This is a genomic window from Streptomyces sp. SolWspMP-5a-2 (genome assembly GCF_900091845.1).
Classification (GTDB): Bacteria; Actinomycetota; Actinomycetes; order Streptomycetales; family Streptomycetaceae; genus Streptomyces; species Streptomyces doudnae.
Genome location: NZ_FMCI01000021.1, coordinates 1 through 41,680, shown reverse-complemented (window position 1 = coordinate 41,680; position 41,680 = coordinate 1). Strand labels below are relative to the sequence as shown.

Sequence of the window (41,680 nt, the reverse complement as noted above, 5' to 3'; positions counted from 1 at the left end):
GCCGCGCGGCCCCGGCCCGTGCCCTCCGCCGCCCCGGCGCCGCCCCACCGCGTCCCGACCGTCCCGTCCGCGCCGTCCGGAACGCTCATCGGGTCGGTGCAGCGGGCCGTGCGGCTGCTGGAGCGGGTCGCCGAGCACCAGCACGGCGCGCCCGCCAAACAGCTCGCCCGCGAGACGGGGCTCGCCCTCCCCACCGCCTACCACCTGCTGCGCACCCTGGTGCACGAGGGCTACCTCAGCCGGGACCGCGGCCTCTTCTTCCTCGGGGAGGCGGCGGAGCGCCTCAGCAGCAGCGCCGCCCGGCAGAAACGTCGCAGCACGGTCGCCGACCTCCTCGCCCGCTGGCGGGACACCGTCGGCGCGCCCGTCTACTACGCCGTGTACGTCGACGGCGAGGTCGAGGTCAAGGGCGTCTCCGACACCGCGGCCTCCCCGGCGGTCGCCGAGTGGGCGGACTTCCGGGAGACCGCGCACGCGCACGCCATCGGGCAGTGCCTGCTCTCCCAGCTCGACGACGCCGCCCGCCGCGACCACCTCGCCCGCTACCCCGTCCGGGCCATCACGCCGTACACGGTGCGTGACGGTCACAGCCTCCTCAGGCGCCTCGAACGGGTGGGTCGGATGGATCCGGTGCTGGAACGGCAGGAATATGCGCTCGGCACGGTTTGCGCCGCGATTCCCGTCACCGCGGGCAGCACCGCGGCCGCTGTGGGCCTGTCCCTGCCCGCTCATCAGGCCGACCGGCTCCCGGCCGCGGCACGTCAGTTGCAGGCCGAAGTGGGGCGTCTGCTGGGGTCACTGTCGCTCTCTATCAACATCTGAAAAATCACTCCTTGTAATCTGACGCGCACGTTAAGCAAGATGCCAGGAGTGTCAGGGGGGATCATTCCAGCCAACCGGCTTCATACGACGGGGTAGGCGATGCGCGAGTCCGTACAGGCAGAGGTCATGATGAGCTTTCTCGTCTCCGAGGAGCTCTCGTTCCGCATCCCGGTCGAACTGCGGTACGAGACCGGCGATCCCTATGCCGTGCGGCTGACCTTCCACTTGCCGGGCGACGCCCCGGTGACCTGGACGTTCGGCCGTGAACTGCTGATCGACGGAGTGGGCAGACCCTGCGGGGAAGGCGACGTGCGGGTCGAGCCCGCCGACTGCGACTCCCTCAGCGAGGTCCTGATCCGCCTTCAGGTCGGCCGGGACCAGGCGCTGTTCCGGTCGTCGACGGCGCCGGTGATCGCGTTCCTCGACCGCACCGACAAACTCGTGCCGCTCGGCCAGGAGGGCGCCCTCGCCGACTTCGACACCCACCTCGACGAGGCGCTGGACCGGATCCTTGCGGAGGAGCAGAGCGCGGGGTGACGGCACCGGGTGGAGACCGGGGGCATGGGCACCGGAGCCAGTGGTGTGCGTGGCCGACGAGGGACCCGGTTGCCCGTCCCGGTGGCGAGAAGTTGTGCAGTAACGCTTCTGCGGAAACGCTCGGTGCGGGTGCGGGTGCGGGTGCGGGTGCGGGTGCGTTGCGTTGCGTTGCCGTGCGGGACGGAGACGGAACGGGTGCAGGTGTGGGGCGGGGGCGAGCCCTCGGTGGCCGCCCCCGAGGGGTCTCCGGAGGGCATCCGCTGCCCGGGACTTCCCCCGAGCTCCCCAAGGAGCTTCCACGGGGACTTCCTTCGGGCTCCCCCCCAGGGGCTTCCACCGGGCTTTCCTCCTGGGGCCTCCCCCGGGTGCTTCCCCTTCGGCGGGCTTCCTCACCGCTTCCGGCGTCGGCCTCGTCCCGTGATCCGCGGCTGGGCCCCGGTCGCCCCGGTCGCCCCGCCTGCCGCTCCGCCCGCCGTCCCGCCGGGTGCTGTGCCGCCCGGCGTCGCCGTGACCGCGCCGTCGCCGAATCCCGGGCCCCCGGCGGTGTCCGCGGGCGCGTTCTGGCCGGGCCGGTCCGCCGCGACCACCAGGGCCGCCAGCGCCGTCGTCACCGGCACCGAGGCGACCAGGCCGATCGAGCCGACCAGCGTCCGCACGATCTCCTCGGCCACCAGCTCGCTGTTGGCGACCGTGCCGACGCTGCTCTGCGCGATGGAGAACAGCAGCAGCAGCGGCAGCGCGGCACCCGCGTAGGCGAGGACGAGGGTGTTGACCACGGACGCGATGTGGTCGCGTCCGATGCGGATGCCCGCCCGGTACAGCCCGCGCCAGCCCATCGAGGGGTTGGCCTCGTGCAGCTCCCAGACCGCGGAGGTCTGGGTGACCGTCACGTCGTCGAGGACGCCGAGCGAGCCGATGATGACGCCCGCGAGGAGCAGACCGCTCATGTCGATGTGCGGGTAGAGGCCGTGGATCAGGCCGGTGTTGTCGTCCGTGTTGCCGGTGAGCGCGGCCCAGCCGATGAACACCGAGCCGAGGATGCCGATCAGCACCAGCGAGATCAGGGTGCCGAGCACCGCGACCGAGGTTCTGGCCGAGAGACCGTGGCACATGTAGAGGGCGATCAGCATGATGGCGCTCGCCCCGACCACCGCCACGATCAGCGGGTTCGAGCCCTGGAGGATCGCGGGCAGGATGAAGAAGTTGAGGATCAGGAAGCTGATCGCCAGCGCCACCAGGGCCATCACGCCCCGCATGCGGCCCACCAGGACGACGACGACCGCGAAGATGCCGGCCAGCACCGTCATCGGGAGCCGGCGGTTGACGTCGGTCACCGAGTACTGGAGGTTCCTGGGCGCCGAGGGCTCGTAGGCGACCACGACCTTCTCGCCCTGGTGCAGTTGCCGCGACTGGTCCGGCTGCACGATCTCGGTGAACGTCCGGCCCTTGTCCTTGCCGGTGTCGACGCGGATCGTCGCCTTCTTGCAGTCGCCGTCCCCCTCCTCCGGGGCGGCGGAACCGCCGGTGGCGGACCCTCCGGTGGAGGCGTCGCCGGTCGGTGACCCGCCCGAGGCGTTGACGGACTTGCAGCTGAGCTTGACGACTTCGGTCACGGTCGCCTGCTGGCTCTGCCGGTCGAACCCGACGCCGGTGCGCTCGTGCGCGGGGGCGCCACCGGGCCACAGCACCGCGAGCCCGACGACCACGGCCGCGGCGAACGGGATGAGGACGGCGGCGATGACCTTGCGCAGATGCTTGGAGACCGGCGCGGCCGGACCGTGGCTGTGACTGTGCCCGTGCGAGTGCCCACCGTGCGGCCCGTGCCCGCCACCGGGGCCGTGTCCGTCGCCGGGGCCGTGACCGTCGCCCGGCCCCTGCCCACCGCCGTTGCCGGGACCGCCGCCCTGGCCGTGCCCGCCACCGGGTCCATGACCTCCGTGACCGTGACCGCCATGACCGCCATGGCCGCCGGGTCCGCCACTGTGCCCCTGGCCACCGTGACCGCCGCCGTGCCCCTGCCCGGGTCCGTCGAACGGTCCGTGGCCGACGCCCGGTCCGCCGAAGCCGTCGCCCGGACGCGGTCCACCGCCGTCACCGGGGCCCGGTCCGCGCCCACCGGGACGGCCTCCGCCGGGTACCTGCCCGGGAGTCTGTCCGAGGCCCTGGCCACGCCCTTGTCCGGGACCCGGCCGGTACCCGGGGAACGACCCCGACCCCGGCCCCGATCCCTGCCCCGGACCCCGTCCGGCTCCTGGACCGCGTCCGGGCTCGGGACCCGTCCCCTGTCCGCCCCGGTCGTGCCCGTGCGGCGGCTCGGACGGGGGGTACGGAGGCTGATGTGTCGTGGTCACCGCCCGATCATCGCAAGAACGGCAGGGGCCCCCTGTTCACCGCGCCCGAATTGACGCTAGCGTGGAGTCACCTTTGTACACGCGGGAGCTCGGAGCACCGGGCTGAGAGGGCGCTGACCTCCGTCCCAGCGATGTTTCACGTGGAACGTCACGCGAGTCGAGTGATGTTTCACACGGAACGTCGGCAGACGGAAGCCGCTGCGTCGACCGCTGAACCTGTTACCGGGTAATGCCGGCGTAGGGAGTAGGTCTCATGACCATCAAGGACGCACGCACGCCTGCCTCCAGCCAGGACGAACAGCCCTCGTCAGGGCGACCCGTACCGGATCGGTCCGTACCGGATGGGTCCGAGTCAGGTGGGTCCGAGTCGGGCCGACCGGCTGAGGAGAGCGGGAAGTCCATCGGCTGGCACAGGGGGTACGTCGAGGGATCGCGCCCCGACCTCCGGGTGCCGGTCCGTCAGGTGCATCTCACCAACGGGCAGTCGGTCACCCTGTACGACACCTCGGGCCCGTACACCGATCCGTCCGTCGACACCGACGTCCGCAGGGGGCTCTCTCCGCTGCGGGAGAACTGGATCATCGCCCGTGGCGACACCGCCGAGTACGCGGGCCGTCCCGTCCGTCCCGAGGACGACGGGATCAAGCACACCTCTCCGCGGGGCGGCCTGCGCAACCTCGACGCGGTCTTCCCCGGTCGGCCGCGCCAGCCCCGGCGCAGCCGGGACGGCGGGCCGGTGACCCAATTCGCCTACGCCCGCAGGGGCGAGGTGACGCCGGAGATGGAGTACGTGGCGCTCCGGGAGAACGTCTCGCCCGAGGTGGTCCGGGAGGAGATCGCGGCCGGACGGGCGGTCCTGCCCGCCAACGTCAACCACCCGGAGATCGAGCCGATGATCATCGGCAAGCGGTTCCTGGTGAAGGTGAACGCCAACATCGGCAACTCGGCGGTGACCTCCTCGATCGAGGAGGAGGTCGAGAAGATGACCTGGGCGACGCACTGGGGCGCCGACACGGTCATGGACCTGTCCACCGGACGCAACATCCACACCACCCGGGAGTGGGTGCTGCGCAACTCCCCCGTTCCCATCGGCACGGTGCCGCTGTATCAGGCGCTGGAGAAGGTCGACGGCCGCGCCGAGGAGCTGACCTGGGAGATCTACAAGGACACGGTGATCGAGCAGGCGGAGCAGGGCGTGGACTACATGACGGTCCACGCGGGCGTCCGCCTCCCGTACGTGCCGCTCACCGCGAACCGCAAGACCGGCATCGTCTCGCGCGGCGGCTCGATCATGGCCGCCTGGTGCCTCGCGCACCACCGGGAGTCGTTCCTGTACGAGCACTTCGAGGAACTCTGCGAGATCCTCGCCGCCTACGACGTCACCTACTCGCTCGGGGACGGACTGCGGCCCGGCTCCATCGCGGACGCCAACGACGAGGCGCAGTTCGCGGAGTTGCGCACGCTCGGGGAACTCAACACGATCGCGAAGCGTTTTCAGGTACAGACGATGATCGAGGGCCCGGGACATGTCCCGATGCACAAGATCAAGGAGAACATCGACCTTCAGCAGGAGATCTGCGATGAAGCTCCGTTCTATACGCTCGGCCCGCTGACCACGGACGTCGCCCCGGCGTACGACCACATCACCTCCGGCATCGGTGCCGCGATGATCGCCTGGTGGGGCACGGCGATGCTCTGCTACGTCACCCCCAAGGAACACCTGGGCCTGCCCGACCGCGACGACGTGAAGACCGGCGTCATCACCTACAAGATCGCCGCTCACGCCGCCGACCTCGCCAAGGGACACCCGGGCGCCCAGGACTGGGACGACGCGCTGTCCGACGCCCGGTTCGAGTTCCGCTGGGAGGACCAGTTCAACCTGGCGCTCGACCCGGACACGGCACGGGAGTTCCACGACGAGACGCTCCCGGCGGAGCCCGCCAAGACGGCGCACTTCTGCTCGATGTGCGGGCCGAAATTCTGCTCGATGAAGATCTCCCACGACATCCGCCGTGACCACGGGGGAAGCCGGGCGGAGATCGAGGACGGCATGGCCCGGAAGTCGAAGGAGTTCGCGGCGAGCGGCAACCGCGTGTATCTGCCGCTCGCGGACTGAGCGGACTGAGCGGACTGAGCGGGGGAGCAGGGGGACGGCGGGCCTGCGGGGCCGGTGGTCGGGGAACAGCCGGGCGCCGCACGGTCGTTGGACGCCGGGCGCTGGACCGATCGTGCGGACCGAGACCGACCGAGGGGACCGCGTGGTCGCGAGGCGACCGAGTCGACCCGAGGCGACCGGCTGCACCGAGGCGCCCGCGCCGACGGGGGCGGCTGGGGCGGCTGATGCCGGTCGTGGGGCTGCGTGCCCGGCAGCGGCAGCGGCGGCGGCCGTGCGGGGCCTGTCGGGGGTTCTCGTTCGGCCGGCCGCTGTCAACAGGGCCTTGCCAGAGGCAAGTTCGGGCCGTGGAGGGGTCCGGGGGCGGCGCCGCGCTCCGGACCGGGGCCCGTGGCCGGCGCTCTCCCGTGGGCCGGTCGGCCGCCGGGGAGGGCGTGAGCCCGGGTCAGTCGGGCTGGTTCTCCGGGCCTCCGAAGTCCGGGCTGCTGTAGTCCGGGCTGGAGAAGCGCGGGCGGTGGCCGCCGTCCGGCCCGTCGTCCCGGCTGCTGAAGCCGGGCCGCCCGTAACCGAGTTGCGGCATCCGACCGGCCGGTGCGGAGGTCGTCCTGGGCCGGGGCACGGCCGCGGTCCTGGCCGGGTCGGCGAGCGTGTCCCGGAGGAACGGCAGGATGCCGCGTTCCACCAGGGCGTCCCGCCAGGCGTCCCTGGCCCGGTCCACCTCCTCGTCCGATCCCGGTCGTGGACCGGCCTCGGCCTCCGGCTGGTTGCGCAGCGCCGTCAGCAGCAGTCCGACGGCGGCGACCAGGATCGCCGCGGCCGTCACCGCGCCGAAGACCCACCCCGCTGTGATCATCGTCTGCGCGAAGCCGAGACCGGGGCTGAGCGCCCTGAGGAGGTAGCCGACGAGCAGGAATATCACCGCGGCCGTCCCGGCGAGGACGGGAGCGAGCACCGCGACGACGGCACCGGCACCCGCGCCCTCGGTCTCGTTCGTCTCCGCGAGGGAGGAGGCCAGCCCCATGGCCCCCGCGCCCGGCTCCGAGGGGTCGGCGCCGTGAGCGGTGGACGGGGTGGAGGACGAGGCGGACGGCGCCGGTCGGCGCAGTTCCTCGCGGACCTTCACGTAGTGCTGGTACTCGGGCGCGGCGGCCGCCGTGATCGAGTCGGTGGCGGCGAGCGCCAGGGTGCGCAGCTGTTCGTGGTCGGGCTTTTGGCCGAGAGCGGACTGGTTCTGGAGGGGTGGGGCGGAGCGCAGCGCCTCGTCGAGGATCCGCTCGAACTCTTGTCGGTCCTCGGTCAGCAGGTACTGCGGAACGCTGTTCATGTGCATCCCCCGATGCTCCGTAGGGCTTGGGGCTCGCATGACGACGAGCCGTCGGGCAGAAACGGAGGGGAGCCTGCTACGGATAAGCCGATGGTAGAGCGGGGACGGCACACGGTGACAGGGGGTTTCCGGAAATTGGCCCCTGGCCTGCGCCGTCCCGCGTGGCCTCAGCGCGCGGGTCGGCCTGCCCGGTGACCGCTCAGTTTTCCAGAGGCAGTTGCTGGACCAGCAGCTTTCCGGCCATGGTCACGCCGCCGTCCATCGCGATGGCGAGTCCGTCGGCGTAGACGTGCGGTCCGTCGACCACCGGACCGGCGTCGTCCTCGCCGTCCTCGGAGCCGACCTCGCCGAGAAGGTACGGAATCGGGCTGTGGCCGTGAACGATCCGGGTGCCGCCGTACGTATCCAACAGCGAGCGGACGGCGTCCGCGCCGCCCTCGTCACGGAAGGAGAAGCGCTTGGTGAACTTGCGGAACAGATCCCAGCACTCGTCCGCGTCGTTGCGGGTGAGGGTCTCCCGGACGGTGTCGTTGACCGCCTCGATCGAGTCGCCGTAGTCGAGGTAGGCGGTGGTGTCGGAGTGGACGAGCAGATAGCCGTCGACCTCCTCGACGGCGTCGAGGCGGGCCATCCACTGGAGGTGGTGGTCCTGGAGGCGGTCCATGTCCGTCTTCTGGCCGCCGTTGAGCAGCCAGCCCGCCTGGAAGGTGGCGGTGCCCGCGCCGGAGTTGACGGGGGTGTCGCCGAACCGCTTGGCGCCGAGCAGCAGCAGCTCGTGGTTGCCCATCAGGGCCTTGCAGTAGCCGCCGGCCGCGGCGGCCTCGGCGGACAGCCGCATCACCAGGTCGATGACGCCGATGCCGTCCGGGCCGCGGTCGGTGAAGTCGCCGAGGAACCAGAGCCGGGCGGTGCCCGCGCACCACTGGCCCGCGTCGTCGACGAGGCCCTTCTCGCCGAGCGCGGCGAGCAGTTCGTCGAGGTAGCCGTGGACGTCGCCGACGACGTACAGCGGGCCCGCGCCGTCGTCGGAGACGGGCAGCGGCGCCGAGACCGAGTCCGGGTCCAGGGTGACCTGGACCGTGTCACCGCGCTGGATCACCGGCAGGTCCCGCTGGGTGGGCGTGTACCCGTCGGGGTAGCCCTCCTCGTGCGCCGGGACGACGTCGCCGGGGTGCGTGCTCTCGTCGTACGGACCGGTCTCGTGCACGTACGCGGGCACCCGGAAGTCGCGCAACGTCGCCGTCCGCTCCACCTCGGGTCCCTGACCGGCCCCCTGAGTCATCAGACCCCTCCACCATCCCGCCGCGTCTGCACCGCTTCGGACTGCCTGGTCGCAGCGGCCCGCGGTGTCGTGCGCCCATCATAGGAATGCCGATCGCGCCATGTGACGACCCAGGGGTGGTGAATCGGAGCGAGAGTCCGCTCGGGTGCGGCTTTCGCCCCGATTGGGGCGGGCTTCGACCGGCCGCCGATCACCCCGGGCCCCACCGGCCCCGCCCCGAACGGGTGCCGCTACGCGCCCTCGGGCGAGCGCGGCGGGCTGACGGTCGTGCGCGGCGGGCGCCGCTGGGACGAGGTGCGCACGATCAGTTCGGTCGGTATCACCTGCTCGACCGGCTGGTCCGAGTCGACCCCCTCGATGGCGTCGATGAGGAGCTGCACCACCGCCGTGCCGATGCGGCGCGGCTTCAGGGAGAGCGTGGTGATGGGCGGTTCGGTGGCGGCGTACACCGTCGACTCGCTGCAGCAGACCAGCAGCAGGTCCTCCGGTACCCGCAGCCCGTAGCGTCGCGCGGCGGCGAGCAGATCGGTGCCGTTGGGGTCGAAGAGGCCGTAGACGGCGTCCGGACGGTCAGGCCGGGCGAGCAGCCGGTCGGCGGCCACCGCGCCCGCGCACGGGTCGTGCGCCGGGTAGGCCTCGTAGACGGGGTCCTGGCCCACGCGTTCGCACCAGCGCAGGTACGCCGTGGTCGACAGGTGGGTGTACGTGTCCGTGCTGGTCCCGGTCAGCAGGCCGATGCGGCGGGCCCCGGCGGCGGCCAGGTGGTCGAGGATGCCGAGGACGGCGGCCTCGTGGTCGTTGTCGACCCAGGCGGTCACCGGCAGCGCGCCGGCCGGGCGCCCGTCGGAGACCACGGGTAAGCCCTGGCGGACCAGTTCGCTGACGACCGGGTCCTGGTCGGAGGGGTCGATGACGACCGTGCCGTCCAGGGCGACGTTCGACCACACGTCGTGGCGCGAGGTCGCGGGCAGGATGACGAGCGCGTAGCCGCGGGCCAGCGCGGCCGAGGTCGCGGCCCGCGCCATCTCGGCGAAGTACGCGAACTCGGTGAAGGTGAAAGGTTCATCCCCGTACGTCGTCACGGTCAGGCCGATCAGTCCCGACTTGCCCGTGCGGAGCGTGCGGGCCGCCGCCGACGGGCGGTAGCCCAGCCGGTCGGCGACCTCGCGGACGTGGCGCCGGGTGGCGTCCGGGAGCCGGCCTTTGCCGTTGAGGGCATCGGAGACGGTCGTGATGGAGACTCCGGCGGCGGCGGCGACGTCCCTGATGCCCGCCCGACCCGGCCGGCTGCCTCGACGTGAGGTTTCCGCGCGGCTCACCTGGTGCTTCCCTACTGCTGTCATGGCGAGCCGATAGTAGGGCTCATGCGGCCGGGTAGGGCGGACGCATATGCACGCGTTGACAGGCACGTTTCTGCATGGTCAGTTCCCGTCAACTGCCTTCGAAAGAAAGGTAGTTGACCGGTTGAATGATGCTACGTGACTTGTCGGCACGCATGAGCCTGCCAACTATCCGATGTTTCGAAGAGGTCTCAACTCACCTGCACGGGTGATGCGCGCCACGGCGCGAGCCACCGGCGCATAGATATATGTGACCGCGCCCCTCGTTTCGTGCCTCTTCGTACGGCGATGCCCGTGATGCGGGTGTGACGGAGCAGGTCAGCGCCCGGCTGTTCGCAGACGCGCCGAATCCTCATAAGGTGAGGAGCATTGGTAGCCGGTGGTGCTGACATCCGCCGGTGGTCGCGAGGAGGACTGCGGTGAGCGAGACGAGCCCCAAGCTGCGCGCCGAGCTGGCGGGGATCCCCACCTACAAGCCGGGCAGACCCGCGGCGGCCGGCGGCCCGGTGGCCTACAAGCTGTCCTCCAACGAGAACCCCTATCCGCCGCTGCCCGGCGTGATGGAGAGCGTGACGGCGGCGGCCGCATCCTTCAACCGTTACCCGGACATGGCCTGCGCGGGCCTGACCGCCGAGCTGGCCGACCGATTCGGTGTCCCCGCCGCCCACATCGCCACCGGCACCGGTTCGGTGGGGGTCGCCCAGCAGCTCCTGCAGGCGACCTCGGGCCTCGGCGACGAGGTCGTCTACGCCTGGCGCTCCTTCGAGGCGTACCCGATCATCACGCAGATCAGCGGCGCGACGTCGGTGCAGGTGCCGCTGACCTCGGGCGAGGTGCACGACCTGGACGCGATGGCCGACGCGATCACCGACCGGACCCGGCTGATCTTCGTCTGCAACCCCAACAACCCGACCGGCACGGTGGTGCGCCGGGCCGAGCTGGAACGATTCCTCGACCGGGTGCCCGGCGACGTCCTGGTGGTCCTCGACGAGGCGTACCGGGAGTTCATCCGGGACGCCGAGGTCCCCGACGGCGTGGAGCTGTACCGGGACCGGCCCAACGTCTGCGTCCTGCGCACCTTCTCCAAGGCCTACGGGCTCGCCGGGCTGCGGGTCGGCTTCGCGATCGCCCACGAGCCGGTGGCGGCGGCGCTGCGCAAGACGGCGGTGCCCTTCGGCGTGAGCCAGATCGCCCAGGAGGCGGCCATCGCCTCGCTGCGCGCGGAGGACGCGCTGCTCGGCCGGGTCGGCTCGCTGGTCGGCGAGCGCACCCGGGTGGTGGACGCGCTGCGGGCGCAGGGCTGGACGGTGCCGGAGACCCAGGCCAACTTCGTCTGGCTGCGGCTGGGGGAGCGCACGGCGGCGTTCGCGGAGGCGTGCGAGGGGCACGGGGTGGTCGTGCGGCCGTTCGCCGGTGAGGGCGTGCGGATCACGGTCGGGGAGACCGAGGCGAACGACATCTTCCTGAAGGCGGCGGAGGACTTCCGCAAGGAGATCTGACCCGCGGGCGCCGGGCCCCGAGGTGGCCCGGTACTCCTGACGCGATCCGGACACGGCGGGGTGCCCCACGGGGGCACCCCGCCGTGTCGCATGTCCGGGGTCGCATGTCAGGGGCCCGGGGCCGGAGGTCGGGGGGCGGGGCCTGGTCCGGAGCTGGGTTCCGGGGGTCCGCCCGACGGCCTCGGGAGCGGTGGGACGGGCTCGGGCGGAGCCTGACCCCGAGGGATGCGACCGGGCGACGCAAGGGCTCGTTCCCGGGGCGGCTCGGGCCGGGCGGGGTCCGATGCGGCGGAGGTGGGACCCCCCTGTACGGACCGAAAATCGGTAGGTCATAATGGCTTGTGAATGTGAACGCTTTCACAAGCGTGTCCCGGTTGCTCCCGCGATGTGCGGGACAAGCGGGGCAAACTGCCGCTGACGACGGCGAGGTAAGGAGACTGACGACGTGGAATTGGCTCTGGCGCCGGAGACCCTGGCGCGATGGCAGTTCGGTATCACCACCGTCTACCACTTCCTGTTCGTCCCCCTGACGATCTCCCTCGCGGCCCTCACGGCCGGACTGCAGACGGCATGGGTGCGTACGGAGAACGAGAAGTACCTCCGGGCCACCAAGTTCTGGGGGAAGCTCTTCCTGATCAACATCGCCATGGGCGTGGTCACCGGCATCGTGCAGGAGTTCCAGTTCGGCATGAACTGGTCCGACTACTCGCGCTTCGTCGGGGACATCTTCGGTGCCCCGCTCGCCTTCGAGGCGCTGATCGCCTTCTTCTTCGAGTCCACCTTCATCGGGCTGTGGATCTTCGGCTGGGACAAGCTGCCCAAGAAGATCCACCTGGCCTGCATCTGGATGGTCTCGATCGGCACGATCCTGTCGGCCTACTTCATCCTGGCGGCCAACTCCTGGATGCAGCACCCCGTCGGCTACCGGATCAACGAGGCCAAGGGGCGGGCCGAGCTGACCGACTTCTGGCAGGTCCTCACCCAGAACACCGCGCTGGCCCAGGCCTTCCACACGCTCACCGCGTCCTTCCTGACCGGCGGCGCGTTCATGGTCGGCATCGCGGCCTTCCACCTGTTCCGCAAGAAGGACATCCGGGTGATGAAGACCTCACTGCGGCTGGGCCTGGTGACCGTGGTGGTCGCCGGACTGCTCACCGCGGTCAGCGGCGACACCCTCGGCAAGGTCATGTTCAAGCAGCAGCCGATGAAGATGGCCGCCGCCGAGGCCCTCTGGGACGGCCAGGACGCGGCGCCGTTCTCGATCTTCGCCTACGGCGACGTCAGCAAGGGCCACAACAGCGTCGAGCTGTCCATCCCCGGCATACTGTCGTTCCTCGCCAACGACGACTTCCAGTCGTACGTGCCCGGCATCAACGACACCAACAAGGCCGAGCAGGCGAAGTACGGGCCCGGCGACTACCGGCCCATCATCCCGGTCACCTTCTGGGCCTTCCGCTGGATGATCGGCTTCGGGATGGCGTCCTTCGCCATCGGCCTGGTCGGGCTCTGGCTGACCAGGAAGAAGTTCCTGCTGCCGCAGCATCTGCGGGTCGGCGAGGACGAGGTCCCCCATCTGGTGCTGTTCCGCTCGAAGGCGCTCAGCCCGCGGCTCTCCAAGCTCTACTGGCTGGTCGCCGTCTGGACCCTGGGCTTCCCGCTGATCGCCAACTCCTGGGGCTGGATCTTCACCGAGATGGGCCGCCAGCCCTGGGTGGTCTACGGCGTCCTGCAGACCCGGCACGCGGTCTCCCCCGGCGTCTCCCAGGCCGAGGTCCTCACCTCGATGATCGTCTTCACCGCCCTCTACGCCGTCCTCGCCGTCATCGAGGTCAAGCTGCTCGTGAAGTACATCAAGGCGGGCCCGCCCGAGCTGACCGAGGCCGACCTCAACCCGCCCACGAAGATCGGCGGCGACTCCCGGGACGCCGACAAGCCGATGGCCTTCTCGTACTAGGCCAAGGGAGCCCACGTCATGCACCTACACGATGTCTGGTTCGTCCTCATCGCCGTCCTGTGGATCGGCTACTTCTTCCTGGAGGGCTTCGACTTCGGAGTCGGCGTCCTCACCCGGCTGCTGGCCCGCGACCGCCTGGAGAAGCGGGTGCTGATCAACACGATCGGACCCGTCTGGGACGGCAACGAGGTCTGGCTGCTCACCGCGGGCGGCGCCACCTTCGCCGCCTTCCCCGAGTGGTACGCCACCCTCTTCTCCGGCTTCTACCTGCCCCTGCTCGTCATCCTGGTCTGCCTGATCGTGCGCGGTGTCGCCTTCGAGTACCGGGCCAAGCGGCCCGAGGAGAAGTGGCAGCGCAACTGGGAGACCGCGATCTTCTGGACCTCCCTGCTCCCGGCCTTCCTGTGGGGTGTGGCCTTCGGCAACATCGTCCGGGGCGTGAAGATCGACCGGAACTTCGAGTACGTCGGCACCGTCGGGGACCTGCTCAACCCCTACGCCCTGCTCGGCGGGCTGGTCACGCTGACGCTGTTCACCTTCCACGGCACCGTCTTCACCGCCCTCAAGACCGTCGGGGAGATCCGGGAGCGGGCGCGGAAGCTCGCCCTCAAGGTCGGTCTCGTCACCGCGGTGCTGTCCCTGGTCTTCCTGGTCTGGACGCAGATCCACGGCGGGGACGGCGCGAGCCTGATCGCCCTCGTGGTGGCCGTGGCCGCGCTGGTCGCCGCGCTGGCGGCCAACCAGATCGGCCGCGAGGGCTGGTCGTTCGCGCTCTCCGGCGTGACCATCGTGGCCGCCGTCGCGATGCTCTTCCTGACGCTCTTCCCGGACGTCATGCCCTCGTCGCTCAACGCGGAGTGGAGCCTCACGGTCACCAACGCCTCGTCGAGCCCCTACACCCTGAAGATCATGACCTGGTGCGCGGCGATCGCCACACCGATCGTGCTGCTCTACCAGAGCTGGACCTACTGGGTGTTCCGCAAGCGGATCGGCACGCAGCACATCGCCGCCGAAGCCGCGCACTGAGTCCGGAAGAGGGGCGTTTCCCGTGCGACATGATGTTTCACGTGAAACGCCCCTCACTGCCCGAAGGGCATGTTTCACGTGAAACCCATCGATCCGCGTCTGCTGCGCCACGCCCGTGCCACCCGCCGCTTCCTGACGGCCGTGGTCGCGCTGGGAGCCGTCGGGGCCGGACTGGTCATCGCGCAGGCGATGCTCATCGCCGACGTGGTGGTCGGTGCCTTCCAGCGCGGCCTGTCCGCCGGTGAACTGCGCACTCCCCTACTGCTCCTGGTGGCCGTCGCCGCCGGTCGCGCTCTGGTCTCCTGGCTCACCGAACTCGCCGCCCACCGGGCCAGCGCGGCGGTCAAGTCGGAGCTGCGGGGGCAACTGCTGGAGCGCGCGGCCCAGTTGGGCCCCGGTTGGCTCGGAGGGCAGCGCACCGGATCGCTCGTCGCCCTCGCCACCCGCGGGATCGACGCCCTCGACGACTACTTCTCGCGCTATCTGCCGCAGCTCGGCCTCGCCGTGGTCGTGCCGGTGGCGGTGCTGGCCAGGATCGTCACCGAGGACTGGGTCTCCGCCGCGATCATCGTGGGCACCCTCCCCCTCATCCCCGTCTTCATGATGCTGATCGGCTGGGCCACCCAGTCCCGGATGGACCGTCAGTGGCGGCTGCTCTCCCGGCTCTCCGGGCACTTCCTGGACGTCGTCGCGGGCCTGCCCACCCTCAAGGTGTTCGGCCGGGCCAAGGCGCAGGCCGAGTCGATCCGGCGGATCACCGGCGAGTACCGGCAGGCCACGATGCGCACCCTGCGGATCGCCTTCATCTCCTCCTTCGCCCTGGAACTGCTGGCGACGCTCTCGGTGGCGCTGGTCGCCGTCACCATCGGCATGCGGCTCGTCCACGGCGACATGGACCTCTACACCGGCCTCCTCGTCCTCGTCCTGGCTCCCGAGGCGTATCTGCCGCTGCGCCAGGTGGGCGCGCAGTACCACGCGGCGGCCGAGGGCCTGGCCGCCGCCGAGGAGATCTTCGCCGTCCTGGAGACGCCGGTCCCCGCGTCCGGGACCGCCCCCGTGCCCGCGGGCGCGCTGGCCTTCGAGGACGTCACGGTCCGCTACCCGGGCCGGGCCCGGGACGCCGTCGCGGAGGTGTCCTTCACCGTGGCACCGGGGGAGACGGTCGCGCTGGTCGGACCGAGCGGCGCGGGCAAGTCGACGCTGCTGAACGTGCTGCTTGGCTTCGTGCGCCCGTCCCGGGGGCGGGTGAGCGTCGGCGGCGCCGACCTCGCCGACGTCGACCCGGAGCAGTGGCGGTCGCGGATCGCGTGGGTGCCGCAGCGGCCCCAGCTGTTCGCCGGGACCATCGCCGAGAACGTGCGGCTGGCCCGCCCCGGCGCCGACGAGGCCGCTCTGCGGCGGGCCCTGGCGGACGCCGGTGCGGCGGGGTTCGTGGACGCGCTGCCCGAGGGCGCCGGGACCGTGCTCGGTGAGGACGGCGCGGGCCTCTCCGCCGGGCAGCGGCAGCGGCTGGCGCTGGCGCGGGCGTTCCTCGCGGACCGCCCGGTGCTGCTGCTCGACGAACCGACGGCGGCGCTCGACGGCGCGACCGAGGCGGAGGTCGTGGCCGCGGTACGGCGGCTGACCGAGGGGCGGACGGTCCTGCTGGTCGTCCACCGCCCGGCACTGCTGGACGTGGCGGACCGGGTGGTCCGGCTGACGGAGCCGCGCGACGGCATGACGCCGACGGCGCCCACCGGGACGACCCGCGCTCCGGACAGCACCTGGGCGACGGGTGCGGACGGCACGACAGCCCCGGCGAAGGCCCCCGCGGGCGCGGACCGAGGCGACGAGATGATCGCGGGCGTGGACCGGGACGACATCGCGCTCGCCGGTACGGATCGCGGCACCGACGTGCTCGCTGGTGTGGACCGGGGCACCGACGGGGCCGCGGGCGCGGATCCCGGTTCGCCGGTTCCGGTGCGGGCGGTGGGCGGTGGTCCCCGTGGTGACGCTCCCCGGCGGGTCCTCGCCCGGGTGCGCGCCATGTCCGGGCCCCGCAAGGGGCGGCTGGCCCTCGCCCTGCTGCTGGGCGCCCTCGCGCTCGGCAGCGCCGTCGGGCTCATGGCCACCTCCGGGTGGCTGATCTCGCGGGCCTCGCAGCAACCGCCCGTGCTCTACCTGATGGTGGCGGTCACCGCGACCCGCGCCTTCGGCATCGGGCGGGCCGTCTTCCGGTACGCCGAGCGGCTCGTCTCGCACGACGCGGTGCTGCGGATGCTGGCCGACACCCGGGTCGCCGTCTACCGGCGGCTGGAGCGTCTGGCGCCCGCCGGGCTGCGCCGCACCCGCCGGGGCGACCTGCTGTCCCGGCTCGTCGCCGACGTCGACGCCCTCCAGGACTACTGGCTGCGCTGGCTGCTGCCGGCCGGTGCGGCGGTGGCCGTCTCCGCTGCTGCCGCCGGATTCACCGCCTGGCTGCTGCCGGAGGCCGGTGCCGTCCTCGCCGTCGGCCTGCTGACGGCCGGTGCCGGGGTCCCGGTGCTCACCGGCGCCGTGTCCCGGCGCGCCGAGCGGCGGCTGGCCCCCGCCCGGGGCGTCCTGGCGACCCGGGTCACCGACCTGCTCACCGGCACCGCCGAACTCACCGTCGCCGGGGTCCTGCCCGCCCGTACCGCCGACGCGCGGCGGGCCGACGGGGAACTCACCAGGATCGCCTCACGGGCCGCCACCGCCACCGCCCTCGGCGACGGACTCACCGCGCTGGTCTGCGGCCTGACGGTCGCCGCCACCGCCCTCGTGGGCGTCCAGGGCGTCGCGGCGGGCCGACTCGGCGGCGTCGCCCTGGCCGTCGTCGTCCTCACCCCGCTGGCCGCCTTCGAGGCCGTCCTCGGACTGCCGCTCGCCGTGCAGTACCGGCAGCGGGTGCGCCGGAGCGCGGAGCGTGTCCACGAGGTGCTGGACGCGCCCGACCCGGTACGGGAACCCGAGCGGCCCCGGCAGGCGCCCGCCACGCCCTTCCCGGTGGTCCTCAGGAACCTCACCGCCCGTCACGCCGGGCAGGACCGGGACGCCCTCGCGGGCCTCGACCTCACCCTGGAGCAGGGGCGCAGGATCGCCGTGGTCGGGCCGTCCGGTTCCGGCAAGACGACGCTGGCGCAGACCCTGCTGCGGTTCCTCGACGCGAGCGCCGGCTCCTACACGCTGGCCGGGGTGGACGCCTACGGGCTCGACGGGGACGACGTGCGGCGGCTGGTGGGCCTGTGCGCGCAGGACGCGCACCTCTTCGACAGCTCGGTCCGGGAGAACCTGCTGCTCGCCAGGAGGGACGCCACGGAGGAGGACCTGCGGGCCGCGCTCGGCCGGGCGCGGCTGCTCGACTGGGCCGACGGGCTGCCCGACGGCCTCGACACGCTGGTCGGTGAGCACGGGGCCCGGCTCTCCGGCGGCCAGCGGCAGCGGCTGGCGCTGGCCCGCGCGCTGCTCGCCGACTTCCCCGTGCTGGTCCTCGACGAGCCCGCCGAGCACCTCGACCTGCCGACCGCCGACGCCCTCACCGCCGACCTGCTGGCCGCCACCGAGGGCCGCACGACGCTGCTCATCACGCACCGGCTGGCCGGACTCGACGCGGTGGACGAGGTCGTCGTCCTGGACGGCGGCCGGGTCGCGCAGCGCGGCACCTACCGGGAACTGGCCGCCGTGCCGGGGCCGCTACGGGCGATGGCCGAGCGGGAGGCGGCGACGGAGCTGCTGGTCACCGCCGGATAGCGCGAGCCGGGCGGGGTGCCGGGCGGCGGACGTCCGGGGGAGGGCCGGGGCGCCGGGCGAGGGAGGGCCGGGGGCGCCCCCGTGCGGGCGGCTCGACTTTCCCGGACAAAAGGGAGTTACTACGCTCGGTCCATGTCCCCGGACCCGTCGCCTCCGTCCCCGCCGCCCCCGGGACCCCCGTCCGCCGGACCGGGCGCTCGGCTGACGCGGCTGCTGGACGCGATGCGTTCCGTCGGCAGCGGGCTCGAACTCCACGCCACGCTGGAGCGGATCTGCGCGACGGCGGCACAGCTGACCGGCGCCCGGTACGCGGCCATCGGCGTCATGGACGAGGACGGCGACGGACTCACCGACTTCGTCCACCACGGCGTCGACCCGGCCACCACCCGCCGGATCGGGCGGCTGCCGGACGGCCGCAGCGGCCTGCTCGGCGCCCTGGCCGGGGAACCGGGGCCGGTCCGGCTCACCGACCTCGCGGCCGACCCCCGCTCCGGCGGCCTCCCCGCCCACCATCCCCCGATGGACACCTTCCTCGGCCTGCCCGTCCGGGTCCAGGGCGAGGTCTTCGGCACCCTGTACCTGACGGAGAAGCGCGGGGGCGAACCGTTCGACGACGACGATGTCGACCTGGTGCGGGTGCTGGCCGCCGAGGCCGGGATCGCCGTCGGCAACGCCCGGCTCTACGAGGCAGCCCAGCAGCGTGAGCGGTGGATCGACGGGTCGGTCGCGGTCACCACCGCGCTGCTCTCCGGCGGGGACGCGGACGAGGCGCTCCAGGTCGTCGCGGAACAGACCTGGCGGCTGTCCCGGGCGGCGGCCGGGATCGTGCTGCTGCCCGCCGAGGGCGGCCTGGAGATCGTCGCGGTGGCCGGAGAGCTGCCGCCGGGCACGCTGGGCACCGTGGTGCCCGCGGAGAACGGGTTCGTCCGCGAACTCCGCGCGGGGCGGGCCGTGTTCGTGGACGACCCGGCGACCGACGCGCGCACCAGGACCGGGCCCGCGCGCGGCTACGGCCCGGTGATGATGCTGCCGCTGTGCAGCGGGGGGCGGGTGCTGGGCGCTCTCGTCACCCCGAGGGCGCCCGGTGGGCGGCCGTTCACGGAGGCCGAGCGCACGCTCGGGACGCAGTTCGCCTCGCAGGCGGCGCTTGCCCTGATGATGGCGGAGGCGCAGCGGGACCGGGAGCGGCTCGCCGTGTTCGAGGACCGCGACCGGATCGCCCGGGACCTGCACGACCTGGTGATCCAGCGGCTGTTCGGCACCGGGCTGATGCTGGAGGGCGCGCAGCGGGGTGCGGTGGCGCCCGAGGTCCGCGACGGCGTGGGACGGGCGGTGGGGGAGCTGGACGTCACCATCCAGGAGATCCGCACCGCGATCTTCGCGCTGCACCAGGGGTCCGCCGAGGCGCCGTCGGGGCTGCGGGAGCGGGTGCTGCGGGAGATCGCCATGGCCGCGGTGCCGCTCGGCTTCACGCCCGGCCACCGGTTCGTGGGGCCGCTCGACACCGCCGTGGGCGACCTGACCGGCAAGAACCTCGTCGCCGCGCTGCGTGAGGCGCTGTCCAACGTCTTCCGGCACGCCGGTGCCTCCCGGGCGGAGGTCGTCGTCGACGCGGCGGCGACCCTGCCCGACGGGCGGCCCGGGGTGCGGCTGACGGTCGTGGACGACGGCGTCGGCATCCCGGAGGGCGGTCGGCGCAGCGGCCTGGAGAACCTGCGGCGGCGCGCGGAGTCGCTGGGCGGCGAGAGCCGTTACGGGCCGGGCGACGGCGGGAGCGGCGGCGGCACCACGGTGGTGTGGCAGGCACCGTACTGAGCCCCACCGTGACGGCGTGACCGCGACCACGGCGGCGATGGCGCGGCCCCGACGGCGTGACCGTGGCGGGGTGGCCGTGACCGTGGCCGGGCCGCGACCGTGACCGTGGCGGGACCGCGGCCGTCCTCCCGGAGTTGTCGCGGGTGGTGTGCCGTCGTGGGCCGGGAGTCGTCGTGGGCCGAGTCGTCATGGGCCGTGTGCCGTCGCGGTCCGGGCGTTGTCGGGGCCGGTGTGCCGTCGTGTTGCGGGAGGTGTCGCGCGCGGTGGGGCGCCGTGACCCGTCCGCAGCAGCGTGTCCCCCGGGCGCACCCCTTGAACAGGACCGGGGCGCGGGGCCGGGTCAGGATCGCTGACATGCGCTCATATCGCCGCCACCCGCTGCTCGTTCCGGTTCTGATCTGCGCCTGTGTGGTGCTCGCGGTCCGTCCCGACGACGGCGGCGGCGCGGGCAGCGGCTCGGACGTCAGCGCGCGGGTGGCCCGGCTCTACGCGGAGTCCGCGGTGGCCGCCCGCCAGGACGACCGGGGACGGCAGGAGACGGTACGGCGCGAACTCGACGCGGCGCGCGACCAGTTGCAGAGCAGGGCGGACGCCTCGGTCGCGGCCGGTGCCTGCCGGGGCGCGGTCCGGCTCGACCAGCCCGGGGAGCGGTCGGCGGCGGCGTGGGTGGCGCCGGTGGAGTCGTACGACCTCTCCGCGGGGTTCGGCAGCGGCGGCGAACGGTGGGCGCGGCACCACACCGGGCAGGACTTCGCGGTGCCGATCGGTACGCCGGTGCGGGCGGTCGGCGCGGGCCGGGTGGTGCGGGTGTCCTGCCGGGGCGCCTTCGGGATCGAGGTGGTGGTCCGGCACCAGGGCGGTGTCTGCACGCAGTACGCGCACCTCGCCGCCGTCACCGTCGACCGGGGCGACCGGGTCGCCGCCGGACAGTGGATCGGCCAGTCGGGCACCACCGGCAACTCCACCGGACCGCACCTGCACTTCGAGGTGCGGGGCACCCCGGAGTACGGCTCGGCGGTGGACCCGCTGCCGTGGCTGGAGGCGCGCGGGGTGCGGCTCGACGGGTCCGGGCGGTGAGGGGCGGCCGGGATCAGCCGTGTTCGGCGAGGAGCCGCTCGATGACCACGGCCACGCCGTCGTCGTTGTTGGCGACGGTCCGGCCGGAGGCCGCGGCGATCACGTCGGGGTGGGCGTTGCCCATGGCGTACGAGCGGCCCGCCCAGGTGAGCATCTCCACGTCGTTGGGCATGTCCCCGAAGGCGACGACCTCGGTGTGCGCGATACCGCGCTCGGCGCAGCTCAGGGCGAGCGTGCTGGCCTTGGAGACGCCCGGACCGCTGATCTCCAGCAGGGCGCTGGGGCTGGAGCGGGTGACGTTGGCGCGGTCGCCGATGGCGAGGCGGGCCAGGGTGAGGAAGGCGTCCGGGTCGATCGTCGGGTGGAAGGCGAGGATCTTCAGCACGGGCTCGCCCGCCCCGGGCGCGTCCGGCGCGAGCAGCTCCTCGGCCGGGGCGAGGCTGTCCGGTATCTCCAGGTGCATCTTGGGGTACGCGGGCTCCTGGTAGAAGCCGTAGGTCTGCTCGACGGCGTACACGGTGCCGGGCGCCGCGTCGCGCAGCAGCCGGACGGCGTCCAGCGCGTTCTCCCTGGCCAGGTCGCGCACCTTCACGAAGCGGTGGGCGCCGGGGCCGCCGTGCAGGTCGACGACGGCGGCGCCGTTGCCGCAGATGGCCAGGCCGTGGCCGTGCACGTGGTCGCTGACCACGTCCATCCAGCGGGCGGGGCGGCCGGTGACGAAGAAGACCTCGATGCCCACCTCCTCGGCGGCGGCGAGGGCGGCGACCGTGCGGGGGGAGACCGACTTGTCGTCCCGCAGCAGGGTGCCGTCCAGATCGGTGGCGATCAGCCGCGGCGGCAGGGCGGCGGCGGGGCTCTCGGTCTCTCGGGTCGCTGAGGTCACCCGGTCATTCTCCCGCACATGTCCGCACGACCGTGCACGAGCCCGCACAAGTGAGTGATTACCGCCCCCGGCGACGGTCCGCCGCGAGGGAGCCGCGGGGCGCCACAGCCCGCCTGCGCCCAGGAATCCCAGGCACCGACGGGCCTCCACCGGAGGGCCGACGGTCCGCACCCCACCGGAAGGACGGCGGCCCACCCACTGCCGAAAAGACGACGGCCCACCCGCCACCGAAAGGACGGCGGCCCACCCTCCCGACCGGCTTTCCCCCCCCCGGGGGGCTAGCCGCCGAGCTGGGGCAGGGCCTCCTGGGCGATCCGCTCGAAGACCTTCTCGTCGGTGGCGAAGTCCGAGTCCGGGATCGGCCAGTGGACGACGATCTCGGTGATCCCCAGCTCCCGGTACCGCCCGGCGAAGTCCACGAAGGCGTCGACCGACTCCAGCGGCCGCGCGCGCTCCGGGGTGAACCCGGTGAGCAGGACGCGCTCCGGGTCGGCGGCCTCCCGCCCGACCTCCGCGCAGGCGACGGCGAGCTTCTCGATCTGCCCGCGGACGGCCCGGAGCGACTGCTCGGGAGTGCCCTCCTCGTACAGGGCGGGGTCCCCGGTGGTCACCCACGCCTGTCCGTAGCGGGCGGCGAGCCGCATGCCGCGCGGTCCGGTCGCGGCCACCGCGAAGGGCAGCCGGGGCCGCTGCACGCAGCCGGGGATGTTGCGGGCCTCGTGGGCCGAGTAGTGGTCCCCCGCGTACGTCACCGCGTCCTCGCTCAGCAGCCGGTCGAGCAGCGGAACGAACTCGGCGAACCGGTCGGCCCGCTCCCGCGGGGTCCACGGTTCCTGGCCGAGAACGGTGGCGTCGAAGCCGGTGCCGCCCGCCCCCACGCCGAGGGTGACGCGTCCGCCGGAGATGTCGTCCAGGGAGATCAGCTCCTTGGCGAGGGTCACCGGGTGGCGGAAGTTCGGCGAGGTCACCAGCGTGCCCAGGCGCAGCCGGTCGGTGACGGCCGCGGCGGCGGTGAGGGTCGGTACGGCGCCGAACCAGGGGCCGTCCCGGAAGGTGCGCCAGGAGAGGTGGTCGTAGGTGTAGCCGGTGTGGAAGCCGAGCTGCTCCGCGCGCTGCCAGGCCGCGCGCGAGCCCTCCTGCCAGCGGCGGTAGGGGAGGATCACGGTGCTCAGACGCAGGCTCATGGTCCGAGACTATGCGGCCGACCGTGTTTCACGTGAAACACCGACCGCCGCTTGAGGCCCCCGCTCGGAGTTACCCCCGCCGTCAGGCCGCCTCCTGGAGCGACCGCCGGTAGAGGCTCCCGCCCGGAGCGACCCCCGCCGTCAGGCCGCCCCCTGGAGCGACCGCCGCTTGATGTCGTCCGCCCGGACGGCCATCGCTCGATGCCCCCGTCCGGAGCTGCCGCCGCTCGGAGGCACCTTCCGGCGATCCACGACCCCGGCCGCTGCCCCGCCCGTCAGTGCGCGGCCGGGAACCGCAGGTAGCGCGCCGGGACGGAGCGGGTGAGCCAGACGCCGTTGGCGCTGACCTGGAAGACGTGGCCGTCGCGGTGCATGGCGCCCGTGTCCACGGAGAGCACCACGGGCCGTCCGCGGCGGGCGCCCACCCGGGTCGCCGTCTCGCGGTCGGCCGAGAGGTGCACGTCGTGCCGGTCCATCGGCCGCAGCCCCTCCGCGCGGATCGCGTCCAGGTACGGCGCCACGGTGCCGTGGTACAGGTACGGCGGCGGGGTCGCACGGGCGAGTCCGAGGTCGACGTCGACGCTGTGGCCCTGGCTGGCCCGGATGCGGGTGCCCTCCACGGCGAAGCGCTGCTTGTCGTTGGTCGCGACGACGTGGTCCAGCTCCTCGCGGGTGAGACGGAACCCGCGGGACTCCACCGCCGCGAGCAGCGTGTCGATCTCGACCCAGCCGCCCTCGTCGAGGGTGAGCCCGATCCGTTCCGGCTGGTGCCGCAGATGCTTCGACAGGTACTTCGACACCTTCACGGCGCGTCGCTCGTCCATGCCCTCCAGGGTGCCGGGAGAGACGCGTGTCACGCGATCGATTTTGTCTCGGATGTTTGATCCACAGCCAAGTGCGGTTATCCACAGCTGATTTGGCGAAACTGTGGACAACTGGCCTGCCGATTCAGGGGATTTCGTCAAGATCATCTGTTCTGGCGTGACTTGCGTCAAGTCGCTCCAACGCGACTGCCCGCACCGCGCGTTCGAAGGCCGGACCGAGAAAGCCGCCGCGTGTTCCGGCCCGACCGGGCTGTCCACGGCCCGTGTTGCCCCGGTGGGACGCCGCCTCAACAACCCCCGGGCCCGCAACTCGAACCCCACCGAGCGCCCTTGGGGGCTCGTCGTCAGGAGACAGTCCGGGGCCGGGGTCGCCGTTCACCGCGAAGGGTCCAGCCTCGCCATCGCCCGCAGGGCACCCGGCGTGAAGCGCGCCATCAGCTTCGAGACGCGGGCCTCGGGGGTCACCGGGACGACCGCCTCGTTGCGCACCACCGCGCGCATGATCGCCTCCGCGACCTTCTCCGGCGGGTAGTTGCGCAGCCCGTACAGCCGCGTCGAGCGCTTCTGGAGCCGCTTCTCCTCCTCCGCGTCCGCCCCGGCGAACCGGGTGGTGGCGGTGATGCCGGTGTTGACCAGCCCCGGGCAGATCGCGCTGACCCCGATGCCGCGCCCCGCCAGCTCCGCGCGCAGGCACTCGCTGAGCATCAGCACCGCGGCTTTGGAGGTGCTGTACGCGGGCAGCAGCCGGGAGGGCTGGAACGCCGCCGCCGACGCCGTGTTGACGATGTGGCCGCCCTGCCCGCGCTCGGCCATCTGCCGCCCGAAGAGACGGCAGCCGTGGATGACACCCCAGAGGTTGACGTCCAGGACCCGGCGCCAGTCCTCCGCGCTGGTGTCGAGGAAGGAACCGGAGAGGCCGATCCCCGCGTTGTTCACCAGCACGTCCACCACGCCGTGTTCGGCGCGCACGCGCTCGGCGAACTTCTCCATGGCCGTCTCGTCGGAGACGTCCACCGTCTCGGCCCAGGCGCCGGCGGCGCCGACCAGCCGCGACAGTTCGGCGGTGCGGGCGGCCGACTCCGCGTCCCGGTCGACGGCGATCACCCGCGCGCCCGCCTCCGCGAACGCGACCGCCGTCGCCCGCCCGATACCGCTGCCCGCGCCGGTCACCAGCACCAACTGCCCGCCGAACCGCTGCCCGTTGCTCCCGGTGGGCCGCGGCTCGGGGCGCCCGGACTCCACCGAGGTGACGAAGTCCGTGATCCAGGCGGAGACCTGGTCGGGCCGGGTGCGCGGGACCCAGTGCCTGGCCGGGAGGGTACGGCGGACCAGCGCGGGCGCCCACTGCTCCAGGTCGTCGTAGAGGTGCTCCGACAGGAACGCGTCGCCCTGGGGCGTGATGAGCTGCACGGGCGCGTGCGCGTAGGCGTCGGCGCGCGGCCTGCGCAGCCGGGCGCGGACGTTGTCGCGGTACAGCCAGGCGCCGTGCGCGGCGTCCTCGGGCAGCGAGGAGGTCGGGTAGGGGCCGCCGGGCACCTTCTCGACCCGTGCCAGGATGCCGGGCCAGCGCTTGCCGAGCGGGCCGCGCCAGGCCAGTTCGGGCAGGGCGGGCGTGTGCAGCAGGTACACGTACCAGGACTTGGCGCCCTGGCCGAGGAGCTGTCCGACGCGGCGCGGGGTGGGCCTGCGCAGCCGCCGGTCGATCCAGTGCCCGAAGTGGTCGAGGGACGGCCCCGACATCGAGGTGAAGGACGCGATCCGGCCCCGGGTGCGCTCGACCGTGACGAACTCCCAGGACTGCACCGAGCCCCAGTCGTGCCCGACCAGGTGCACCGGACGGTCCGGACTGACCGCGTCGGCCACCGCCAGGAAGTCGTCGGTCAGCTTCTCCAGGGTGAACCCGCCGCGCAACGGCTTCGGCGCCGAGGAACGGCCGTGGCCGCGGACGTCGTACAGCACCACGTGGAAGCGGTCGGCCAGCCGGGCCGCCACCTCCGACCAGACCTCCTTGCTGTCCGGATAGCCGTGCACCAGCACCACCACCGGCCGCCCCGGTTCGCCCAGTTCGGCCACGCACAGCTCGATGCCGCCCGTCCGCACCCGGCGCTCCCGCGCGCCCCTCAGCACCGTCACTTCTCCTCCGCCCGGCGCCGCGGGCGCGGCGCATCGTCATCGGCCGCACGGACCGGTCCCGCACGCCCGACCCGTGCCCTACGCGTCGGTAACGTGACACCGGCGAATGTGGCAGTTGTTGGAGACGGCGTCAATAGCGCGCCGCGCGGCTGTGGATAACTCTCAGGCAGGGGATCCCTAGGGGTTCCCTACGTCTGAGGTGGGACACGAAGACGGCCCTCCGGGCTGACGACCCGGGTGGCGCGCGTCACTACCGTCGACGACGTGACTGTGATCGCGACCGAAAGCCTGAGCAAGCGGTTCCCCCGGGTGACCGCGCTTGACCGGCTCTCCGTGGCCGTCGGACCCGGTGTGACCGGGCTCGTCGGAGCCAACGGGGCCGGCAAGTCCACGTTGATCAAGATCCTGCTGGGTCTGTCCCCCGCCTCCGAGGGCCGCGCCGAAGTGCTCGGACTCGACGTGGCCACCAAGGGTCCCGCCATCCGCGAGCGGGTCGGCTACATGCCCGAGCACGACTGCCTGCCGCCCGACGTCTCGGCCACCGAGTTCGTCGTGCACATGGCCCGCATGTCGGGGCTGCCGCCGACCGCCGCCCGCGAGCGCACCGCCGACACCCTGCGCCACGTCGGCCTCTACGAGGAGCGCTACCGGCCCATCGGCGGCTACTCGACGGGCATGAAGCAGCGCGTGAAGCTCGCCCAAGCCCTGGTCCACGACCCGCAGCTGGTCTTCCTCGACGAGCCGACCAACGGCCTCGACCCGGTCGGCCGCGACGAGATGCTCGGCCTGATCCGCCGCATCCACACCGACTTCGGCATCTCCGTGCTGGTCACCTCGCACCTGCTGGGCGAGCTGGAACGCACCTGCGACCACGTCATCGTCGTCGACGGCGGCAAGCTCCTGCGCTCCAGCTCCACCACCGACTTCACCCAGATCACCACCACCCTCGCGATCGAGGTCACCGACACCGACGACCACCCCGACGGCACCCGGGCGGTGCGCGACGCGCTCCACGCGCGCGGGGTCGACACGCACGACAACAGCGGCCTCCCCGGCGCCGGGCACATCCTGCTGCTCACCGCGCCCGGCGAGGAGACGTACGACCTGGTGCGCGACGTCGTCGCGGAGCTGGGGCTCGGCCTGGTGCGCATGGAGCAGCGCAGGCACCACATCGCGGAGGTCTTCCGGGACAGCGACGAACAGCGCAAGGAGGCGGTCGGCCATGGCGGTTGAGCAGCCCACGCCCGCACCGGTACCGGTCCAGGGCGACCAGACCCGCATCCACAACATCGGCTACCGCTCCTACGACGGCCCGCGGCTCGGCCGCGCCTACGCCACCCGGTCGCTCTACTCGCAGTCCCTGCGCGGCGCCTACGGCCTCGGCCGCTCCGCGAAGTCCAAGGTGCTGCCGATGCTGCTGTTCGTGGTGATGTGCGTGCCCGCGGCCATCATGATCGCCGTCACGGTCGCCACCAAGCTGAAGGACCTGCCGGTCGACTACACCCGGTACGCGATCTTCCTCCAGGCCGTCATCAGCCTGTACATCGCCTCCCAGGCGCCCCAGGCCGTCTCGCGCGACCTGCGCTTCAAGACCGTGCCGCTGTACTTCTCCCGGCCGATCGAGACCGCCGACTACGTGCGCGCGAAGTACGCGGCGCTGGCCTCCGCGCTGTTCGTCCTCACCGCGACCCCGCTGCTCGTCCTGTACGTGGGCGCGCTGCTGGCCAAACTCGACTTCGCGGATCAGACCACGGCATTCGCACAGGGACTGGTCTCCGTGACACTGCTCTCCCTCCTGTTCGCCGGCATCGGCCTGGTCATCGCGTCGATGACACCGCGCCGCGGCTTCGGCATCGCGGCCGTCATCGCTGTGATGACGATCTCCTACGGCGCCGTCTCCACCCTCCAGGCCATCGCCTACACCCAGGACGCCACCGGCTCCGTGCCCTGGATCGGCCTCTTCTCGCCCGTCACCCTCATCGACGGCCTCCAGACCGCCTTCCTCGGCGCGAGCTCGTCGTTCCCCGGCGGGGTGGGCCCGGGACACGGCGAGGGCGCCGTCTACGTCCTGGTCGTGCTGGGCCTGATCGCCGCCTGCTACGGCCTCCTGATGCGCCGCTACCGGAAGGTCGGACTGTGACCACACTCTCCATCGACCACGTCTCGCGCTGGTTCGGCAACGTGGTCGCCGTCAACGACGTCACCATGACCATCGGACCCGGCGTCACCGGCCTCCTCGGCCCCAACGGCGCCGGGAAGTCCACCCTCATCAACATGATGGGCGGCTTCCTCGCCCCCTCCACCGGCTCCGTCACCCTCGACGGCGAGCAGGTCTGGCGCAACGAGGGGATCTACCGCCACATCGGCGTCGTCCCCGAGCGCGAGGCCATGTACGACTTCCTCACCGGGCGCGAGTTCGTCGTCGCCAACGCCGAACTGCACGGCCTCGGCGACAAGGCGGCGCAGCGGGCCCTGGCGACCGTCGAGATGGAGCACGCGCAGGACCGCAAGATCTCCACGTACTCCAAGGGCATGCGCCAGCGCGTGAAGATGGCCAGCGCCCTGGTGCACGACCCGTCGCTGCTCCTGCTCGACGAACCCTTCAACGGCATGGACCCGCGCCAGCGCATGCAGCTCATGGAACTGCTGCGCAGGATGGGCGACGAGGGCCGCACCGTGCTGTTCTCCTCGCACATCCTCGAAGAGGTCGAGCAGCTCGCCTGGCACATCGAGGTGATGGTCGCCGGACGGCACGCGGCCAGCGGCGACTTCCGCAAGATCCGCCGCCTGATGACCGACCGCCCGCACCGCTACCTGGTGCGCTCCAGCGACGACCGGGCGCTCGCCGCCGCGCTCATCGCCGACCTGTCGACGGCCGCCATCGAGGTCGACCTCGCCGAGGGCGCGCTGCGCGTCCAGGCCGTCGACTTCGGCCGCTTCACCGCGCTGCTGCCCCGGGTCGCCCGGGACCACGGCATCCGGCTGCTCACGGTGTCGCCGTCCGACGAGTCCCTCGAATCCGTCTTCTCGTACCTGGTCACGGCGTAGGAGGCCACGATGTACGACCCCACAGTCGCCCGCCTCACCTACCGGGCCCTGCTCGGCCGCCGCCGCGCCCTCATCCTGGGCGCCCTGCCGCTGCTGCTCATCGTGCTCTCCGCCGTGGTGCGCGCCATCGCCGGAGCCGACGACCAGACCGCCGCCGACCTGCTCGGCGGGCTCGCGCTCGCCACCATGGTGCCGATCATCGGCGTCATCGCGGGCACCGGCGCGATCGGTCCCGAGATCGACGACGGCTCCGTCGTCTACCTGCTCTCCAAGCCGCTGAAGCGGTCCACGATCATCTTCACCAAGCTGATCGTGGCGATCGGCGTGACGATGGTGTTCTCGGCCCTGCCGACGCTGCTCGCCGGGCTCGTCCTCAACGGCAACGGCCAGCAGATCGCCGTCGCCTACACGGTGGCCGCGCTGGTCTCCTCCATCGCCTACGCGGCGCTGTTCCTGCTGCTCGGCACGGTCTCCCGGCACGCGGTCGTCTTCGGACTGGTCTACGCGCTGGTCTGGGAGGCGCTGTTCGGTTCGCTGGTGCCCGGCGCGCGCACCCTCAGCGTCCAGCAGTGGTCGCTGGCGGTCGCCCAGAAGGTGGCCGGCGGCGACCTGGTGACCTCCGACGTCGGGCTGACCACGGCGACCGTCCTGCTGGTCGCCGTCACCGTCCTGGCCACCTGGTTCGCGGGCCACAAGCTGCGCTCGCTGACGCTGGCGGGCGAGGAGTGAGGTGTCCGTTCCCGACCGTTCTTGACGGGTTCTTCACCCTCGTAGAGGCACACTGGGCCTAGGGGACGACACGGACACGGGCGGACGACGACGGAGAGCGGGCCGGGAGGACGGGGATGGCAGACCAGGCGGACCGCCGCGACGATGACGACGGCGTCGACGGCGAGTCTCCGGACGACGTCGTGCTGGACGAGGACTTCATACGCGCCGCCGGGACGACCGAGCCGTCCGCCCGCGCCCGGATGCTCGCCGCGCGCTGGCGCACCGAGGCACCCGAACCGCAGCCCTGGCGCTCGGACGAGCCGCCCGCGGGCTGGTTCTTCAGCAAGGCCAGGCGCCGCAAGTGGCGGCGCCGGTAGGGACACGCACCGGCCGGGGCCGCCACGAAGGCGCCCCGGCCGAAGCACGCGGGGCCCGCCGAAGCACGCGGGGCCCGCCGAAGCACGCGGGGCCCGCCGAAGCACGCGGGGCCCGCCGAAGCACGCGGGGCCCGCCGAAGCACGCGGGACCCGGCCAAGCACGCGGGGCCCGCCGGGGCGTCGAGCTGGGCCGGACCCGACGGCTAGCGTCCCGTCTGTTCCAGCAGGCGTTCCAGCACGTCCGCGATGCCGTCCTCGTCGTTCGAGGCCGTCACCTCGTCGGCGACCGCGCGCAGTTCGGCGTGGGCGTTGGCCATGGCCACGCCGCGGTCGGCCCAGGCGAACATCGGGACGTCGTTGGGCATGTCGCCGAAGGCGATGGTGTCCGCTGCCTTCAGCCCCAGGCGGCGGGCCGCGAGGGAGAGCCCGGTGGCCTTGGACAGGCCCAGCGGCAGCAGTTCCACTATCCCCGCGCCCGCCATCGCGACCGTCACGAAGCCCCCGGCGGCCTGCCGGGCCGCGTCGGCCAACTCGTCGTCGGAGAGCGTCGGGTGCTGGATGTAGATCTTGTTCAGCGGGGCCGACCAGAGGTCACCCACATCGGTGAGCGGGCTCACCGGGAGCTTCCCGACCAGCGCGTACCCGGGGCCGACCAGGACCTCGCCGTCCAGGCCGTCCCGGCTCGCCGCCAGGAACAGCGGCCCGACCTCGGCCTCGATCTTGGCCAGTGCGACCCCCGCGAGCTGCCGGTCGAGCGTCACCGACGTCAGCAGCCGGTGCTCCCCCGCGTGGTAGACCTGCGCGCCCTGACCGCAGACCGCCAGGCCCTGGTAGCCGAGGTCGTCCAGGACGTGCCGGGTCCACGGGACGGCCCGGCCGGTGACGACGATGTGCGCGGCACCGGCGTCCGTCGCCGCCGCGAGGGCGTCACGGGTGCGGCCGGAGACCGTGTCGTCGGAGCGCAGCAGCGTGCCGTCGAGGTCCGTCGCGATCAGCCGGTAGGGAAGCCCGCTGGTGCTCACTTGGCCACCGGCTCCAGGACCTCGCGGCCGCCCAGGAAGGGGCGCAGCACCTCGGGCACCCGCACGGAGCCGTCGGCCTGCTGGTGGTTCTCCAGGAGGGCGACGATCGTCCGCGGGACGGCGCACAGCGTGCCGTTCAGCGTGGCCAGCGGCTTGACCTGCTTGCCGTCGCGGACCCGGATCGAGAGGCGGCGGGACTGGTACTCGGTGCAGTCCGACGTGGAGGTCAGCTCGCGGTACTTGCCCTGCGTCGGGATCCAGGCCTCGCAGTCGAACTTGCGGGCCGCCGAGGAGCCGAGGTCACCGCTGGCGACGTCGATCACCCGGAACGGCAGTTCGAGCGAGGTCAGCCACTGCTTCTCCCACTCCAGCAGCCGCTGGTGCTCGGCCTCGGAGTCCTCGGGGGAGACGTACGAGAACATCTCGACCTTGTCGAACTGGTGGACGCGGAAGATGCCGCGGGTGTCCTTGCCGTGCGATCCGGCCTCGCGGCGGAAGCAGGGGGAGAAGCCGGCGTAGCGCAGCGGCAGGCGGTCCGCCTCGATGATCTCGTCCATGTGGTACGCGGCGAGCGCCACCTCGGAGGTGCCGACCAGGTAGAGGTCGTCCTTGTCGAGGTGGTAGACGTCCTGCGCGGCCTGGCCGAGGAAGCCGGTGCCCGCCATGGACTGCGGACGGACCAGGGCCGGGGTCAGCATCGGCGTGAAGCCCGCCGCCGTCGCCTGCGCGATCGCCGCGTTGACCAGGGCCAGCTCCAGCAGGGCGCCGACGCCGGTCAGGAAGTAGAAGCGGGACCCGGAGACCTTGGCGCCGCGCTCGACGTCGATCGCGCCGAGCAGGTGGCCCAGCTCCAGGTGGTCCTTGGGCGCGAAGCCCTCCGCGTCGAAGTCGCGGATGGTGCCGTGCGTCTGGAGGGTGACGAAGTCCTCCTCGCCGCCGACCGGGACGGCCGGGTGGACGAGGTTGCCGAGCTGGAGCAGCAGCTGCTGGGTCTCCTCGTCGGCCGCGTCGCGCTCGGCGTCGGCCGCCTTGACGTCCGCCGCGAGCGTGCTCGCCCGCTTCAGCAGCTCGGCCTTCTCGTCGGCGTCGGCCTTGGGGATGAGCTTGCCGAGCGACTTCTGCTCGGCGCGCAGCTCGTCGAAGCGGAGGCCGGACGACCTGCGCCGCTCGTCGGCGGAGAGGAGGGCGTCGACGAGCGCGACGTCCTCTCCACGGGCGCGCTGGGACGCGCGCACACGGTCGGGGTCCTCACGGAGCAGGCGAAGGTCAATCACGCGGTCCAGGCTACCGGTGCGCGCTGACGCTCCACGACAGCCATTCCGAACTGTGGCTTACGTTACGTTTTGGGCGAATTACTCCACGTGTCAATAAAAGACCGCCTCGCCCCCTGGACGGGTAACCGGCCGGACATCCGGTTGACCCCGGCCGGACGGAATCCCTTGTGGGGAAGGGGACTTGGCTGCTCGTTGTCCACAGGAATCCACCGCGTCCGAAAAGTTATCCACAGGGTGTGTGGAAGATCTGTGGACACCCGAATTGATCATTCCGATTCGCGGGCGAGGGGCGCGGAATTCCCCTCCCGAACCGGAATCATCCCCTCTTTCAGGTGGAAAGGGGTCGCCCCAAAGGATGGCGAGGGGGAAACAGGTGGACGAAGGGTGAGTGAAGCGGAGATCGGCCCCTGTGGGCCCTGGGAGCCGATTTGTCGACCGAGTGGTGCTTTGTTGTCGACTTGTCCCCAGGTCGAGAAGCCCACCTGTGGATAACTCCTGTGGATAACGAAAATCTACCGGTAGGACAGGTGTGACCGGCGGGGGCCGGGTCAGAAACGACCGTCCTGCCAGCGGGCCACCCAGTCCGACGCCTCGGTGAACTCGGCGTCCGACGTCCCCGGGTGGAGCGGGCGCGCGCCGTCCACGCCGATGTCCGCGCGCGGGTAGGAACCGAGGTAGCGCACCTCGAGACAGATGCGCTTGAGCCCCCGCAGCGCGTCGGCGACCCGGCGGTCGGAGATGTGGCCCTCGGCGTCGACGCAGAAGCAGTAGTTGCCGATCCCCGCGCCGGTCGGGCGGGACTGGAGCAGCATCAGGTTGATGCCCCGGGTCGCGAACTCGCCGAGCAGGTCGCGCAGGGTGCCGGGGTGGTCGTCGCGCTGCCACAGCACGACGGAGGTCTTGTCGGCGCCGGTCGGAGCGGCGGGCCGGGCCGGACGGCCGACCAGCACGAAGCGGGTCTGGGCGTTCTCGGCGTCGTGGATGCCGGTCTCCAGGGCCGTCAGACCGTACCGGGCGGCGGCGAACTCGCCCGCGAACGCGGCGTCGTAGCGGCCCTCCTGGACCAGCCGGGCGCCGTCCGCGTTGGAGGCCGACGACTCCCACAGGGCGTCCGGCAGGTTGGCCCTGAGCCAGTTGCGGACCTGCGGCTGGGCGGCCGGGTGCGCGGTGACCGTCTTGATCCCGGACAGCTCGGTGCCGGGCCGCACCAGCAGCGCGAAGGTGATCGACAGCAGCACCTCGCGGTAGATCATCAGCGGGTCGCCCGCGACCAGTTCGTCCAGGGTGGTGGTGATGCCGCCCTCGACGGAGTTCTCGATCGGCACGAAGGCCGCCTCCGCGTCGCCGACGCGGACCGCGTCCAGCGCGGACTGCACGGACACGTACGGGATCAGCTCCCGGGTGGCCGCCTCGGGAAGCGTGCGCAGGGCGACTTCGGTGAAGGTGCCCTCGGGGCCGAGATACGCGTAGCTCGCTGGCATGGCCTCACCCTAATGGGCGCACGCCCCCACGGCTCACCGGTCTCACCGGCACCCCTCCCCCGGGTGAACCCGGGAGACGTCCCCGCCTCCGGCACCGCGCGATCCCTGTCCCCCGGCACCCCGCGGCCGCACCCGCACGGCACCCCGCCGACACGCACCCGCGAGGCCCCCGGCGCTCTCGCGGGCCCCGCCTACCCCTCCAGCAACCGCTGCCCCACGTACTCGCCCTCCGCCGCGCCGCCCGGTACCGCGAACAGGCCGCTGGCCTCGTGGCGGAGGTACTTCGAGAGGGCGTCGCCGCGGTCGAGCTTGCGCTGCACGGGGACGAAGCCGCGCAGCGGGTCGGCCTGCCAGCAGATGAACAGCAGGCCCGCGTCCGGGGCGCCGTCGTCGTCGAAGCCGTCGTGGAAGGAGAACGGCCGCCGCAGCATCGCGGCCCCGCCGTTCTGGTCCGGCCGGGTGATCCGCGCGTGGGCGTTGATCGGGACGGCCAGATCGCCCGCCGCGTCGGTCTTGTCCAGGTCCATCGCGGTCGTCTCGGTGCCGCCCGACAGCGCGGCCCCGTCCGCCTTGCGCCGCCCGACGACCCCCTCCTGGGCGGCGAGCGAGAGCTTCTCCCAGTCGTCGAGGAGCATCCGGATGCGGCGCACGACGGCGTAGGAACCGTCCGCCATCCAGGCCGGTTCGCCGGACGACGGGACGAAGATCCGCTGGTCGAAGTCGGGCTCGGACGGCTTCGGGTTGCGGGTGCCGTCGAGCTGGCCCATCAGGTTGCGGGCGGTCATCGGACGGGCGGTGGCGCCCGGCGAGCGGTTGAAGCCGTTCATCTGCCAGCGGACCCGGGCCGCGCTCCCGGCGTCCTTCTGGAGGGCGCGCAGGGCGTGGAAGGCGACCAGCGCGTCGTCGGCGCCGATCTGCACCCACAGGTCGCCGTCGCTGCGCCTGCGGTCGAGCCGGTCGGAGGAGAAGTCGGGCAGCGGGTCGAGCGCCACCGGGCGCTGTTTCTCCAGGCCGGTGGCGGCGAAGAAGGAGTGCCCGAAGCCGAAGGTGACGGTCAGCGAGGACGGCCCAGCGTCCCGGGCCACGCCCGTGTCCCCGTGGCCCGCGACCTCGCCCGCCATCAGCCGCGCGGCCGTCGCCGACCAGCGGCGCAGCAGCGCGGCCGCCGCCTTGCGGCCCCCGCCCGGGGCGAGGTCGAAGGCGACGAGGTGGCCGCTGGCCTGGAGGCCGTCGGTGATGCCGGGCTGATGTTTCCCGTGAAACATCGCGCGCCCGGAGCCCAGAGCGGTCAGCGGGACGGCCTCGGCGGGCCGGGCCGCGTACCCCACGGCGCCGCCGGCCGCGCCGAGCACGAGCCCGGTGGCGCCGGCGGTGCCGAGCAGGGTGCGCCGGGAGAGGCGCCCGCCGGGGACGGGCGGCTCCGCCGGGGCCGTCTGCTCCGCAGGGGTGCGGGTCTGCGGGAGGGACTGGTCGGGCATGGTGCGTTCAGCCGATCTGCGCGTTCTTGGAGACGGTCACCTGGTCGATGTCGGAGGTCCGTACGGTCACGGCGACCTTCCAGTCACCGGCCATCGGGATCTGTACCCCGTTCGCGGACCAGTGCCCGGTGGTGATGTGGTCCGGCGCCACGGGCAGCGGACCGATCTTCTTCGCGGTGAGGGTGAGGGCGACCTTCACCTCGGGGACGTCGAAGGCGCGGCCGTTGGGCCGTTGGACGTAGACGTGCATCTCGTTGCCGCCCACGCGCGCGGGGTCGAGGTCGACGGAGACGACGCCCTTGCCGTCCTTGCCGCCGGTGTCGAACGGCATCGTCAGGGTCAGCGCCCCCGCGGAGGGGTCCGAGGAGGAGGACGCCGAGGAGGACGCCGCCGACGCCTTGGCCGCCTTCGCGTCCTCCTCGGTGCGGCCCGGCTCGGTCTGGGTCAGGACGGTGGTGACGGCGAGCAGCACCACGGCGATCCCCGCCTCCGCCAGCACGGAGCGGCGCAGCCCGGACCGGTCGGGGTCGGCGTCCCGCTGCCGCTTCTGCCGGGCGGTGTCCACGGCGATCCGCTGCCGCGCGAGCTGAGCGGCCCGCACGGAGCCACCACCCCCGGACCCGGAGTCGGAACCGGACCCGGAGTCGGAGCCCGAGCCCGAGCCGTCAGACCCCTTGGCGCCCTTGGCTCCCTTCGCGCCCTTGGACCCCCCTGACCCCTGGGAGCCCTTGGACCCGGAACCGGCGCCGTCGGCCTCCTTCGACCCGGTCCCCTTCGACCCGGCGCCCTTGGAGCGAGTGCCCTTCGTCCCGGCCTCCGCGGCGGTCTCGGCCAGCCGTCCCGTCCACCGGCGGGAGAAGTACGCGACGCCGACGAGGACGGCGACCAGGGCGATCTTGACCAGCAGGAGCTGCCCGTACCGGGTGTCGGTGAAGGCCGACCAGGAGCCGAGCTGGCGCCACGACTGGTAGACGCCGGTCACCACGAGCGCGACGACGGCGGCGAACGCGAGCCGCGAGAAGCGGTGCACGGCGGACGCCTCGATCGGCGTCTCCGAGCGGTAGAGCGCGACCAGGAGCGCGCACAGCCCGCCCAGCCAGGCGGCCACCGCCAGCAGATGGACCACGTCGACCGGCATGGCGACGGCGGCCTGGAGCCCGGTGGAGGCGTGCTCGGCCATCGCCCAGCTCGCCGCGAGCCCGGCGGAGACCACGGCCCCGCCGACCGCGAGCCCGAACGTCAGGTCCCGCTTCTCCTCGTCCTCGCGCTTGTCGTACGCCCCGAACAGGACGGCCACGAAGAGCGCGGCGGCGGCGAGCAGCAGCAGCCGGGAGACGAGCGCGGCGCCGGTCTTGGTCTGCAGGACCTGACCGAGCAGCGTCAGGTCGAAGACGTCGGCGACCTTGCCCGAGCTGGTGTAGGAGCCGCGCAGCAGGAGCAGCAGCAGCGTGGCGACGGTGAGCGAGAGCCAGCCGGAGACGACGAGGCGCTGCACCGGACGCGATCCGGAGCCGCGCTGCCAGCAGGCGAGCACGAAGGTGGCGCCGCCGACCAGGACGATGAACCCGGCGTACGACAGATACCGTCCGAGGCCGTAGAGCCAGCCGACGACCCCGCCGCCGACCTCCTGGCCGACGTCCCTGACGGTGGTCTGCGAGGGGGCGCCGACGGAGAAGGTGTAGGCGCCCGCGACGGGGTGGCTGTCGGCGGACACCACCTGGTAGGTGACGGTGTAGGTGCCGTCGGCGAGCCCGCTGTGCAGCCGCACGGCGTAGGTGGTGCCGCTGACGTTGGCGGGCTTCCCGGTGTCGACGCGGGCGCCCTTGGGGTCGAGGACCCGCAGCGAGCCGTCGGAGAGCGCGACCTGCTCGGAGAAGGTGAGCGAGACCTGGGTGGGCGCCTTGTCGACCACCACCCCCTGGGCGGGGTCGCTGCCGGTCAGCGCGGCGTGCGCGGAGGCCGGCCCGGCTCCGGCGAGGAGCATGCCGGTGACGGCCAGGATCAGCAGCATCAGGGTCCGCACGCGGGGGGTGATGGTCTGTTTCAAGGTGGTCCCTCCCTCAGTGGCCGGTCGCCGGGTTGTACGTGGCGGGTTTCACCGGCATCTCGACCTTCACGGCGCCGGACGTGGCGAAGTGCAGTTCGACGTCGATCGTGTCGCCCTGCCGCACGGTCCGTCCCAGCTTGTCGAACATCAGATGGTTGCCGCCGCTCGCGAACACCAGCCGCCCGTGCGCGGGCACGTCGAGGCTCTTGACCTCGCGCATCGACTGCCCGACGGTCTCGTGGACGCTGACCGGTCCGGCGTCGCTGGTGACGGAGGTGAGCCGGTCGGCGGTGCCGCCCTTGTTGGCGACGGTGAGGAAACCGGCGGCCATCTCGGAGACGGGCTGCGGCACGTAGGCGGCGGTGACGGACAGTTCGGGCTTCGCGTCGTCGGCCGCGCCGCCGCACGCGGTCAGGGCGGACGCCCCGGCCAGCACGGCGGCCAGCGCCGCGGCGGACCTGCCGGGGTGCCTCACGGGTTCTCCCCCTTGACGAGCTTGGGGAGGTCCCTGGTGTAGTCGTCGACGGTGGCGTCGTCGCCGTAGAGGACGTAACCGCCGTTCGTCTTCGGGGAGAAGGCGATGACCTGGGTGCCGTGCACGGAGACCGTCTTGCCGGTCTTCTTGTCCTTGTGGGTCGGCTCGATGGAGATGCCCAGGGTGCGGGCGCCGGCCTGGATGGTGTCGAAGTCGCCGGTCAGGCCGACGATCTGCGGGTCGATCCCCTTGAGCCAGGAGCCGAGTTCGGACGGGGTGTCACGGTCCGGGTCGGTGGTGACGAACACGATCCGCAGGCTGTCCTGTTCGGCCTTCGGAAGCTGCTTCTTGGCGACCGCGAGGTTGTTCATCGTCAGCGGGCACACGTCGGGGCAGTGGGTGTAGCCGAAGTAGACGAGGGTGGGCCGGTCGGCGGTCTCCTCGCGGAGGTCGTACTTCTCGCCCTTGGTGTCGGTCAGGACGAGGTCCGGCTTCTCGAACGGCTTGTCGAGGATGGTCGCGGCCTGCCGCGAGGTGTCCTCGGAGACCACGGCGACGGGTGAGTCGCCGTCCCCGCCGCTGCCGCAGGCGGAGAGGGTCAGGGTGGCGGCGGCGAGCAGGGCGGCCGCGGCGAACGTCTTCTTGCGCATAGCGAAATGTCCCAGATGTGAGTGCTCCGTCCCGCACCGGGGTCTGGCGGACCCCGGTGCGGGACGGCTGTGGTTGGACCTCAGGCGTTGGTACGCCGACGACCGGCCAGGACGCCGTAGGCCACGCCCAGCGCGCCGACGACGATGCCCACGACGCCCAGCACGCGCGCGGTGGTGTCGCTGCCGGAGGCGGAGCTGTCGGCGGCGGCGGTCTCGGTGTCCGCGGCGGAGCCGGCGTCCTTGTCCGCGGTCTTCCCGGCGGCCGAGCCGTGGTGGCCGTCCTCGGACGCGGCGGACAGGGCGAGGACCGGGGCGGGGTTCTCCGGCTCCTCCTGGCCGTCCTCCTGGACCTCGATCCAGCGCACGACCTCCTTGTTGTCGTACGTCTGGACGGCCTTGAAGACCAGCTCGTCGGTGTCCTCGGGCAGGGTGCCCAGGGAGACGGGGAACTTCTGGAAGAAGCCGGGCTTGATGCCGTTCTTGGCGTCGGCGGTCCAGGTGACCTTGGAGACCGCCTCGCTGATCTTCTGCCCGTGCATCTCCAGCGGCTTGGCCAGCTTGGACTTGGTGACCTCGGCGGTCCACCCGGGGATGCGCTCCGGCATCACGGACGCCAGCGGGTGGTCGCTGGGGAAGGACACTTCGAGCTTGGTGGTCGAGGCGTCGTCCCGCTCGTTGGGGACCTTGAAGTCGACGACCGCGTAACCGCCCTTGGCGGCGGTGCCCTCGGGCGCCACGCTGACGTGCGCGAACGCGGGGGCGGAGAGGGCGAGGACGGCGGTGCCCGCGAGGGCGCCGGCGGCGGCGAGACGACGAGAAGCCTTCATGGATCGATGCACTCCACTTCGAGTGAGGTCAGGTGCTGGAGAGGGACACGCGCGCGGGGCCGCGGGAACGCGGGCGCGCGTGGATGCCGCACGACGGCGGCCTCTTCCGTACCGGACGGGTGGAGGGCGCGTCGCTCAGGCGGCGAGCGTGAGGAGACCGCGGGCGGCGGGCGGGCCGCGCCGGACGACGGTGTGCTGGAGCGCCGCCGTCCGCGGGGCGCGCGGCGCGTCGGTGTCGGCGCGCGGCGGGCGCGGGCCGGTCCCGGGCGGGGCGACGAGCCCGGCGCACAGGGCGCGCACCAGCGTGAGCGCCGCGCGCAGGGACCGGACGAGGGCGGCCTCGGCGACCGCGTGCGCGGAGACCGCCGACAGGGCGACGATCCGCAGCAGGGCGAGGTCACCGCGGCGCAGCAGCCATCCGGCGGCGATCGCCGCGAGGACGTGGCCGAGCAGCATCGGCAGCGACGGCAGCAGCGCGGCCGCGCCCGACGCCGTCGGGGAGAGCGCGTCCGCGGTGTGGTGGCCCGCGGTGAACGCGTCCGGGTCGAGGCGGGCGTCGGTGAGGATCCTGCGGGCCTGGGCGGGGCTGAGCGGGGCGGCGGCGCCGCCGCACACGAGCCGCGCGGCCTGTGAGACGAGCGTGGTGTCGGCGGCCGGTGAGCCCGCGGACGGCGCGGCCATCCCCGGCATCCCGGCCATGGCGCCCGACCCGGCGGTGTGCTGCCCGAGCCCGAACAGGACGTGCAGCGAGGTCTGTCCGACCGCCAGCAGCGCGGCGACGGCGGGCAGCGAGCGGGCGTGCCCGGCGAGCGGCACGGTGACCAGGAAGACGCCGAGGAAGCCCGCGAGGAGCGTCCACGGCGGGACGGTGGCGCAGGCGGCCAGGGTGTGCCCGGCGGCAGCCAGCACGACGCAGACCGCGGCGAACACCGCGGCCCTCAGTATCCGGAGGTCTCTCCCGGAGCGCGCCGTGCGGGTGCGGGGGGCAGTCATGGCGGGCTCATCATCGCACTGGGCCCACGGCCCGCACACGGCAGGTCCACAAGGTCGGCCGCGCCCCGGAACATGGTGTTCTGCCACCGGGCGCCGCACATACCCCGATTCCCCGGCCGTCACATCGGCCGTATGGGCGGTATCACGTCACCCGTGCGCTTACGGGGGGCCGCTCGCGGCAATAGGTAACGGTATGTCGAGCCGCGGCCAGGAGGCTGGAACATGAGCATCTGGTGGTCCCTCCATCTCAGGCGCGAGGCGGCGAGCGTCCCGCTGGCCCGGCGGCTGCTGCTCGGCACCATGGAGACCGCGGGCGTCGACCCGGACATCTCCTTCGACCTCTCCCTCGCGCTCACCGAGGCCTGCGCGAACGCCGTCGAGCACGGCGACGGCGGCTTCGGGACCTCGTCGGAGGCGTACCGGGTGACCGCCTACCTCGACGGCGAGAAGTGCCGGATCGAGGTGGCCGACTCGGGCCCCGGCCTCACCGCCGCCGTCCCGCTCAGGCAGCCCCGTCCGGAGGCCGAGCACGGGCGCGGCCTCTGTCTGATCCGGGAGCTGGCCGACCACGTCCACATCGGCGACAAACCGGGCCGCAGGGGCACCGTGGTGAGCTTCGACAAGATGCTGAAATGGCGGGACGACGCCCCGCTGATGGCGGTCTGACCGGTCCTCCGATCCCCCTGGGGCAGGAGGGTTTCCGGACAGGGTCCGGCCGCGCGGGCATTCACAGCTCGTTCCTCGGAACGTCTCATCCGGCTGACAGGCCGGTGTCCCTACCTTTCATGTCCATGACGGGTAACCACAGCAGCTCGACCGGCGCCGTGCGCCGCGCGATCACCGTGACCGGCCCGGCCGCGGGACTCGGCGCCGTCCCCCTCCCGACGGCATGACCGGCCGCGAGGACGAGAAGCTGGCACGGGCCGCCGTCGGCGCGCTCACCGGGCAGCTCGCCCTGGCCCCCAAGCCGGGGCTGCCCGATCCGCGCGACCTCGGCGCCCGCGCCCCGCTCCGGGACCACGGCGCGCTGCGCTGGTCGGCGAAGGCGCTCGCGCCCGGCCTCACCGCGATGGCCGCGGCCGCCCGGCGCACCGGCGAGCCGACCGCGCAACTGCGCGCGGAACTGGGCGCGATCGGCCGCTGCACCGAGCACACGGTGGGGCTGGCGGGCGGCGGCCACCGGGGCGCGCTGTGGACGCTCGGGTTCCTGGTCGCGGCCGCCGCCCTCACCCCGGGCACGACGGCGGCGGAGGTGACCGCGACCGCCCGCGGCCTCGCCGCGTTCCCCGACCGGGGCGCCCCGCGCAGACCCTCCCGGGGCTCGACGATCTCCGCGAGGTACGGCGCGGCGGGCGCCCGCGGCGAGGCCCGCGCGGGGTTCCCGCA

The 41,680-nt window shown here is 72.7% G+C and carries 33 protein-coding genes and 1 riboswitch; of the genes, 16 read left to right on the top strand and 17 right to left on the bottom strand.

Going from position 1 to position 41,680, the window contains the following annotated elements; genetic code table 11:
• Together GA0115242_RS01160 and GA0115242_RS01155 are read left to right on the top strand one after the other, a co-directional pair.
• A partial coding sequence (locus tag GA0115242_RS01160) for an IclR family transcriptional regulator (protein ID WP_237548537.1) occupies window positions 1-822 on the top strand: 822 nt, incomplete at its 5' end.
• A 99-nt stretch (window positions 823-921) separates the two neighbouring features.
• The gene (locus tag GA0115242_RS01155; protein ID WP_093823521.1) at window positions 922-1,359 is read left to right on the top strand and encodes an SsgA family sporulation/cell division regulator; all 438 of its coding nucleotides are present in this window, start codon (window positions 922-924) and stop codon (window positions 1,357-1,359) included.
• Between the two features lie 389 nt (window positions 1,360-1,748).
• On the opposite strand, the gene GA0115242_RS01150 is transcribed toward GA0115242_RS01155, so the two are convergent.
• On the bottom strand, window positions 1,749-3,710 hold the full coding sequence (locus GA0115242_RS01150) for a YibE/F family protein (protein ID WP_256089341.1): 1,962 nt from the start codon (window positions 3,708-3,710) through the stop codon (window positions 1,749-1,751).
• A gap of 71 nt (window positions 3,711-3,781) precedes the next feature.
• Window positions 3,782-3,971: riboswitch (TPP riboswitch) on the top strand.
• On the opposite strand from GA0115242_RS01150, the gene thiC reads away from it, so the two are divergent.
• Window positions 3,964-5,826 carry a phosphomethylpyrimidine synthase ThiC gene (gene thiC, locus GA0115242_RS01145; protein ID WP_093823519.1) on the top strand — a complete coding sequence of 621 codons (1,863 nt, stop codon included), beginning with the start codon at window positions 3,964-3,966 and terminating at the stop codon, window positions 5,824-5,826. (Overlaps the previous riboswitch by 8 nt.)
• Before the next feature lie 442 nt (window positions 5,827-6,268).
• Here the strand turns inward: thiC and GA0115242_RS01140 are convergent, their stop codons facing one another.
• The 3 genes from GA0115242_RS01140 to GA0115242_RS01130 all read right to left on the bottom strand — a co-directional run bounded on the left by GA0115242_RS01140 (window position 6,269) and on the right by GA0115242_RS01130 (window position 9,772).
• A complete protein-coding gene (locus GA0115242_RS01140; protein ID WP_093823517.1) occupies window positions 6,269-7,153 on the bottom strand; it encodes a hypothetical protein in 885 nt (294 codons plus the stop codon).
• Between the two features lie 193 nt (window positions 7,154-7,346).
• A complete protein-coding gene (locus tag GA0115242_RS01135) occupies window positions 7,347-8,429 on the bottom strand; it encodes a metallophosphoesterase (RefSeq protein ID WP_093823515.1) in 1,083 nt (360 codons plus the stop codon).
• Window positions 8,430-8,659: 230 nt separating this feature from the next.
• Window positions 8,660-9,772 (bottom strand): LacI family DNA-binding transcriptional regulator, encoded by a 1,113-nt coding sequence (locus tag GA0115242_RS01130; protein ID WP_093823513.1) that lies wholly within the window; start codon window positions 9,770-9,772, stop codon window positions 8,660-8,662.
• 416 nt (window positions 9,773-10,188) lie between these two features.
• Here GA0115242_RS01130 and hisC point away from each other — a divergent pair, with 416 nt between their 5' ends.
• The 6 genes from hisC (at window position 10,189) to GA0115242_RS01100 (ending at window position 20,887) form a co-directional block, all read left to right on the top strand.
• On the top strand, window positions 10,189-11,268 hold the full coding sequence (hisC, locus tag GA0115242_RS01125; protein ID WP_093823511.1) for a histidinol-phosphate transaminase: 1,080 nt from the start codon (window positions 10,189-10,191) through the stop codon (window positions 11,266-11,268).
• A gap of 445 nt (window positions 11,269-11,713) precedes the next feature.
• Entirely contained in the window at window positions 11,714-13,222 is a 1,509-nt protein-coding gene (locus tag GA0115242_RS01120) for a cytochrome ubiquinol oxidase subunit I (protein WP_093823509.1), read from the top strand.
• Window positions 13,223-13,240: 18 nt separating this feature from the next.
• Window positions 13,241-14,248: a cytochrome d ubiquinol oxidase subunit II gene (cydB, locus tag GA0115242_RS01115; RefSeq protein ID WP_093823507.1), complete on the top strand. Its 1,008-nt coding sequence runs from the start codon at window positions 13,241-13,243 to the stop codon at window positions 14,246-14,248.
• A 78-nt stretch (window positions 14,249-14,326) separates the two neighbouring features.
• On the top strand, window positions 14,327-17,995 hold the full coding sequence (cydD, locus tag GA0115242_RS01110; RefSeq protein WP_093823505.1) for a thiol reductant ABC exporter subunit CydD: 3,669 nt from the start codon (window positions 14,327-14,329) through the stop codon (window positions 17,993-17,995).
• Between the two features lie 132 nt (window positions 17,996-18,127).
• Window positions 18,128-19,810: a sensor histidine kinase gene (locus GA0115242_RS01105; RefSeq protein ID WP_093823503.1), complete on the top strand. Its 1,683-nt coding sequence runs from the start codon at window positions 18,128-18,130 to the stop codon at window positions 19,808-19,810.
• Between the two features lie 354 nt (window positions 19,811-20,164).
• Entirely contained in the window at window positions 20,165-20,887 is a 723-nt protein-coding gene (locus GA0115242_RS01100; protein WP_093823500.1) for a M23 family metallopeptidase, read from the top strand.
• Between the two features lie 13 nt (window positions 20,888-20,900).
• Here the strand turns inward: GA0115242_RS01100 and GA0115242_RS01095 are convergent, their stop codons facing one another.
• The 4 genes from GA0115242_RS01095 to GA0115242_RS01080 all read right to left on the bottom strand — a co-directional run bounded on the left by GA0115242_RS01095 (window position 20,901) and on the right by GA0115242_RS01080 (window position 25,911).
• Window positions 20,901-21,770, bottom strand: coding sequence for an HAD hydrolase family protein (locus tag GA0115242_RS01095; RefSeq protein ID WP_161352926.1), 870 nt, complete (start codon window positions 21,768-21,770; stop codon window positions 20,901-20,903).
• A gap of 278 nt (window positions 21,771-22,048) precedes the next feature.
• The gene (locus GA0115242_RS01090; RefSeq protein WP_093823496.1) at window positions 22,049-22,954 is read right to left on the bottom strand and encodes an LLM class flavin-dependent oxidoreductase; all 906 of its coding nucleotides are present in this window, start codon (window positions 22,952-22,954) and stop codon (window positions 22,049-22,051) included.
• Between the two features lie 275 nt (window positions 22,955-23,229).
• A complete protein-coding gene (locus GA0115242_RS01085; protein WP_093823494.1) occupies window positions 23,230-23,778 on the bottom strand; it encodes an RNA 2'-phosphotransferase in 549 nt (182 codons plus the stop codon).
• Between the two features lie 375 nt (window positions 23,779-24,153).
• On the bottom strand, window positions 24,154-25,911 hold the full coding sequence (locus tag GA0115242_RS01080) for an SDR family oxidoreductase (RefSeq protein WP_093823492.1): 1,758 nt from the start codon (window positions 25,909-25,911) through the stop codon (window positions 24,154-24,156).
• A 270-nt stretch (window positions 25,912-26,181) separates the two neighbouring features.
• On the opposite strand from GA0115242_RS01080, the gene GA0115242_RS01075 reads away from it, so the two are divergent.
• The 5 genes from GA0115242_RS01075 to GA0115242_RS01055 all read left to right on the top strand — a co-directional run bounded on the left by GA0115242_RS01075 (window position 26,182) and on the right by GA0115242_RS01055 (window position 30,047).
• Window positions 26,182-27,144, top strand: a complete 963-nt coding sequence (locus GA0115242_RS01075; protein WP_093823526.1) for an ABC transporter ATP-binding protein — start codon at window positions 26,182-26,184, stop codon at window positions 27,142-27,144.
• Window positions 27,134-28,051, top strand: coding sequence for a hypothetical protein (locus GA0115242_RS01070; protein WP_093823491.1), 918 nt, complete (start codon window positions 27,134-27,136; stop codon window positions 28,049-28,051). Before GA0115242_RS01075 ends, GA0115242_RS01070 begins: the two co-directional genes overlap by 11 nt.
• Window positions 28,048-28,959, top strand: a complete 912-nt coding sequence (locus GA0115242_RS01065; RefSeq protein ID WP_093823488.1) for an ABC transporter ATP-binding protein — start codon at window positions 28,048-28,050, stop codon at window positions 28,957-28,959. Before GA0115242_RS01070 ends, GA0115242_RS01065 begins: the two co-directional genes overlap by 4 nt.
• A 9-nt stretch (window positions 28,960-28,968) precedes the next feature.
• Window positions 28,969-29,688, top strand: coding sequence for an ABC transporter permease (locus GA0115242_RS01060; RefSeq protein WP_093823486.1), 720 nt, complete (start codon window positions 28,969-28,971; stop codon window positions 29,686-29,688).
• A gap of 116 nt (window positions 29,689-29,804) precedes the next feature.
• Window positions 29,805-30,047, top strand: coding sequence for an SGM_3592 family protein (locus GA0115242_RS01055; protein ID WP_093823484.1), 243 nt, complete (start codon window positions 29,805-29,807; stop codon window positions 30,045-30,047).
• 203 nt (window positions 30,048-30,250) lie between these two features.
• Here the strand turns inward: GA0115242_RS01055 and GA0115242_RS01050 are convergent, their stop codons facing one another.
• The 9 genes from GA0115242_RS01050 to GA0115242_RS01010 form a co-directional block, all read right to left on the bottom strand.
• Window positions 30,251-31,069: an HAD family hydrolase gene (locus GA0115242_RS01050; protein ID WP_093823482.1), complete on the bottom strand. Its 819-nt coding sequence runs from the start codon at window positions 31,067-31,069 to the stop codon at window positions 30,251-30,253.
• Window positions 31,066-32,343, bottom strand: a complete 1,278-nt coding sequence (serS, locus tag GA0115242_RS01045; protein ID WP_093823480.1) for a serine--tRNA ligase — start codon at window positions 32,341-32,343, stop codon at window positions 31,066-31,068. Before serS ends, GA0115242_RS01050 begins: the two co-directional genes overlap by 4 nt.
• 548 nt (window positions 32,344-32,891) lie before the next feature.
• Window positions 32,892-33,824 carry a prephenate dehydratase gene (gene pheA, locus GA0115242_RS01040; RefSeq protein ID WP_093823478.1) on the bottom strand — a complete coding sequence of 311 codons (933 nt, stop codon included), beginning with the start codon at window positions 33,822-33,824 and terminating at the stop codon, window positions 32,892-32,894.
• Window positions 33,825-34,015: 191 nt separating this feature from the next.
• Complete coding sequence (gene efeB, locus GA0115242_RS01035; protein ID WP_093823476.1) at window positions 34,016-35,302, bottom strand: iron uptake transporter deferrochelatase/peroxidase subunit; 1,287 nt, start codon at window positions 35,300-35,302, stop codon at window positions 34,016-34,018.
• Window positions 35,303-35,309: 7 nt separating this feature from the next.
• A complete protein-coding gene (locus GA0115242_RS01030) occupies window positions 35,310-37,349 on the bottom strand; it encodes a copper resistance CopC/CopD family protein (RefSeq protein WP_093823474.1) in 2,040 nt (679 codons plus the stop codon).
• 13 nt (window positions 37,350-37,362) lie between these two features.
• Window positions 37,363-37,824, bottom strand: a complete 462-nt coding sequence (locus GA0115242_RS01025) for a copper chaperone PCu(A)C (protein WP_093823472.1) — start codon at window positions 37,822-37,824, stop codon at window positions 37,363-37,365.
• Window positions 37,821-38,474 (bottom strand): SCO family protein, encoded by a 654-nt coding sequence (locus GA0115242_RS01020; protein WP_093823470.1) that lies wholly within the window; start codon window positions 38,472-38,474, stop codon window positions 37,821-37,823. The genes GA0115242_RS01025 and GA0115242_RS01020 overlap by 4 nt, the downstream gene beginning before the upstream one ends.
• An 80-nt stretch (window positions 38,475-38,554) precedes the next feature.
• Window positions 38,555-39,301 (bottom strand): YcnI family copper-binding membrane protein, encoded by a 747-nt coding sequence (locus GA0115242_RS01015; RefSeq protein ID WP_093823468.1) that lies wholly within the window; start codon window positions 39,299-39,301, stop codon window positions 38,555-38,557.
• Between the two features lie 135 nt (window positions 39,302-39,436).
• Window positions 39,437-40,294: a hypothetical protein gene (locus GA0115242_RS01010; RefSeq protein ID WP_093823466.1), complete on the bottom strand. Its 858-nt coding sequence runs from the start codon at window positions 40,292-40,294 to the stop codon at window positions 39,437-39,439.
• Between the two features lie 222 nt (window positions 40,295-40,516).
• Here GA0115242_RS01010 and GA0115242_RS01005 point away from each other — a divergent pair, with 222 nt between their 5' ends.
• Window positions 40,517-40,960 carry an ATP-binding protein gene (locus tag GA0115242_RS01005; RefSeq protein WP_093823464.1) on the top strand — a complete coding sequence of 148 codons (444 nt, stop codon included), beginning with the start codon at window positions 40,517-40,519 and terminating at the stop codon, window positions 40,958-40,960.
• Between the two features lie 223 nt (window positions 40,961-41,183).
• Window positions 41,184-41,680: triphosphoribosyl-dephospho-CoA synthase (locus GA0115242_RS01000; RefSeq protein ID WP_176729715.1), on the top strand; the 497-nt coding region annotated here is incomplete at its 3' end.

Bases quoted from the DNA above. Each gene is read 5' to 3' on its own strand.
- GA0115242_RS01155 (WP_093823521.1), top strand. From the start codon at position 922: ATGCGCGAGTCCGTACAGGCAGAGGTCATGATGAGCTTTCTCGTCTCC.
- thiC (WP_093823519.1), top strand. From the start codon at position 3,964: ATGACCATCAAGGACGCACGCACGCCTGCCTCCAGCCAGGACGAACAG.
- GA0115242_RS01140 (WP_093823517.1), bottom strand. From the start codon at position 7,153: ATGCACATGAACAGCGTTCCGCAGTACCTGCTGACCGAGGACCGACAA.
- GA0115242_RS01135 (WP_093823515.1), bottom strand. From the start codon at position 8,429: ATGACTCAGGGGGCCGGTCAGGGACCCGAGGTGGAGCGGACGGCGACG.
- GA0115242_RS01130 (WP_093823513.1), bottom strand. From the start codon at position 9,772: ATGACAGCAGTAGGGAAGCACCAGGTGAGCCGCGCGGAAACCTCACGT.
- cydB (WP_093823507.1), top strand. From the start codon at position 13,241: ATGCACCTACACGATGTCTGGTTCGTCCTCATCGCCGTCCTGTGGATC.
- GA0115242_RS01105 (WP_093823503.1), top strand. From the start codon at position 18,128: ATGTCCCCGGACCCGTCGCCTCCGTCCCCGCCGCCCCCGGGACCCCCG.
- GA0115242_RS01100 (WP_093823500.1), top strand. From the start codon at position 20,165: ATGCGCTCATATCGCCGCCACCCGCTGCTCGTTCCGGTTCTGATCTGC.
- GA0115242_RS01090 (WP_093823496.1), bottom strand. From the start codon at position 22,954: ATGAGCCTGCGTCTGAGCACCGTGATCCTCCCCTACCGCCGCTGGCAG.
- GA0115242_RS01085 (WP_093823494.1), bottom strand. From the start codon at position 23,778: ATGGACGAGCGACGCGCCGTGAAGGTGTCGAAGTACCTGTCGAAGCAT.
- GA0115242_RS01070 (WP_093823491.1), top strand. From the start codon at position 27,134: ATGGCGGTTGAGCAGCCCACGCCCGCACCGGTACCGGTCCAGGGCGAC.
- GA0115242_RS01060 (WP_093823486.1), top strand. From the start codon at position 28,969: ATGTACGACCCCACAGTCGCCCGCCTCACCTACCGGGCCCTGCTCGGC.
- GA0115242_RS01055 (WP_093823484.1), top strand. From the start codon at position 29,805: ATGGCAGACCAGGCGGACCGCCGCGACGATGACGACGGCGTCGACGGC.
- pheA (WP_093823478.1), bottom strand. From the start codon at position 33,824: ATGCCAGCGAGCTACGCGTATCTCGGCCCCGAGGGCACCTTCACCGAA.
- efeB (WP_093823476.1), bottom strand. From the start codon at position 35,302: ATGCCCGACCAGTCCCTCCCGCAGACCCGCACCCCTGCGGAGCAGACG.
- GA0115242_RS01020 (WP_093823470.1), bottom strand. From the start codon at position 38,474: ATGCGCAAGAAGACGTTCGCCGCGGCCGCCCTGCTCGCCGCCGCCACC.
- GA0115242_RS01015 (WP_093823468.1), bottom strand. From the start codon at position 39,301: ATGAAGGCTTCTCGTCGTCTCGCCGCCGCCGGCGCCCTCGCGGGCACC.
- GA0115242_RS01010 (WP_093823466.1), bottom strand. From the start codon at position 40,294: ATGACTGCCCCCCGCACCCGCACGGCGCGCTCCGGGAGAGACCTCCGG.
- GA0115242_RS01005 (WP_093823464.1), top strand. From the start codon at position 40,517: ATGAGCATCTGGTGGTCCCTCCATCTCAGGCGCGAGGCGGCGAGCGTC.